Raw genomic sequence first — 57,671 nt, 5'->3', positions numbered from 1 at the left:
CGGGTACGTTCGTCGATTCCCAGGCGTCGTCCTGCGCCGGGAACCTGTCGTTGATGACCATTTCCGGGCGGCATTCCGGGGCGAATACGGAGGCGTCGAATCGGAATCCGGTGGCGAGGATCACCCGGTCGTAACGTATCTCCTTGACGACCTCGTTGACCCGGGCGAAGGAGACCGCCACGGTGTACGAGGAGTCGGCGTGCCGCTCGATGCGCAGAATTCTGCCGTCCAGGACCGCGTTCTCCGATTTGAGCTGGTACGTGTCCAGGAAGTTGTTGTTGACGGCCCGGAGATGGCCGACGAAGTGGGTCTGCCAGGCGAGTTTCAACGAGCCGGGGCCCGCGACGTGGATGACCGCGGCCTTCTCGATGAGGTGGTCCGCGGTCTCGAAGGCGGAGTTGCCGCGGCCGATGATCAGGACGCGGGAGCCGGTGAAGTCCGCGGCGTCCGTGGTGACCGAGTCGTAGCGCTCCGCCGTCTCGACGCCGTCGATGTCCGGCACGTACGCGCGGGTGTAGCCGGTCGCCATGATGAGCCGCTTGGCGCGGTAGACGCTGCCGTCCTCGGCGCGGGCGACGAAGTCGCCGGGGCGGGTGATCTCGGCTATGCGGGTTCCGTAGCGCACGCGCAGCCGGTGTGTGGCGGCGTAGTCGGCGAGGTAGCGGACGTAGTCGTCGGCGGCCGGGAAATAGCGCTCGGTGTAGGTCGTGAAGAGCGGGGCGTGCTCGTCGCCGAGGAGGGAGTTCCAGTCGGTCCGCATCCTGCGCTCGGGATCGTCCCAGCTGGTGTGCACCTTGTTGATGGATATGAGCTTGCGGTGCCGGGGGAAGCGCGTGAAGAACGTACCCGGAGCGGTGCCGGATTCCACAATGAGATAACTTCGCCCCGCTCGCCCCAGGAAATATCCCGCCTGTAATCCGGCAGGTCCGCCACCGACAATGAGGTAGTCAACCGATTCTTCAGCGGCCATTTTTTCTCCTGTTCCGCGGGGAGAGAGGAACGACAGTACTTGATAGTTAAAGAACGACACCAGACCGCGTTTTTGTGACCTACATCACACCCCCTCCGGGTGGCTGGGAAGAGCGTTGGCGATAGCTTGTGAGCGGCCCTTCGGCCCCATTGGGCCGACCCGATCCCACCCCATCGGGACGGCCGGATCACGGCGTATTCCAGCCATTCGCACCCCCGGAGCGGAATCAAAGTGGATCATTCGACCGAATCCCCTTTCCCGCAGCCCCTCATCGACGCCTTCCGCGCCCGGCCGGACGCGCCGGCCTTCGAATACCGTTCGCGCCCCGTACCCCGCGCGGAGGTGCTGGAGCTGATCGGCCGGTGCGCGCACGGGCTGCGGGCCGCGGGCCTGGGCCCCGGCCGCCCCGTAGCGCTGGCGACCGGCGTCACCCCCGAGGCGTTCGCCCTGCGCATCGCGGCGCACCTGCTCGGCTGCCGGGTGACCGGCCTGCCGCCGGACCTGACACCCCGTCAACTGGCGCACGTACTGACCGACGACACCGGCGTCCTGGTCACCGACGAGAGTGCGGACGGCCTCCAACTCCCCCCGTCAGCCGAGAAGATGACCCTACTCCGCCTCGGCCCCGACCTGCTGAAGCCGGGCACCGGGAGCATCGCGCCCGACGAGCTCACCGCGCAGGGCCGCCCTGACGACATCGCGCTGATCAACCTCACCAGCGGCAGCACCGGCCGCCCCAAGGGGTGCGCGCAGACCTATCGCGGCCTCACCCGGAACTGGGCGTGGCAGCCCGCCCGCTGGACCGCGCGCACCACCGAACTGGCCGCGGGCTACTCCCGCTATCTGCTCTTCGGCACCCTCACCAGCGCGGTGATCTTCGAGCACCTGGCGCTGAGCCTGCTCAGCGGCGGCACGGCCGTCATCCCCGCTCCCCCGCTGGAGTTCCCGCAGGTCTTCGAGCGGTACCGGATCACCGCCTGCCTGCTGACCGTGCCCCGGCTGCACCACATCCTCGACACCCTGCGCACCGAGCACGTCGATACGGGCAGCCTGCGCGCCCTGCTGGTGGCGGGCTCCCCGCTGGCCCCGCACCGGCTCGCCGAGGCCGCCGAGCGGCTGGGCCCCGCGGTCCACCACGCGTACGGGCAGACCGAGACCGGCATGCTCACCCTGCTCACCCCCGGCGAACTGGCCCGCCTGCCGCGCGAGGAGGCCCTGACGCGGACGACCGTCGGCCGCCCCCTGGACACCGTCGAGCTCAGCGTCCGCGACCCCGAGGGCCGGCCGCTGGCCGCCGGGGAGACCGGCGAGATCTGGGCCCGCACGGACAGCGCCATGGCCGGCTACTGGCAGGACGAGGAGCAGACCCGCGAGGTGCTGCGGGACGGCTGGGTGCGCACCCGCGACCTGGGGCACCTGGACGAGGACGGCCTGCTGCGGCTGACCGGGCGCAGCCGGGACGTCATCATCGTCAACGCCGTGCTGCACTACGCCGGGGCGATCGAGCAGTGCCTGGCCGGCCACCCCGATGTGGACCAGGCGTACGTGGCCGGCGCGCCCGACGAGCGTACGGGCGAGGCCGCGTACGCCTTCGTCGTCCCCGTCGCGGGGCGCACCCCGGACCCCGCCGCGCTCCGCGCGCGCGTCGCGGCCGAGCTGGGCGAGGCGAGCGTCCCGGCGGCGATCACCGTGGTGCGGGAGGCGCCCCTGACGCCGGGCGGCAAGCCGGACAAGCGGGCGCTGCTCGCCTCCTTCCTCGCCGGTGCCGAGCGCGGCGAGCGCTGAGGGCCGCGCCCGGCGCGCGGTGAGGCTGCGAGACTTTCCGTGGACCACGGACCACAGGCTCGCCCCCGCGCGGGCGGCCCCGACCGAGAGGCACGGACATGGCACCCCAGGGACACCACATCGAGATCGAGCAGGGCACGGAGCGCGTGCGCGTCGTGCGCGACGGCCAGGTGCTCGCCGACAGCAGCCGCCCGCTGCTGCTGCACGAGACCGGGCTGCCGGTGCGCTACTACCTGCCGCCCGAGGACGTGCGCGCCGAGCTGCTGACCCCGTCCGAGACCCACACGTACTGCCCGTTCAAGGGCACCGCCTCCTACTGGTCGCTCGACGGCGGCCCGCAGGACCTGGTGTGGGCCTACCCCGAGCCGAAGGACGCCGTCGCCCGGATCAAGGACCACTACTGCTTCTACGAGGTCGAGTTGGGCGAGTAGAGGGGAGCCGGGGCCGCGGAAGCCAGGGTAGGAAAGTTTCCTAACAATAGTTCGTCCGTAGTTCTTGACGCGTACATGAGCCATCGCCAGGATTCCTCGCAACGGCTCGCCCGCCGAAAGAGGAGACGGACATGACGCCCACCCCCCGCGCCGAGAAGCCGCTCGCCAGAACCCCCCGCATCAATCCCCGGATCGGTGTCCCCGTGGCCGCGGGAGCCGCCCTCGCCCTGGTCGGCGGCGCGCTGCTGTGGTCGCCGGGCGGCCGGGCCGACGCCGCCACCGGCAGCCCGGCCGGGGCGAAGGCCGCCTCCTTCACGGCCGTCGCGGCGGGCGACATCGCCGAGCAGTGCACCGCGAGCAGCAGCAGCTGCGTCCACCCGAAGACCGCCGCGCTGGTCAAGAAGATCAACCCGGCGTTCGTCATGACCATGGGCGACAACCAGTACGACGACGCCCGGCTCAAGGACTTCCAGAAGTACTACGACACGACCTGGGGCGCGTTCAAGGCCAAGACCCACCCCATCGCGGGCAACCACGAGACGTACGACCCGGACGGCGCGCTCAAGGGCTACAAGTCCTACTTCGGCGCCATCGCCTACCCCAAGGGCAAGCCCTACTACAGCTTCGACCACGAGAACTGGCACTTCATCGCGCTGGACTCCAACAGCCTCGACAAGTCCGAGCAGACCGACTGGCTCAAGGCTGACCTCGCAGCCAACACCAAGAAGTGCGTGGCCGCCTACTGGCACCACCCGCTCTACTCCTCCGGCGAACACGGCAACGACCCGGTCAGCAGGCCCGTCTGGAAGATGCTGATCAACGCCAAGGCCGAGCTGGTGCTCAACGGCCACGACCACCACTACGAGCGGTTCGCGCCGCAGAACGCGGACGGCAAGGCCGACCCGAACGGCCTGGTCGAGCTGCTCGGCGGGATGGGCGGCGCCAACCCGTACAAGATCGAGGAGGTCCAGCCCAACAGCGAGAAGCGGCTGACCAAGACCTTCGGCGTGGTCAAGCTGAACTTCACCGACGACGGCTACTCCTGGGAACTGATCGGCACGGACGGCAAGACCAAGGACACGAGCCCGTCCTACAAGTGCCGCTGAGCGGGCCCGGACGCCCCTGATGTACCTCGCGACCACGGGCGCGGCCGAGGCGACACGCAAGGTGTCGCGCGGCCGCGTCGCCGGCCCCGTTCTCGCCCTCGGCTCGGTCAGCCTCGTCACCGACGTCTCCTCCGAGATGGTCACGGCCGTGCTGCCGCTCTACTTCGTCCTCCATCTCGGCCTCTCCCCGCTCCAGTTCGGCTTCCTCGACGGCCTCTACAACGGCGTCACCGCGCTGGTGAGGCTCGCCGGCGGGCACGCGGCCGACCGCGGCAACCGGCACAAGCTCGTCGCCGGCGCCGGTTACGCGCTCTCCGCGCTCTCCCGCGTCGGGCTGCTGCTGGCGGGCGGCGGCGCCCTGGGCATCGGCGCGGCGCTCGCCGCCGACCGGATCGGCAAGGGGGTGCGGACCGCGCCGCGCGACGCGATCATCTCGCTCAGCAGCCCGCCCGAGACGCTGGGCCGGGCCTTCGGCGTGCACCGCGCCATGGACACCACGGGCGCGCTCCTCGGCCCGCTCGCCGCGTTCGCCCTGCTGTGGGCCACCGCCGACGCGTACGACGCCGTCTTCGTCGTCAGTTTCTGCGTCGGGCTGCTGGGGGTGCTGATGCTGGTCGCCTTCGTGCCGGGGCGCGACGCGCTGCCGGCCGTCCAGTCGCCCGTACCGCCGTCCCCCGCCCGCCCCAAGATCCTCGACCCGTTCCGCGACCCCGCCTTCCGCCGCGTCCTCGGCGCCGCGTCGCTGCTCGGGGCGGCCACCATCGGGGACGCGTTCGTCTATCTGCTGCTCCAGAGGCAACTGGACTTCGCCGTGCGCTGGTTCCCGCTGCTGCCGCTGGGGGCCGCGGCCGTCTATCTCTCGCTCGCCGTGCCGGCCGGGCGGCTCGGCGACCGGATCGGCCGCCGGGTGCCCTTCCTCTTCGGGCACGCGGCGCTGCTCGGCGCGTACCTGCTGCTGCTCACCACCGGCGCGGGCGCGCTCCTGCTGGTCGGCGTCCTGCTGCTGGTCGGGGTCTTCTACGCGGCGACCGACGGCGTGCTGATGGCGCTCGCCGGTCCGGTGCTGCCGGCCGCCCGGCGCGCGAGCGGCATGGCCCTGCTGCAAACCGGCCAGGCGCTGGCCCGGCTGCTCGCCGCCGCCGGGTTCGGGGCGGCCTGGACGCTGTGGGGCGTACGGCCCGCGCTCATCACCGCCGTGCTGGCGCTGGCGGCGGCCCTGGCCTGCTCGGCCGTTCTGCTGCGCCGCCTCGAAAGGAGGGCATGACCCCCATGCCGTCGCATATGCCGTCACACACACCGTCAGACACGCCGTCAGTAACGAGCGACGAGACCGGCGTGGCCGAGGCGGCGGCGGACACGACGCCCCTCGTCACGGATCAGCCCGGCCGAGGGGACGCCCGTACCCCCTTCGCGGCGCTGCCGACGCGCGTCAAGGTCATCGCCGTCGCGACGGCGGGCGTCGTGCTCGCCGCCGTCGCCGCCGTCTATACGGTGGGGGCCGCGCACCGGGCCGAACCGGCGGACGCCGTCTCCGCGTTCGGCCTCGACAGCGGCAACCTGTACTTCCGCAGCACCGCCGCGGGGCACGGCCGCGTGGCCCGGCTGCCCGCCGCGCCGGGGGTGGCCGCGGCGGAGCGCACCACCGGCGGGCCCGCGTGCGAGCGCTTCTACGCGGCGGGCGGCACCGGCCTGTGCCTGACGCGCCGCCCCGGCATCCCGCCGACCTCGTACGCCGTCGTGCTGGACGGGAAGCTCCGCGAGAAGCGCCGCATCGCCCTGACCGGCATCCCCAATCGGGCGCGGGTCTCGGCGTCCGGCCGGATGCTGTCGTGGACGATGTTCGCGACCGGCGACTCGTACGCCACGTCCTCGTTCTCCACCCGCACCTCGATCCTGGACACGCGCACCGGCTACCTCATCAAGAACATGGAGGAGATCCAGCTCACCCTCGACGGCCGCCGCTACCACTCCCCCGACGTCAACTACTGGGGCGTCACCTTCGCCCGCGACGACAACCGCTTCTACGCCACCGTCTCCACGAAGGGCCACACCTACCTCGTCGAGGGCGACATGAGGACGTGGAAGGCCCGCACGCTGCGCGAGAACGTCGAGTGCCCCTCGCTCTCCCCCGACAACACCCGGCTCGTCTTCAAGAAGCGGGTCCGGCCGGGGGCCACCGCCCCCTGGCGGCTGTACGTGCTGGATCTGCGCACCATGCGGGAGGCGCCGCTCGCCGAGGCGCGCAGCGTCGACGACCAGGCGGCGTGGCTGGACGACCGCACCGTCGGCTACGCCCTGCCGGGCCGCGCGAAGGGCACGAGCGACGTCTGGACCGTACCGGCGGACGGCTCGGGCGCCCCGGTGCTGCGCGTACCGGGCGGCTCGTCGCCCGCGATGGTCCGCTGACGGCGGCCGGGACGCGGGCGCGCGGACGGGCCGCCCGTCGTGAGCGGCCGGGCGTACGGGAAGGGGCCGGCGTTCGTGAGCGGCCTGGACGTACGAGGACGGGCCGGCCTTCATGGGAGGCCGGGCCGTCCTCGTCAACGGCCCGCGGTCAGGCGGCGTCGCCGTCCATGGCCGCTATGAGGCTCTTGGGCCGCATGTCGGTCCAGTGCTCGTTGATGTAGTCCAGGCACGCCTGGCGCGCCGTCTCCTGGAGCGCCACCGTCCAGCCGGCCGGCACCTCCACGAACGCGGGCCACAGCGAGTGCTGCCCCTCGTCGTTCACCAGCACCAGATAGGTGCCCTCAGCGTCCTCGAACGGATTCGTCATGGGAATTGCTCCTGTATTCGCGACGGCTGCCCGCGGGCAGCTCACAACGTGTCCAGCATTTCGTCCAGCAGACGTCCGACATGGGCGACGGCGCTCGCCTCGACCATGATTCCTTCATGGTCGGAGTCGATCAAGTGGTCCTTGATCTCCCCCGTCACGAAGGGCCGCCACGTCTCGGGGCCGCGCCGGCGCATGATGTCCGGGGCGGTCCGCCCGGCGGTGAGGAACAGCACGTCGCCGGCGAACCGGCCGGGGGTGAACCCCCACATCAGGCGCGTGTTGTTCACCCACAGGTCCTTCATGGCGAGGATCTCCTCCGCGCCCAGGTGCGCCATCGCGTAGTTCCCCTGCCGCAGGAACTCGCGGTAGCGCTCCACGGGGAAAGCCCCGTCCTCGATCTCCGCGTCCTCGAACGGGAACCCGATGCCCCGCAGATTCGCGGCGACGATCTCCCGCTCGGCGGGGACCGCCTCGCCCTCGCGCCACGTCATCGGGAAGGAGTCGAGGATCGCCAGCAGCTCGACCTCCTCGCCCCGCCGCTGCAGCTCGGTGGCGATGGCGTGCGCGATGTGCCCGCCGATCGACCAGCCCAGCAGCCGGTACGGGCCCTCGGGCTGTACGGTGCGCAGCTGCGCCAGGTAGTCCGCGGCCGCCTCCTCGACGGTGGCGGGCAGCGGCTCCGCGCGGCCGAGGCCGCGCGCCTGGAGCCCGTACACCGGGTGTTCGGGCCCGATGTGCGCCAGCAGCGCGGCGTAGCACCAGCTCAGCCCGGCGCCCGGATGGACGCAGAAGAGCGGCGGCCGCGATCCGCCCGTGCGCAGCGGCAGCAGCACGGCGTGCGGGTCCGTCTCCTCCCCCGCGTCCAGCGCGGCGGCGAACTCGGCGACGGTGGGGGCGGCGAAGAGCTGGCGGACCGCCGCGTCGACGCCGAGCGCGGACCGTACCCGGCTCACGAGCCGGGCCGCGAGCAGCGAGTGGCCGCCGAGCTCGAAGAAGCTGTCGTCGACGGTGACCCGGTCCGCTTCGAGGACCTCGGCGAACAGGGCGCACAGCGCCGTCTCCCGCGGCGTCCTCGGCTCCCGGCCGCCGGGGCCGGAGGCGGCGGCGACGTCGGACGCGGGCAGCGCGGTGCGGTCCAGCTTGCCGTTCTGCCGCAGCGGCAGCACATCGAGGGTCGCGAACGCCGACGGCACCATGTAGTCCGGGAGCGCCGTCCCGACGTGCTCGCGCAGCTCGGCCGGGCTCGGCGCCGCGCCCTCGGCGGGCACGACGTAGGCGATGAGCCGCTTGCCGCCGGGCCCTTCCTCGTGGGCGGCGACGGCCGCGCGGGCGACGTGCGGGTGGGTGGCGAGCGCCGCCTCGATCTCGCCGAGTTCGATGCGGAAGCCGCGCACCTTCACCTGCTGGTCGGTGCGGCCCAGATACTCCAGCTGCCCCTGGGCGTTCCACCGCACGAGGTCGCCGGTGCGGTACATGCGGGCGCCGGCCGGGCCGTACGGGTCGGCGACGAACCGCTCCCCCGTCAGCCCCGGCCGCGCCACATAGCCGCGGGCCAGTGCCGCGCCCGCCAGATACAGCTCCCCCGCGACGCCCGGCGCCACGGGGCGCAGCGCGCCGTCGAGCACGTACGCCCGGGAGTTGGCGATCGGCCGCCCGATGGGGGCGACGCCCGGCCAGCCCGCGGTGGACTCGGGCAGCGTGTACGCCGTCACCGCGTGGGTCTCGGACGGCCCGTAGTGGTTGTGCAGCCGCCGGCCCTCTCCGCGGGCGGCGAACGCGCGCACCGCGCCGCCGAGCGTCAGCGCCTCGCCGCCCTGCACGAGCCGCTTGAGCGCGGGGAGCCGTGCGCCCCGCTCCTCGGCGGCCTCGCACAGGGCGTCCACGACGAGGTTCGGTGCGTGCAGCTCCGCCACCCGGTGGCGCTCCAGCCAGGCGACGAGCCGCTCCGGGTCGCGCCGCACCTCCTCGGGGCAGGCCACCAGCGTCTTGCCGTGCAGCAGCGCCGAGAGGATCTCCTGCACCGACACGTCGAAGCTGACGGCCGTGAACTGCGCGACGCGGGTGCCCGGCGGGCTCGGCAGCTCCGCCGCGTGCCAGGTCAGCAGGTTCTTCAGCGCGCCGACGGTCATCACGACGCCCTTCGGCTGCCCCGTCGAGCCCGAGGTGTAGATGACGTACGAGGGGCAGTCGGGCAGCAGGGCGGTGGTCCGTTCGGCGGCGGCGACGTCCGGCACGGGCCCCTCGGCGCGGAGCGGTCCGGCGAGGTCCGGGCCGTCCAGTACGAGCCGGGGCGCGCTCCCCGCGTCGGCGGGCGGCAGGGAACGGGCCGCGTCGAGGCTGGTCAGCACCAGTACGGGGCCGATGTCCGCGAGCATGTGGGCGATGCGCCCGACCGGGTACGCCGGGTCGACCGGTACGTACCCGGCGCTCGCCTTGACGACGGCCAGCAGCGAGACGACCTGGTCGATGGAGCGGGGCAGGGCCACCGCAACGAACCGCTCCGGGCCCGCGCCGTGCTCGATGAGCAGCCGGGCCAGCCGGTTCGCCCGCGCGTTCAGCCGCGCGTACGACAGCTCCTCGTCCTCGAAGACGACGGCCGTCGCGTCCGGGGTACGGGCGGCCTGCGCCTCGAACAGCTCCGGCAGCGAGGCGTCGGGCACCGGGAGGGAGGTGTCGTTCCACTCGTGGAGCACGCGCCGCCGCTCGGCCGGTTCGAGGACGTCGATGGCGCTGACGGGGAGGTCCGGCCGGGCGGCCACGGCGGTGAGCACCCTCACCAGGCGGCCGGCGATGGTCCGGGCCGTCTCGCGGTCGAACAGGTCGGCGCTGAACTCCAGCATGCCGCCGATGCCCGCCGGAGCGCCGTCGGCCGGTTGCCGCTCCCCGAGCGAGAACAGCAGGTCGAAGCGGGCGACGCCGGTGCCGACGCGGTGGCCGGAGACCGCGACATCCGGCGAGGGGCCGGGGCCCGTCGCGGCGGGACCCGATTCGCTGTGGTGGCCTGCCGTGTTGAAGGCCAGCATCGTCTGGAACAGCGGGTGCCGGGACATCGACCGGACCGGTTTGACCACGTCCACCAGCCGCTCGAACGGCACGTCCTGATGCGCGTAGGCGGCGAGCGCCGTCTCCCGCACCCGGCCCACGAGGTCGGTGAAGGCCGGGTCGCCGGACACATCCGTGCGCAGGACGAGGGTGTTCACGAAGAACCCGACGAGGTCCTCCACGGCGGCGTCGGTGCGGCCCGCGATGGGGGTGCCCACGGGCACGTCCGTCGCCCCGCTGAGCTTGGCCAGCAGCGTCGCGAGGGCGGCCTGCACCACCATGAACACGCTGGACTGCGTCGCCCGCGCCACCCGCACGAGCCCCGCGTGCACCTCGGCGGGGACCTCGAAGGCGACCTCGCCGCCCCGGTAGGTGGTCTCCGCCGGGCGCGGCCGGTCGGTGGGGATCTCCAGCTGGTCCGGCAGCCCGGCCAGCGTCTCCCGCCAGTACGCGAGCTGCCGCGAGACGGCGCTCTCCGGGTCGTCCTCGGCGCCGAGGATGTCGCGCTGCCACAGGGTGTAGTCCGCGTACTGCGCCGGGAGCGGCGCCCAGTCGGGGGCCCGTCCCGTGGTCGAGCGCGCCGTGTAAGCGGCCGTCAGGTCGCGGACGAGCAGCGGCATGGACCAGCCGTCGGTGGCGATGTGGTGCACCAGGATCAACAGGACGCGCTCATCGGGGCCGGTCTCGAACAGCCGCCCGCGCAGCGGCGGTTCGCGGGTCAGGTCGAAGGCGTGCCGCGCGGCGCGCGCCAGTTCTCCGGCGAGACCGTCTTCGGACGTGGCGACGACCGTCAGCTCCGGCGCGGCCTCGTGCTCCGGCACGACGCGCTGGTACGGGCCTTCGGCGTCCTCGGCGAAGACCGTGCGCAGGGTTTCGTGCCGCGCCACGACATCGGCGAACGCGGCGCACAGCGCCTCGGTGTCCAGCGCGCCGGACAGCCGGATGCCGGTCGGCACGTTGTACGTCGGGCTGGGGCCCTCCAACTGGTGCAGGAACCACAGGCGTTGCTGCGCGTACGACAGGGGAATCCGGTCGGGCCGGGCGCGGGACGTCAGCGGGGCCCTCCCCTCGGCGGAACCGGACAGGGCGGCGGCGAGAGCCGCGACGGTCGGCCGCTCGAAGAGCTGACGGACCGACAACTCGGTGCCGAGTGCCGTACGGGCACGGGCGGCGAGCCGGGTGGCGAGGAGCGAGTGGCCGCCCAGCTCGAAGAAGTCGTCATCGACGGTGACGCCGTCCACGCCGAGCACCTCGGCGAAGATCCCGCACAGGATCTCCTCCTGCGGGGTGCGGGGCGCGCGGCCGGCTTTCTCGGCGGTGGTGTAGTCGGGGGCGGGCAGGGCGTTGCGGTCGAGCTTCCCGTTGGGGGTGAGCGGGAGGGCGTCGAGGGCGACGACGGCGGACGGCACCATGTAGTCGGGCAGCGCCTCGCCCACGTGACGGCGCAGCGCGCCCGCGTCCGCTGCGGCCCCGTCGGCGGGCACGACGTACGCCACGAGGCGCTTGTCGCCGGGCCGGTCCTCGCGCACCACGACGGCGCTGTGCGCGACCAGGGGCGAACGGCCCAACACCGTCTCGATCTCGCCGAGTTCGATGCGGAAGCCCCGGATCTTCACCTGGAAGTCGGTGCGCCCGATGTACTCCAGCTCCCCATCGGGGCTCCACCGCACCAGGTCGCCCGTACGGTACATACGGGCCCCGGCCCGGCCGTACGGGTCGGCGACGAACCGCTCCGCCGACAGCCCCGGACGCCCGTGATAGCCGCGCGCCAGGCCCTCGCCCGCGATATACAGCTCACCGGAAATCCCCGGCGCGACCGGACGCAGCCCCGCGTCCAGCACGTACAGCCGGGTGTTGCGGATCGGCCGCCCGATCGGCGGCGTCACCTGTGCGCCTGTCCGGGAATACCACGCCGCCGCGTAGACCGTGGCCTCGGTCGGCCCGTAGATGTTCGCCAGCCGCTCGGCCCCCAGAGCCCGCACGATGTCGTTCGCCGCCTGCGCGGACAGCGCCTCGCCCGCCAGCACCACACTGCGCGCGGTGACGGGGAGCCGTCCCTCGCCGACGATCTGGGACATCGCCGAGGGCACGCCGCTCACCAGACCGGCGGCCACGGCCGTCCGGGAGCCGTCCGCGAGTGCGAGCAGGTCCCGTACGACCTCGATCGAACCGCCCGAGAGCAGCGGCCCGAACATCTCGAAGACGGAGACGTCGAAGTTGAGGGACGTGGACGCCACCACATGAGCCAGCTCCTCGGCCCCGAACTCCGCCGCCGCCCACGCCGCCAGATCCGCGACATTCCCATGCGGCACCACCACTCCCTTCGGCACTCCCGTGGACCCCGACGTGTAGATCGCGTACGCCGGGTGGAGGGGGGACAGCGCACCGGAGCGAACCGCGTCCGTCGGGTCGGCGGCGGGACGGTCCGCGACGGCGGCGACGGTCCGCGGGTCGTCGAGCACCAGGCGTTCGGGGCCGCCTTCCGGCAGCCGCGGCAGCACGCTCCCGACCGTGATCAGCAAGGCGGGCGCGGCGTCGGTGAGCAGATGGGCGATGCGGTCGGCCGGATAGCCCGGGTCCACCGGCACGTACGCCGCCCCCGCCTTGAGCACGGCCAGGAGGGACACGATGGTCAGCTCCGAGCGCGGCAGGGAGATCCCCACGAAGCCCTCGGGGCCCGCGCCCAGCGCGATCAGCTGATGCGCGAGCCGATTGGCCCGCTCGTTCAACTCGGCGTAGGTCAAGGCGGCTTCACCGGAGATGACGGCGGTGGCGTCCGGGGTGCGGGCCGTCTGACGCTCGAACAGCTCCGGCAGCGTGGCCCGCGGCACCTCGGCCGCCGTGTCGTTCCACTCCTCCAGCACCCGCCGCCGCTCGTCCGCGCTCAGCACGTCCACCTGGCTGACCGCCAGGTCCGGAGCGGCCGTCACCGCCTCCAGCAGCCGCACGAACCGCTCGCCGATCCGCTCGACCGACTCGCGGTCGAACAGGTCGGTGCTGTACTCGATGATGCCGTTGATCCCGTCGGGCGCGCCGTCGGCGGCCCGCCCGTCGGCAAGGGCGAAGCGCAGGTCGAACTGGGCGATGCCGGTGCCGACGCGGTGGCCGGTGACGCTGAGCCCCGGCAGCTGCCCGCCGCGCTCGCCCAGGGCCGCCCGCTGGTCGACGTTGTTGAACGCCAGCATCGTCTGGAAGAGCGGGTGACGGGCCATCGACCGGGCCGGGTTGACCGCCTCGACGAGCCGCTCGAACGGCACGTCCTGGTGCGCGTACGCCGCCAGGTCCGCCTCCCGCGCGCGGGCGATCAGCTCGGTGAAGGCCGGGTTGCCGGAGGTGTCGGTGCGCAGCACGAGCGTGTTGACGAAGAACCCGACCAGGTCCTCCAGCGCGTCGTCCGTACGGCCCGCGATGGGCGTGCCGAGGGGGATGTCCGTGCCGCCGGTGAGCTTCGTCAGCAGCGCCGCCAGCGCGGCCTGCACCACCATGAACAGGCTGGCCCGGTTCTCCTGGGCCAGCGCCTCCAGGCGCTCATGCAGAGCGGCCGGTATGGCGATCGGCACGTTGTCGCCGCGGTAGGAGGTCTCGGCCGGCCGGGGCCGGTCGGTCGGCAGCCCCAGCTCCTCCGGCAGCCCGGCCAACGCCTGCTCCCAGTAGGAGAGCTGACGGGAGATCGGACTGTCCGGGTCATTCTCGGAGCCGAGGATGTCGCGCTGCCACAGGGTGTAGTCCGCGTACTGCACCGGCAGCGGCGCCCAGTCGGGGGCCTGCCCCATGGAGCGGCTGGTGTAGGCCGTGGTGAGGTCGCGCACCAACAGCGGAGTCGACCAGCCGCCGTCGCTCACGATGTGGTGCACGAGGACCATCAGGACGTGCTCATCGGGTCCGGTCTCGAAGAGCCATGCCCGCAGCGGGAGTTCGGAGGAGAGGTCGAAGCCGTGCCGCGCCGCGCGGCGCAGCTCCTCTTCCAGCCCCGCCTCAGTGGTGCGTACGGGCGTCAGCTCGGGCCGCGCGCTCCACGGGTCCAGGACCCGCTGGTACGGGCCGTCTGCGTCCTCGCCGAAGACGGTGCGCAGGCTCTCGTGGCGCGCCACGACGTCGCCGAGCGCGGCGCGCAGCGCGTCGGCGTCCAGGGCGCCGGACAGCCGGAGCGTGGTGGGGATGTTGTACGTGGCGCTGGGGCCCTCCAACTGGTTGAGGAACCACAGCCGCCGCTGGGCGAAGGAGACGGGCACCCGGTCCGGGCGGGGGCGGGCCACCAGCGCGGTGCGCGCGCCGCCGCCCGTACCGATCCCCTCGGCCAGCCCGGCGACGGTCGGCGTCTCGAAGAGCCGGCGGACGCTCATCTCCGCGTCGAAGGTGGAGCGGATGCGGCCGGCGAGGCGGATAGCGGCCAGGGAGTGGCCGCCGAGGTCGAAGAAGCTGTCGTCGACGGTGACCCGCGATACGCCCAGGACCTCGGCGAACAGCCCGCACAGGATCTCCTCCTGCGGAGTGCGCGGCGCACGCCCGGCCTTGTCGACGCCGTACTCGGGGGCGGGCAGAGCCTTCCGGTCCAGCTTCCCGTTGGGCGTCAGCGGCAGCGCGTCGAGGGCCAGGAAGGCCGCGGGCACCATGTAGTCGGGCAGCGACGCGGCGACGTGCTTGCGCAGCGCGGCGGGGTCGGGCGCCGCGCCGCCGGCCGGGACCGGGTAGGCGACGATCCGCTTGTCCCCCGGCTGGTCCTCGCGCACGATCACGACGGCGCGGGCGATGTCGTCGTGTGCGGTCAACACGGCCTCGATCTCGCCGAGTTCGATGCGGAAGCCGCGTACCTTGACCTGGAAGTCGGTGCGGCCGATGTACTCCAGCTGTCCGTTCGCAGACCACCGCACCAGGTCGCCCGTGCGGTACATACGGGTCCCTGCCGGGCCGTACGGGTCGGCCACGAAGCGCTCGGCCGACAGGTCCGGGCGACGGTGATACCCGCGCGCCAGCCCGTCACCCGCGATGTACAGCTCACCGGCCACACCCGGCGCGACCGGACGCAGCCCGGCGTCCAGCACGTACACCTGGGTGTTCGCGATCGGCTGACCGATCGATACCTGCGTCGCCGGCCCGGAATCGTCCACGTCCGACGCCGTCGACCAGATCGTCGTCTCCGTCGGACCGTAGAGGTTCGTCACCGACTGGGCCGCGTGCGTCAGCGCGCCCGCCAGATCACCCGGCAACGCCTCGCCCCCGACCAGCACCCGCACGCCCGACAGATCCGTGCCGGTCTCCACGACGGCGTGCCACAGGCTGGGGGTCGCCTGCATCGCCGTGGCGCCGGAGAGCTTGATCAGGTCGGTCAGCGCCGCCGGGTCCTTGGCGGTCTCGCGGGAGGCGAGGACCAGCCCCGCACCGTTGAGCAGCGGCAGGTACAGCTCCAGGCCCGCGATGTCGAAGCCGACGGTAGTGACCGCCAACAGCCGGTCTTCCGAGGAGAGTTCGAAGCGCTCCTGCATCGAGGACAGGAAGTTGACCAGCGCCGAACCAGGCACCACCACACCCTTCGGACGGCCCGTCGAACCCGAGGTGTAGATCGCGTACGCGGCCTGCGAAGGCCGCGCGGCGATCTCGGGGGCCGTGTCCGCGTATCCGCCGAGGTCAAGGCCCGACAGTTCCGCCTCGGTCAGCGTCAGGACCGGCCGGGCATCCTCCAGGACGTAGTCGATACGGTCCTGCGGAAACTCCGGGTCCACCGGAACGTACGCCGCACCCGACTTCAGCACCGCCAGCAACGACACCACCAGCTCCACCGAACGCGGCAGCACCACCGCCACGAACCGCTCCGGACCCGCACCCCGCTCCACGAGATACCGAGCGAGACGGTTGGCACGCGCGTTCAGTTCCGCGTAGGTCAGGGTCTCGTCGCGGAAGACCAGCGCCGTCGCGTCCGGGGTACGCGCCGCCTGAGCCTCGAACAGCTCCGCGACCGTCCTGGCGGGGACCTCACGCACGGTGTCGTTCCACTCCACCAGCACCCGCCGCCGCTCGGCGGCGTCCAGCACGTCGAGCCGCGCGACAGGCTCGTCGGGCGCGGCGACGAGGCCCGCGAGCACCCGGACGAACCGGTCCGCGATCTGCTCGGCCGTCGTGCGGTCGAACAGGTCGGTGCTGTAGTTCAGCGCGCCCATCAGCCCCGCCGGCTCCCCGCCGGGGTCGTGCTGCTCGCCCAGCGTGAAGGAGAGGTCGAAGCGGGCGAAGCCGCTGCCCGTCGGATGCTCGGCGACCGTCAGGCCCGCCGTGCGGTCGGCCGCCGCGCGGGCCTGGCTCTCGTCGTTGTTGTTCCAGGTCAGCAGGGTCTGGAAGAGCGGGTGACGGGACATCGAGCGGGTCGGGTTGAGGACCTCGACCAGCCGCTCGAACGGCACGTCCTGGTGCTCGTACGCGGCCAGGTCGGCCTCCCGCACCCGGCCGACCAGATCACGGAAGGTGGGGTTGCCTGAGACGTCGGCGCGCAGCACGAGCGTGTTGACGAAGAACCCGACCAGGTCCTCCAGCGCGTCGTCCATGCGGCCCGCGATCGGCGTGCCGACCGGCACGTCGTCCCCCGCGCCCAGTTTCGACAGCAGGGCCGCCAAGGCTGCCTGCACCACCATGAACACGCTCGCGCGGCTCTCCCGCGCCAGCCCCGCGAGCCCGGCGTGCACCGCGGACGGCACCTCGATGGGGAGGGTGTCGCCGCGGTAGGAGGCGGTGGCCGGGCGCGGCCGGTCCGTCGGCAGCTCCAGTTCCTCCGGCAGGCCGTCGAGCGTGGCCTGCCAGTAGGCGAGTTGCTGCGAGATGACGCTCTCCGGGTCGTCCTCGGAGCCCAGGACTTCCTGCTGCCAGATGGTGAAGTCCGAGTACTGAACCGGGAGTTCATCCCAATCCGGCGCCCCGCCCTCACGCCGGGCCGTGTAGGCGGTGAGCAGGTCGCGTACGAGCACCGGAGTCGACCAGCCGTCACCTGCCATGTGGTGCACGAGGATCAGCAGCACGTGGTCCTCGGGGCCCGCCTCGAAGAGCGTCGCCTTCAGCGGGATGTCAGCGAGCGGGTCGAAGGCGTGACGGGCCGCCGACTCCAGCGCGTGGTTCAGCTCCTGCGCGTCGACGGGCACGGCGGTCAGCTCGGGCCGGGCGTCCCCCGCGTCGAGGATGACCTGATGCGGGCCCTCGGGTCCGTCGGCGAAGAGGGTGCGGAGCGTCTCGTGCCGTTCCACGACATCGGCCAGGGCGGCGCGCAGCGCCTGCCGGTCCAGCTCCCCGGTCAGCCGCAGCGCGGTGGGGATGTTGTAGATCGCGCTGGGGCCCTCCAGCTGGTGGAGGAACCACAGCCGGCGCTGCGCGAAGGACAGCGGAATCACGAGTTCTCCTTGTTCTTGGGCTGGCGGCGGAGGGCCGGGCGGGCCTTGGCCGCCTTCTTCTCCGCCAGGCTGCTCGCGAGGCCGGCGACCGTGGGCGCCTCGAAGAAGCCGCGGATGCTCATCTCCTTGCCGAGGGCCGACCGGACCCGGCTGGCCAGGCGGGTCGCGAGGAGCGAGTGGCCGCCGAGGTCGAAGAAGCTGTCGTCGATGGTCACCTCGGACACCCCGAGCACCTCGGCGAACAGGCCGACGAGGGTCTCCTCCTCCGGCGTCCGGGGCGCCCGGCCCTCGCTCGCGGGCCCGTAGTCGGGGGCGGGCAGAGCGCTCCGGTCCAGCTTCCCGTTGGGGGTGAGCGGGAGCGCGTCGAGGGTGACGACGGCCGCGGGCACCATGTAGTCGGGCAGCGACGCTCCGATGTGCTTGCGCAACGCGCCCGCCTCGGGGGCCGCGCCCTCGGCCGGAACGACGTACGCGACGAGCCGCTTGTCGCCGGGCGCGTCCTCGCGCACCACGACCGCGCCGCGCGAGACGTCGTCATGGCCGGTCAGGACCGCTTCGATCTCGCCGAGCTCGATGCGGAAGCCGCGGACCTTGACCTGGAAGTCCGTGCGGCCGATGTACTCCAGTTGTCCCTGGGAGTTCCACCGCACCAGGTCGCCCGTGCGGTACATACGAGTCCCGGCCGGGCCGTACGGGTCGGCCACGAAGCGCTCCGCCGACAGATCCGGGCGACGGTGATACCCGCGCGCCAGCCCGTCACCCGCGATGTACAGCTCACCCGCCACCCCCGGCGCGACCGGACGCAACCCTGCGTCCAGCACGTACACGCTCGTATTCGCGATCGGCCGACCGATCGATACCTGCGTCGCCGGCCCGGAACCGACCACGTCCGACGCCGTCGACCAGATCGTCGTCTCCGTCGGACCGTAGAGGTTCGTCACCGACCGGGCCGCGCGGGTCAGCGCGCCCGCCAGATCACCCGGCAACGCCTCACCACCGACCAGCACCCGTACGCCGGAGAGGGCCGCCCCGGCTTCGAGCAGGGCGTGCCACAGGCTCGGGGTGGCCTGGACGGCCGTGGCGCCGGACTGCTTGACGAGGGCGGCCAGCGCGGCCGGGTCCTTGACCGTGTCGCGGGAGGCCAGGACCAGACCGGCGCCACTGAGCAGCGGCAGGTACAGCTCCAGGCCCGCGATGTCGAAGCCGACGGTCGTGACCGCCAACAGCCGGTCGTGCGAGGAGAGTTCGAAGCGCTCCTGCATCGAGGACAGGAAGTTGACCAGCGCCGAACCCGGCACCACCACACCCTTCGGGCGGCCCGTCGAACCCGAGGTGTAGATCGCGTACGCCGCCTGCGAAGGCCGCGCGGCGATCTCGGGGGCCGTGTCCGCGTACCCGCCGAGGTCGAGGCCCGACAGTTCCGCCTCGGTCAGCGTCAGGACCGGCCGAGCGTCCTCCAGAACGTAATCGATACGATCCTGCGGAAACTCCGGGTCCACCGGCACGTACGCCGCGCCCGACTTCAGCACCGCCAGCAGCGACACCACCAGCTCCACCGAACGCGGCAGCACCACCGCCACGAACCGCTCCGGACCCGCACCCCGCTCCACCAGATACCGCGCCAGACGGTTGGCACGCGCGTTCAACTCCGCGTACGACAACTCAGCGCCCTCGAAGACCAGCGCCGTCGCGTCCGGGGTACGCGCCGCCTGAGCCTCGAACAGCTCCGCGACCGTCCTCCCCGCGGGGACCTCACGCACGGTGTCGTTCCACTCCACCAGCACCCGCCGCCGCTCGGCGGCGTCCAGCACGTCGATGGTGCTGACGGGAGCCTCGGGCGTCTCGGCGGCCGCTTCCAGCAGGCGTACGAGCCGCCGCGCGAACCCCTCCACCGTCGTCCGGTCGAAGAGGTCTGCGCTGTACTCGATGACCCCGTCCATGCCCTCCGGGGCGCCCGCCGAGTCGTGCCGCTCGGCGAGGTTGAAGGCCAGGTCGAACTTGGCGAACTCCATGCTCACCTGCTCGCCCGTGGCCTCGACGCCCGGCAGCCCCACGGCCTCGCGGCCGGCCGAGCCGCCGGACTCGTTGTTGTTCCACATCAGCATCGTCTGGAACAGCGGGTGGCGGGACATCGAGCGGGCCGGGTTCAGCACCTCGACCAGCCGCTCGAAGGGCACGTCCTGGTGCGCGTACGCCGCCAGGTCCGTCTCCCGTACGCGCTCGACGAGTTCGGCGAACGTCGGGTCGCCGGAGACATCGGTGCGCAGGACCAGCGTGTTGACGAAGAACCCGACCAGCTCGTCGAGCGCGTCGTCCGTACGGCCGGCAATGGGTGTGCCGATCGGGATGTCCTCGCCCGCGCCGAGTTTCGACAGGAGGGTGGAGACGGCGGCCTGGACCACCATGAACAGGCTGGCCCGGCTCTCCCGCGCCAGTTTCGCCAGCCCGGCATGCAGCTCGGCGCCGAGACCGAAGGTCACGGTTTCACCGCGGTAGGTCGCCGCCGCCGGGCGGGGCCGGTCGCGAGGCAGTTCCAGCTCCTCCGGAAGGTCCGCCAACACTCCCTTCCAGTAGGCGAGTTGGCGAGATATGGCGCTGTCGGCGTCGTCCTCGCTGCCCAGCAGTTCACGCTGCCACAGGGCGTAGTCGGCGTACTGCACGGGCAGCGGCTCCCACTGCGGGAGCGCGCCCGCGCACCGCGCCGCGTAGGCGCGCGCCACATCGCGGGCGAGCACGAGGTCCGACCAGCCGTCCGTGACGATGTGGTGCACCAGGAACAGCAGGACGTGCTCTTCAGGGCCCACCTCGAACAGCCAGGTGCGCAGCGGGATCTCGGCCGCGAGGTCGAACGGCCGGCGTGCCGCCTCGGCGACGCGCTGCCGCACGTCAGCGCTTGCGGCCCGTACGACCTCCATCGCGGGGCGCGCCTCGTCGGGGGCGAGGATCACCTGGTAGCTGCCTTCGGCGTCCTCGGCGAAGACGGTGCGCAGGCTCTCGTGCCGCGCCACGACGTCGGCGAGGGCGGAAGCCAGGGCCCGCTGGTTCAGCGAGCCCTTGAGGCGCAGCGCGGTGGGCATGTTGTAGGTCGCGCTCGGGCCCTCCATCTGGTGGAGGAACCACAGCCGCTGCTGTGCGAAGGAGAGGGGCAGCCGGTCGGGGCGCTCCGTCGGGACGACGGCGGCCCGTGTGCTGCCGGTCGCCGCCGCGCCGAGGGCTTCGGAGAGAGTGGCGACGGTCGGCGTCTCGAAGAGCTGACGGATCGCCATTTCAACGCCGAGCGTCGAACGCGCCCTGCTGACAAGCCGGATGGCGAGCAGCGAATGCCCGCCCAGCTCGAAGAAGTCCTCATCGATGCCGACCCGCGCCACGCCCAGGATCTCCGCGAACAACCCGCACAGGATCTCCTCCTGTGGCGAGCGCGGCCCGCGCGCGGCGGGAGCGGAGGCGAACAGTGCCTGAGTGCCGTAGTCGGGAGCGGGCAGAGCCTTGCGGTCCAGCTTGCCGTTCCTCGTCAGCGGCAGTGCCTCCAGCGTCATGAACGCGGACGGCACCATGTAGTCGGGGAGCGCTTCCGACAGGTAGGCGTGGAGTTCCGCGGCGCCCGGAGCGGTCGTCGCCGAAGGGTCGGGTACGACGTAGGCGGCGAGTCGCTTGTCCCCCGGCTCGTCCTCCCGCACGACCACGGCAGCGCGCGCCAGCGCCGAGTGACCCGCCAACGCGGCCTCGATCTCGCCGAGTTCGATACGGAAGCCGCGCAGCTTCACCTGATCGTCCGCGCGTCCGACGTACTCGATGTCACCATCGGCGCGCCGCCGCACCACATCACCCGTGCGATACATCCGCCCACCGGACCCACCGAACGGATCCGCGACAAACCGCTCCGCCGTCAACCCCGCCCGCCCGTGATACCCACGCGCCAGGACCACACCGGCTACGTACAACTCACCCGGCACACCCACCGGCACCGGCTGCAACGACGCATCCAGTACGTACGCACGGGAGTTGGTGAACGGGCGGCCGATCGGCACCGGGCCCGTCGGCGTCGGCTCACCCGGCGCGATCCGGTACTCCAAGCAGTTCACGGTCGCCTCGGTCGGACCGTACGCATTGAAGACCGTCACATCCGGATGCGCGGCCCGCCACCCCTCCAGCACCTCACCGACCAGCGCCTCACCACCGAGAATCAGCGTCCCCGACGGCGACACCTCCTCCGGCAACGCCTCCAGAACCGACAGATGGCTCGGCGTCCCCTTCATGAAGGTCGGACGCGGACCCTCGGCCGCCTCCTCATCCAGCTCCGCCAGCCGCACACACCCGCCACTGACCAACGGCGTGTACAACGCGGTCACCGTCAGGTCGAACGCCAGCGGCGAATGCACCAACGACACACCCGCCACCGCATCCGCATACGCCTCACGCGCCCGCACCAGATACGCACCCAGCGAACGGTGCTCGACCACCACGCCCTTCGGCACACCCGTCGAACCCGAGGTGTAGATCATGTACGCGGCGTGGCGCACCGACAGCGGGGCGAGCCGTTCCACGTCGGTCGGCCCGGAGGCCAGCGCCTCCACGGTTTCGGGAGCGTCCAGCAGCAGCTTTTCGGCGGCGCAGGCGTCGGGCAGCCGGGCGGCGAGTGCGCCGTTCGTGAGCACCAGCGCCGGGGCCGCGTCGGTCAGCGTGAACGCGATGCGCTCGTCCGGGTACTCGGGGTCGACCGGCACGTACGCGCCGCCCGCCTTGAGCACCGCCAGCATCGCCACCACGTTCTCCGCCGACCGCGGCAGCACGATCGCCACGAACCGCTCCGGACCCACCCCGCGGTCCACGAGCATGCGCGCCAAGCGGTTCGCCCGTTCGTCCAACTCGGCGTAGGTGTAAGCGACATGACCTTCGTTCACCGCCGACGCGTCCGGCGTGCTCGCGGCCTGCGCCTCGAAGAGGTCGGGCAGCAGCGCGTCGGGCACGTCGCGGGCCGTGTCGTTCCACTCCACCAGCTCCCGCCGGCGATCGGCGTCGTCCAGCACGTCGATCCGGCCGACCCGGCCGTCGGGGGCGGCGGCCACCGCCTCCAGTACGCGCACGAACCGGTTGGCGAGGGCCTGGGCGGTCCGCTGGTCGAACAGGTCGGCGCTGTACTCCACCTCGCCCCTGATCCCGGCCGCCGCGCCCTCGTCGCCGCGCAGGTCGGCGAGGGCGAAGCGCAGGTCGAAGCGGACCACTCCGGTGCGTACCGAGTGCCCGTCCACGGCCAGGTCCGGCAGCTGGGTGGTGGACTGCACGGCCTGGTGCCCGGCGTTGTGCCAGGTGATCAGGGTCTGGAAGAGGGGGTGCCGGGTGATGGAGCGGGCCGGGTTGAGGACCTCGACCAGGCGCTCGAAGGGCACGTCCTGGTGCGCGTACGCCGCCAGGTCCGTCTGCCGCACCCGGCCCACCAGCTCGGCGAACGTCGGGTCGCCGGACACATCGGTGCGCAGAACCAAGGTGTTGACGAAGTTCCCGACGAGGTCCTCCAGCGCGTCGTCCGTGCGGCCCGCGATGGGCGTGCCCAGGGGGATGTCGTCCGATCCGCTCAGCTTCGCCAGCAGCGCCGCGAGGGCGGCCTGCACCACCATGAAGAGGCTGGCGTGGTTCTCCTGGGCCAGCGCCTCCAGGCGCTGGTGCAGACCCGCCGGCAGGTCGAAGCGGACGATGCCGCCCCGGTGCGAGCCCTCGGCCGGGCGGGGCCGGTCGGTGGGGAGCCTCAGCTCCTGCGGGAGGTCGGCGAGGGTGTCCTGCCAGTAGGCGAGCTGCTGGGAGAGCACGCTCTCCGGGTCGCTCTCGGAGCCCAGCTCCTCGCGCTGCCACAGCGTGTAGTCCGCGTACTGCACCGGCAGCGGCGCCCACTCCGGAGCCCGGTTCTGGGAGCGCGCGGCGTAGGCGACAGTGAGGTCGCGGACGAGCAGCGGCATGGACCAGCCGCCGTCGCCCGCGCTGTGGTGCATGAGGAGCAGCAGTACGTACTCGTCGGGGCCGGTGCCGAACAGCCAGGCGCGCAGCGGGATTTCGGCGGCGATGTCGAAGCTGTAGCGGCCCGCCTCGTCGATCCGGCGATCGAGCTCGTCCTCCGTGGCGACCTCGGCGAACGCGATGTCGGTCCGTATGGCGGGGTCCTCGGCGTCCAGGATGACCTGGTGGCCGCCGTGGGAGTCCTCGGCGAAGACCGTGCGCAGGCTCTCGTGCCGCGCCACGACGTCGGCGAGCGAGGAGCGCAGGGCATCGCGGTCGAGGGAACCGGTGAGGCGGAGGGCCGCGGGGACGTTGTACGTGGAGCTGGGGCCCTCGAACTGGTTGAGGAACCACAGTCGTTGCTGTGCGAAGGACAGCGGTATCCGCTCGGGGCGCTCCCGCGCGGCGAGGGCGGTGCGGGCGCCGTCCGCGCCCCGCAGCACGTCGGCGAGGCCCGCGATGGTCGGGGTCTCGAAGAGCCGGCTGATGGCCAGTTCGACGCCGAAGGTGGAGCGGATGCGGCCGACGAGCCGCATGGCGGCGAGCGAGTGGCCGCCGCGCTTGAAGAAGTCCTCGTCAATGGAGGACGGCTGGACGCCGAGCACCTCGGCGAACAGGCCCGCGAGGATCTCCTCCTGCGGCGTGCGCGGCGCGCGCCCGGCGCTCTCGATGCCGTACTCGGGGGCGGGCAGAGCGTCCCGGTCCAGCTTCCCGTTGGGCGTGAGCGGCATCGCCTCCAGCGTCACGAACGCCGACGGCACCATGTAGTCGGGCAGCGACGCTCCGATGTGCTTGCGCAGCGCGCCCGCCTCGGGGGCCGCGCCCTCGGCCGGGACGATGTACGCGACGAGCCGCTTGTCGCCGGGAAGGTCCTCGCGGACCACCACCGTGCCGCGCGCCACCGAGGGGTGCGCGGCGAGCGCCGCCTCGATCTCGCCGAGTTCGATGCGGAAGCCGCGGACCTTTACCTGGAAGTCCGTGCGGCCGATGTACTCCAGCTCCCCGTTCGCAGACCACCGCACCAGGTCGCCCGTGCGGTACATACGGGTCCCGGCCGGGCCGTACGGGTCGGCCACGAACCGCTCCGCCGACAGGTCCGGGCGACGGTGATACCCGCGCGCCAGCCCGTCACCCGCGATGTACAGCTCACCCGCCACACCCGGCGCGACCGGACGCAACCCCGCGTCCAGCACGTACACCCGCGTATTGGCGATCGGCCGCCCGATCGTCACCGCTCCGGAAGTCTCGACCTCCGCCGCCGTCGACCAGATCGTGGTCTCCGTCGGGCCGTAGAGGTTGGTCACCGACCGCCCGGCACGCGCGAGCGCGCCCGCCAGATCACCCGGCAGCGCCTCACCACCGACCAGCACCCGTACGCCCGACAGCTCGACGCCGGACTCGACCAGGGCGTGCCACAGGCTCGGGGTCGCCTGCATCGCCGTGGCCCCGGAGCGCTGTACGAGCGCGGCGAGGCCCGGCAGGTCCTTGACGGTGTCGCGGGAGGCGAGGACCAGACCCGCACCATTGAGCAGCGGCAGGTACAGCTCCAGGCCCGCGATGTCGAAGCCGACCGTCGTGACCGCCAACATCCGGTCATAAGAGCCGAGTTGGAACCTCGTCTGCATCGAGGTGAGGAAGTTGACGAGCGCCGAACCCGGCACCACCACGCCCTTCGGGCGGCCCGTCGAACCCGAGGTGTAGATGGCGTACGCCGCCTGCGAGGGCAGCACGGTCACGTCGAGGTTCGCGGCGGAGTAGCCGTCGAGGAAGAGCGTCCGCAGCTCGTCCTCGGTCAGGGTGAGGACCGGTCGCGCGTCCTGGAGCATGTACGCGACGCGGTCCTGCGGGAACTCCGGGTCCACCGGTACGTACGCGGCGCCCGTCTTGAGCACCGCGAGCAGCGACACCACCAGGTCCACGGAGCGCGGCAGCACCACGGCCACGAACCGCTCGGGGCCCGCGCCACGGTCGGCCAGGTGCCGGGCGAACCGGTTGGCGCGGGCGTTCAGCTCCGCGTACGACAGCTCCGCGCCCTCGAACACCAACGCCGTGGCGTCGGGTGTACGCGCTGCCTGGGCCTCGAAAAGCTCGGTGACCGTCGCGTCAGGCGCCTCGCGGGCCGTGTCGTTCCACTCCACCAGCACCCGCTGCCGCTCGTCGTCGGCGAGGGCGTCGAGCCGTGCGAGCGGGGTCTCGGGCGCGGCGGCGACCGCCTCCAGTACGCGTACGAAGCGCTCCGCGATCCCCGCGGCCGTCGCCCGGTCGAAGAGGTCGGCGCTGTACTCGATGACGCCGTCCAGGCCGGCGGGCGCGCCGTCGGCGTCGAGCTGCTCCGCGAGGTTGAACGCGAGGTCGAACTTGGCGACCCCGGTGCTCACCCGGCGGCCCTCGACGGCCAGGCCCGGCAGCCGGTCCGCCGCGTCGGCCGAGGCGTGCTGGTCGTTGTTGTTGAAGGCCAGCAGCGTCTGGAAGAGGGGGTGGCGCGAGAGCGAGCGGGCCGGGTTGAGACCCTCGACCAGCCGCTCGAAGGGCACGTCCTGGTGCGCGTAGGCCGCGAGGTCCTCCTCCCGCACCCGGCCGATCAGATCGCGGAAGGCGGGGTTGCCGGAGACGTCGGTGCGCAGGACGAGGGTGTTGACGAAGAACCCGACCAGGTCCTCCAGCGCGTCGTCCGTGCGGCCCGCGATGGGCGTGCCGATCGGGATGTCGTCGCCCGCGCCGAGCTTCGACAGCAGGGTCGCGAGTGCGGCCTGTACGACCATGAACACGCTCGCCTGGTTGGCGCGCGCGAGGGCGGCGAGCCGCCCGTGGAGTTCCGCGGAGATCTCCAGTGGCACTTCGTCGCCGCGGTAGGTGGCCTTCGCCGGGCGCGGCCGGTCCGTCGGCAGCTCCAGCTCCTCCGGCAGGCCGGCGAGCGCGTCCCGCCAGTGCGCGAGCTGCCGCGATATGGCGCTGTCGGCGTCGTCCTCGCCACCGAGCAGTTCGCGCTGCCACAGGGCGTAGTCGGCGTACTGCACCGGCAGCGGCGACCAGCGCGGGGAGCGGCCGGTGCGGCGCGCGTCGTAGGCGCCGGCGAGGTCGCGTACGAGCAGCGGCATCGACCAGCCGTCGCCGGCGATGTGGTGCACGAGGAGGAGCAGCGCGTGGTCCTGCGGGCCGACCTCGAACAGCCAGGCGCGGATGGGTATTTCGGTGGAGAGGTCGAAGCTGTGGCGGGCTGCGGCGTCGAGTCGTTCTTGGAGTTCGCCCTCGCCGACGGACTCGATCTCGAACGTCGGGCGGGCGGCTTCCGCGCCGGGGTCCAGGATGAGTTGGTGTCCGCCGTCGGTGTCCTCGGGGAAGAGGGTACGCAGGCTCTCGTGGCGCGCGACGACGTCGCGCAGTGCGGCCCGCAGCGCCTGCGGGTCCAGGTCGCCGGTCAGCCGCAGGGCGGCGGGGAGGTTGTAGGTCGCGCTGGGGCCTTCGAGTTTACTGAGGAACAGCAGCCGCTGCTGCGCGAAGGAGAGGGGCAGCCGGTCGGGGCGCTCCATCGGGACGACGGCGGCCCGTGTGCTGCCGGTCGCCGCCGCGCCGAGGGCTTCGGAGAGAGTGGCGACGGTCGGCGTCTCGAAGAGCTGACGGATCGCCATCTCCACGCCGAGCGTCGAACGCGCCCTGCTGACAAGCCGGATGGCGAGCAGCGAATGCCCGCCCAGCTCGAAGAAGTCCTCATCGATGGCGACCCGCGCCACGCCCAGGATCTCCGCGAACAGCCCGCACAGGATCTCTTCGCGCGGCGAGCGCGGCCCGCGCGCGGCCGGGGCCGAGGCGAGCGTCTGCGTGCCGTAGTCGGGGGCGGGCAGGGCCTTGCGGTCGAGTTTCCCGTTCGGCGTCAGCGGGAGTGCTTCAAGGACGGTGAACGCGGACGGCACCATGTAGTCGGGGAGCGACGCGGCCAGGTGCGCGTGGAGCGCGGCGGGGCTCGGCGCGGCGTCGGTCGATCCAGTGGGCACGACGTAGGCGGCGAGGCGTTTGTCGCCCGGCTCGTCCTCCCGCACCACCACCGCCGCCCGCGACAGCGACAGATGACCCGCCAATGCGGCCTCGATCTCACCGAGTTCGATACGGAACCCGCGCAGCTTCACCTGATCGTCCGCGCGCCCCACGTACTCGATGTCACCATCGGCGCGCCGCCGCACCACATCACCCGTGCGATACATCCGCCCACCGGACCCGCCGAACGGATCGGCCACGAACCGCTCCGCCGTCAACCCCGCCCGCCCGTGATACCCACGCGCCAACACCACACCGGCTACGTACAACTCACCCGGCACACCCACCGGCACCGGCTGCAACGACGCATCCAGCACATACGCCCGCGTGTTGGCGAACGGGCGGCCGATCGGCACCGGCCCCGCCGGCGTCGGCTCCCCCGGCGCCAGCCGGAACTCCAGGCAGTTCACCGTCGCCTCGGTCGGACCGTACGCATTGAAGACCGTCACATCCGGATGCGACGCCCGCCACCCCTCCAGCACCTCACCGACCAGCGCCTCACCACCAAGAATCAGCGTCCCCGACGGCGACACCCCCTCCGGCAACGCCTCCAGAACCGACAGATGGCTCGGCGTCCCCTTCATGAAAGTCGGACGCGGACCGGCAGCAGCGCTCTCATCCAGCTCCGCCAGCCGCACACACCCGCCACTGACCAACGGCGTGTACAACGCGGTCACCGTCAAGTCGAACGCCAACGGCGAATGCACCAACGACACACCCGCCACCGCATCCGCATACACCTCACGCGCCCGCACCAGATACGCACCCAGCGAACGGTGCTCGACCACCACGCCCTTCGGCACACCCGTCGAACCCGAGGTGTAGATCATGTACGCGGCGTGGGACTGCGCGGGGGTGTGTCCCAAGTTGTCGTCCGAGTCCCCGGCGCGGGTGAGGGTGTCGATCTCCTCCTCGGTCAGGGTGAGGACCGGCCGGGAGTCGGCGAGCGTGTGGGCGATGCGCTCGTCCGGGTACTCGGGGTCGACCGGCACGTACGCGCCGCCCGCCTTGAGCACCGCCAGCATCGCCACCACGTTCTCCGCCGACCGCGGCAGCACGATCGCCACGAACCGCTCCGGACCCACCCCGCGCGCTGCCAGTGCCCGCGCCAGCCGGTTCGCCCGGCCGTTGAGCTCCGCGTAGGTCAGGGACTCGGCCCCGGAGACGAGCGCCGGGGCGTCGGGGGTGCGGGCGGCCTGGGCCTCGAAGAGTTCGGGGAGCGTCGCGTCGGGGACGTCGCGGGCGGTGTCGTTCCAGCCCTCCAGCAGTTGGCGGCACTCGTCCGCGCGCAGGACGCCCGTCCGGCCGACCGGCAGGTCCGGGTCGGCGGTGAAGGCGTCGAGGACTTGGAGCAGGCGGTCGCCGATGGTCGCGACGTCGGCCTCGGTGAGCAGGTCGGGCTGGTAGAAGAAGCGGAAGCCCAGGCTGGAGTGGGGCATGGCCACGAGGCTGAGCGTGTAGTGGTTGGCGGAGGTGCTCTCGGCGGCGGAGACCCGGAGTTCGCCGGGGGCCGCGCCGGTCTGCTCGCGGGCCTGGTCGAGCGGGAAGTTCTCGAAGACCAGGGAGGTGTCGAAGAGTTCGCCGATGCCGGCCTGCCGCTGGATGTCGGCGAGCCCGAGGTGCTGGTGGTCCAGCAGCCGGGACTGCTCTTCCTGGACGCGCGCGAGGTACCGCGCGAGGGGTTCGGCGGGGCGCAGCCGGGCACGGAGCGGGAGGGTGTTGATGAAGAGGCCCACCATGTCCTCGACGCCCGGGAGGTCCGCCGGGCGGCCGGAGACGGTGACGCCGAACACGGCGTCCTCGCTGCCGGTGAGGCGGCCGAGTACGAGCGCCCAGGCGCCCTGGACCACGGTGTTCAGGGTCAGGCCGTGGGCGCGGGCCCGTTCGGTGAGGGCGGTCGTCGCCTCCTGGGTGAGCCCGAATTCGTACCGGCGCGGCGCGGTCGGCGTCCGGCCCGCGTCCATGGGGGCGATGCGGGTCGGTTCGGTCAGCCCTGCCAGCGATTCCTGCCAGGCCCGTTCCGCGGCGGGCCGGTCCTGCTTGGCCAGCCAGTCGAGGTAGTGCCGGTAGGGCCGCGCCTCGGGGAGGCCGCCGGTGTCGCCGCGGCTGATGTAGAGGGCGTAGAACTCGCGGAGCAGGACGGGCAGGGACCAGCCGTCGAGCAGGGTGTGGTGCATGGAGAGCACCAGCCGGTGCTGCCGTTCGGCGAGCTTGACCAGCAGGAACCGTACGAGCGGCGGGCGGCTCACGTCGAAGCGCCGGGCGCGGTCGGCGGCGACGAGCCGGTCGGCCTCGGCCGTGCGCTCCGCCTCGTCGGCGATGGCGCTGAGGTCGGCGTCCTCCCAGGGCAGCGGGACGGTGCGGGCGACGAGCTGGGCCCATTCGCCGGTCTTGCGCTGCCGGAAGGCGACCCGGAGGTTGGAGTGGCGCTGGAGGAGCGCGCCGCCGGCGGCCCGCATCGCCTCGTGGTCCAGCTCGCCGTCCAGCTGGAAGACGAGCTGGACGGTGTACACGTCCGGTGCCGCCTCGTCGTACACGCTGTGGAAGAGCAGCCCTTCCTGCAACGGGGACAGCGGCAGAATGTCCTCGATTACCCGCGACTGTCGGCTCACGTTCAGATCTCCCACTCGGCTACCAGGTCGTCTTCGAATTCATCGATCTCGTGCTGCGTGATCGAGCCGAGGCCCACGTCGGAGGGGGTGAGCCCGCCCGCGTCGGGGTGTTCGGCGTGTTCGGCCAGCGCAGTCAGCGCCCGGAACCAGCCCTCGGCCAGTTCCCGTACGCGCTTCTCGTCCAGCAGTCGCTCGGCGAAGGTCCAGGACGCGACCAGCTCCGGGCCGCGCGCGCCGTCCTCGGTGAGGGCGTTGAGGCCCAGGACGTGCGGGAGCGGCATCTTGTCGTCGGTGCCCGGGGCGTTGCCGTCGGCTTCCGGGGTGAGGGCCCAGTCGGCGGGCCGGTCGTCGGCGTCTGCGGCGGTGGCCTTGGCTGTAGCCGCGGCCGTGGCGAACCGGCCGAGGTAGTTGAAGCCGAGCTGGGGCGCGCCGAGGCCCGCCAGTGCGGCGGCGGTGTCCGGGTTGAGGTAGCGCAGCAGGCCGTAGCCGATGCCGTTGTCCGGGACGGTCCGCAGTCCTTCCTTGACGCGCTTGAGCAGCGCGCCCGCGGCCGGTCCGGCGGCCCACGCCTGTGCGCGGTCCAGCCCCGACACATCCAACCGCACGGGGTACACGCTCGTGAACCACCCCACGGTGGCGGATACGTCGACGCCGCCGACGGCGTCCTCCTCGCGGCCGTGGCCTTCGAGGTCCACCAGGACGTCCGGGGAGCCGTCGTCGCCGCGCCAGTCGGCGACGGCGAGCGCGAACGCGGACAGCAGGACGTCGTTGACGCCGGCCCGGAAGGTGCTCGGCACGGTGGTCAGCAGCGCGTCCGTGACGTCGGCGGGCAGCCGCAGCGTCACCGTTCCCGCCGAGCCGTACGTGTCCAGCTCCGAGTCGAGCGGCCCGGCGCCGATCACGGGGTCGGGGGCCCCGAGCGTCCGTCGCCACAGCTCCAACTCGACTGTTCTGGACGGCTTTTCGGACTCTTCGGCCAGTCGTCGGACCCAGCCGCGGAAGGACGTCGCCACCGGCTCGGGCCGGGCGTCGCGGCCCGCGGCGGCATCCCGCCAGGCGTCGGCGAGGGCGGGCACCAGCACCCGCCAGGACACGCCGTCCACCGCGAAGTGATGCACCATCACCAGCAGTCGTCCCGGCTCGTCCGGGCCCCGGTCGAACCACACCACCCGCAGCATCGCGCCGTCGGCGGGGGACAGCCGGTCGCGCGCCGCCTCGGCCTCGGCCGCGTACTGGGCGGCGCGGGCCGCGTCGTCCAGCCCGTGCTGGTCGACGCGGAGCACGCACTCCTCGGCCCGTACGGAGCCGGGCGCGGCGACCTCCGCCGTCCAGTCGGCCGCGGCGGGCCCGGCGGCGACCCTCAGGCGCAGCGCGTCGTGGTGGTCGAGCACGGTCTGCACGGCGGTCACCAGGTCGCGCCGGGCCATCCCGGCCGGGGCCTGGAGGACCGTGGACTGGTTGAACCGGTCGAGGGGTCCGCCGCGTTCGGCGAGCCAGTGCATGACCGGCGTCAGCGGTACGGGGCCGACTCCGGCGCCCGGCGCTTCGGCGACCGCGCCGCGGGCGGCCGCGACGGCTCCGGCGAGGCCCGCGACCGTCTTGTGGTCGAAGACGTCGCGCGCCGACAGCTCCAGCCCGGCCCGGCGGGCCCGGCTGACCAGCTGGATGGACATGATGCTGTCGCCGCCCAGCTCGAAGAAACTGTCGTCGACGCCGACCCGCCCGATTCCCAGGACCTCGGCGAACAGCCCGCACAGCAGCTCCTCGCGCGGCGTGCGCGGGGCGCGGCCGGTGAGTTCGGCGCGGTATTCGGGTTCGGGGAGGGCCTTGCGGTCGAGCTTGCCGTTGGGGGTGAGCGGCAGGGCGTCGAGGGTCACGAAGGCGGCGGGCACCATGTAGTCGGGCAGCGTGGCGGACAGGAATTCCCGCAGCTCACCGGTGGTGGGGGCCTCGGCTCCGTCGGGTACGAGGTAGGCCACGAGCCGCTTCTCCCCCGGCCGGTCCTCGCGGACCAGGACGGTGGCGCGGTTCACGCGGGCGTGCGCCGACAGGGCCGCTTCGACCTCGCCGAGTTCGATGCGGAAGCCGCGGACCTTGACCTGGTCGTCGGCGCGGCCGGCGTAGTCGAGTACGCCGCCCTCGCGCCATCGGGCGAGGTCGCCGGTGCGGTACATGCGGGCGCCGGCCGGTCCGTACGGGTCGGCGACGAACCGCTCCGCGGTCAGTCCGGGGCGGCCGAGGTAGCCGCGGGCGAGGCCGCCGCCCGCGATGTACAGCTCGCCCGCGACGCCGGGCGCGACGGGCCGCAGCCCGGCGTCGAGCACGTACACCCGGGTGTTGTCGACGGGGCCGCCGATGGGCGGCAGGGCGGGGCCGGTGACGGGGGCGCTGATGGTGGCGGCGACGGTCGCCTCGGTCGGGCCGTAGGCGTTGACCATCCTGCGGCCGGGCGACCAGCGGGCGACGAGCTCCGCCGGGCACGCCTCGGCGCCGACGACGAGGGTGCGGAAGTGCGGCAGTTCGCGTTCGGGCACGCTGCCGAGGACGGTCGGCGGGATCAGCGCGTGGGTGATCCGCCGGTCGGCCAGGATGTCGGCCAGTTCCTCGCCGGCGAGGGGGCCGGCGGGCGGTACGACGAGCGCGGCTCCGGCCGGGAAGGCCATGAGCAGTTCCATGACGGCGGCGTCGAAGCTCGGTGACGACAGTTGCAGGACGCGGCTGTCGGCGTCGATGGCGAGCCGTTCCACCTGGGTCGCGCCGAGGCTCGTGAGTCCGGCATGGGTGACGACGACGCCCTTGGGGCGGCCCGTGGAGCCGGAGGTGTAGATGACGTAGGCGGGGTGACTGGCCGTCAGGGGTGTGGTGCGCTCGCCGTCGTGCACGTCGCCGTCGGCGCGGCCGTCCACGCCGTCCAGGGCCCGGATGGCGGCGGCCTCGTCGAGGTGCAGCCGGGGGGTGGCGGTGGCGGGGAGCCGTGCGGCGGTCTCCGTGGTGCTGATGAGGAGTACGGGGCGGGCGTCGTCGAGCATGTAGGCGATGCGGTCGTCCGGGTAGCCGGGGTCGACCGGCAGGTACGCGCCGCCCGCCTTGGCTACCGCGAGGAGCGAGACGACGAGGTCGGCGGAGCGCGGCAGGGCGAGGGCGACGGTCGTCTCCGGGCCGACGCCGTGCCCGATGAGCAGCCGGGCCAGCCGGTTGGCCTGCGTGTTGAGGTCCGCGTAGGACAGGACCGTCTCCCCGGCGATCACCGCGGGGGCGTCGGGGGTGCGGGCCGCCTGGGTCTCGACGAGCGCGCCGAGGGTGAGCCGCGGCAGGTCGCGGGCGGTGTCGTTCCAGTCGGTGAGGACGTTCCGGCGTTCGGCGGCGTCCAGGATCTCCAGTGCGCCGAGGGGCTGCCGGGGGTCGGCGACGACGGCGGACAGCAGCCTGACGAGCCGGTCGCCCAGGGTGACGGCGGTGTCCTCGTCGTAGAGGTCGGTGCTGTATTCGAGGTGGCCGGTGAGTCCGGCGGGGGCCCCGGCGTCGGTGTGCCGCTCGGTGAAGGAGAACGCGAGGTCGAACTTGGCGGCGCCGGTGTCCACCGCGGCCGGGGTCACGCCGAGGCCGGGGAGGCGACCGATCACGTCGTGCGCGCCCCGATGGTCGGTCTCGAAGGCCAGCGCGGTCTGGAACAGCGGGTGGCGGGCCATGGACCGGGTGGGGCTCAGCACGTCCACGAGCCGTTCGAAGGGCACGTCCTGGTGCGCGTACGCGGCCAGGTCCGCTTCCCGTACGCGCTCGGTCAGCTCGGCGAACGTCGGGTCGCCGGACACGTCGGTGCGCAGCACCAGCGTGTTGACGAAGAACCCGACGAGTTCCTCCACCGCGCTGTCGGTGCGGCCGGCGATGGGCATGCCGATCGGGATGTCCGTCGAGCCGCTGAGCTTCGCCAGCAGCGTCGCCAGCGCCGCCTGGACGACCATGAACAGGCTGCCGCGGCTCTCCTTGGCCAGGCCGGCGAGGCCGGTGTGCACCTCGGCGGGGACGTCGAAGGAGATCCGGGCGCCGCGGTGGGTGGCGGCGGCGGGGCGCCGCCGGTCCCGCGGCAGCTCCAGTTCCTCGGGGAGGTCCGCCAACTGCCGGTTCCAGTAGGCGAGTTGCCGGGATATCTCGCTGTCGGGGTCGTCCTCACCGCCGAGCATGTCCCGCTGCCACAGGGCGTAGTCGGCGTACTGCGCGGGCAGCGGCGCCCAGTCGGGGGCCCCGCCGGCGCAGCGCGCCTCGTACGCGGTCATCAGGTGCTGTACGAGCACGGGCAGCGACCAGCCGTCGGCCGCGATGTGGTGCACCAGGACGAGCAGTACGTGCTCGTCGGCGGCCTCTTCGAAGAGGACGGCGCGCACGGGGACGGCGGCGGCCAGGTCGAAGCCGCGCCGGGACGCGGCGTCGAGCCGTTCGCGGCGGGCGGCGGGGGTGTCGGCGCTCACGTCGACGGTCTCGACGGCCGGGCGGGCGCGCGGGTCGGCCGCGTCGAGCACGACCTGGTATCCGCCGTCGGCGTCCTCGGCGAAGAGGGTGCGCAGGCTCTCGTGGCGCGCGACGACGTCGGCGAGGGCGTGGCGCAGGGCCTCGTGGTCCAGGGCGCCGGACAGGCGCATCGCGATGGGCAGGTTGTAGGTGGCGCTGGGGCCGTCGAGGTGGCTGAGGAACCAGAGGCGCTGCTGGGCGAAGGAGAGCGGTATCCGCTCCGGGCGCGGGCGGGCGGCGACGCCCGTGCGTGCCCCGCCGGCCTGCGCCAGCGCCCCGGCCAGTGTGGCGACGGTGGGCGTCTCGAAGAGCTGGCGGATGGCGAGTTCCGCGCCGAGGGCGGCGCGGACCCGGCTGACGAGGCGGGTGGCGAGGAGCGAGTGGCCGCCGAGGTCGAAGAAGCTGTCGTCGATGGTGACGTGGGCGACGCCGAGGACCTCGGCGAAGACGGCGCACAGGATCTCCTCCTGCGGGGAGCGCGGCGGGCGGCCGGTGGCCTCCATGCCGTATTCGGGGGCGGGCAGCGCCTTGCGGTCGAGCTTGCCGTTGAGGGTGAGGGGCAGGGCGTCGAGGGCGACGATCGCGGACGGCACCATGTACTCGGGCAGCGCCTTGGCGATGTGCGCCCGCAGGGCGTCGCGGTCGAGGGCCGCCCCGGCGACGGCTACGGCGTAGGCGACGAGCCGCTTGTCGCCGGGGCGGTCCTCGCGGAGGATCACGGCGGCCTGCGCCACCTCGGGGCGGCCCGCGAGAACGCCCTCCACCTCGCCGAGCTCGATGCGGAAGCCGCGCAGCTTGACCTGGTCGTCGACGCGCCCGACGAACTCCAGCCGCCCGTCCTCCAGCCACCGCACGACGTCACCGGTGCGGTACATCCGGCCGCCGTCGCCCTTGAAGGGATCGGCGACGAACCGCTGCGCCGTCAGCTCCGCCCGGCCCAGATAGCCGCGCGCCAGACCGGCGCCGGCGATGTACAGCTCGCCGCTGACGCCGACGGGCACCGGGCGCAGCGTGCCGTCCAGGACGTAGACCTGGGTGTTCCACAGGGGCCGGCCGATGGGCACGACGGCCTCCGGCACGTCGTCGGCGGCGCGCAGCGGGTTGACGCTGGAGAAGACGGTGGTCTCCGTCGGCCCGTACTCGTTGGCGACGGTGATCCCCGGGCAGGCGTCAAGGACGCGTCGGACGGCGGTCGGTGACACGACGTCACCGCCGGCCCAGATCTCGCGGACGCCCGCGAAGCATTCGGGGCGTTCCTCGGCCAGCACCCGGAACAGGCCGGCGCTGACGAAGAGGCCCGTCACTTCCTGTTCCGCGATCACGGTGGCGAGGTCGGCGGCGCCGAGGCGGCCCGCCGGGGCGACGACGACCCGACCGCCAGTCAGCAGCGGCGTCCAGATCTCGAACGTCGAGGCGTCGAAGGCGTACGGCGAGTGCATCAGCACCCGCTCATGGTTGCCGCGCGTCCAGTACCGGTCGGCCGCCAGATGCACCACATTGCGGTGCGTATTGGCCACGCCCTTCGGCACGCCCGTGGAACCGGAGGTGTACATGGCGTAGACGAGCTGCTGGGCGTGGGTCGCGACGCCGGGGTTGGTGTCCGGCTCGTCGGCGAGACCCTCGCCGACGCGGACGATCGGGGTGTGGACGGCGAATTCGATCTCCTCGGGGTTCCGGTCGGTGAGCAGGGCCGCCGCTCCGGTGTCGCGGAGGATGAATTCGGAGCGGCTCGCGGGCTGGTTCGGGTCGAGCGGTACGTACACGCCGCCCGCCTTCAGCACGGCGAGGCTGGAGACGACCACGTCGGCGGAGCGCTCCTGGAGCACCGCGACCCGGCTCTCGGCGCGTACGCCCAGGCCGATCAGGCGGTGCGCGAGGCGGTTGGCCCGCGCGTTCAGCTCCCCGTACGTGAGGGTTTCCGCCCCCGAGGCCACGGCCACCGCGTCGGGTGCCGCCACCGCCCGCTCCTCGAAGAGGACATGGACGGCCGTGTCCGCCGGGAACTCCACATCCGTGTCGTTCCACTCGGTCACCACGCGGCGCCGCTCGGCGGGGTCCAGGACGTCGACGGTCATGACGTGCCGGTCGGGGGCCTCGGTCATCGCGGTGAGGACGAGGACGAGCCGGTCGACGAGGCGCTGGACGCTGTCGCGGTCGAACAGTTCGGTGCTGTACTCCACGACGCCGCCGAGGCCCGCGGGCTCGCCCTCGGTCCCGTGCAGTTCGGCGACGTTGAAGTCGAGGTCGAACTTGGCGACGCGGATGTCCACCGGCTGCGGCACGGCGGTGAGCCCCGGCAGGGCGCCGATCGCGTCCAGCGCCTCGCGCCGGTCGGTGTCGAAGGTCAGCGAGGTCTGGAAGAGGGGGTGCCGGGACAGCGAGCGGGCCGGGTTGACCACCTCGACCAGCCGCTCGAACGGCACGTCCTGGTGCGCGTACGCGGCCAGGTCCGTCTCCCGCACCCGGTCGATCAGCTCGGCGAACGTCGGGTCGCCGGAGACGTCGGTGCGCAGCACCAGCGTGTTGACGAAGAACCCGACGAGGTCTGCCAGCGCGTCGTCCGTGCGGCCGGCGACGGGCGTGCCGAGGGGGATGTCGGTCCCGGCGCCCAGCCGTGCGTACAGCGTGGCGAGGGCCGCCTGGACGAGCATGAAGAGGCTGGCGCGGCGCTCCTTGGCGAGGTCGGCGAGGGCGGCGTGCAGTTCGGCGGGGATCTCGAAGGCGAGGTGGCCGCCCTGGTTGGCGGAGGCCGCGGGGCGCGGCCGGTCGGCAGGCAGCTCCAGTTCCTCGGGGAGCCCCGCCAACGTCTCCTTCCAGTAGGCGAGTTGTTCGGCGGCCGGGCTGTGGGGGTCGTTCTCGTCGCCGAGGGCCTCGCGCTGCCACAGGGTGTAGTCGGCGTACTGCACGGGCAGCGGCGCCCAGTCGGGGGCCGTTCCGGTGCGGCGTGCGCCGTAGGCGGTGGAGAAGTCGGCGGCCAGGCGCCCCATCGACCAGCCGTCGCCCGCGATGTGGTGGACGAGCAGCAGCAGTACGTGCTCGTCGGCGCCCAGCTCGAACAGCGTGGCCCGCACGGGGATTTCGGCGGTGAGGTCGAAGCCGTGCCGGGCGGCGCGGCGCAGCTCGTCGGTCAGGTCCTCCTCGGTGACGGTCGCGACCGTCAGCTCGGGGCGGCTCGCGGCGGCGTCGAGGACTCGCTGGTACGGGCCTTCGGCGTCCTCGGCGAACACGGTGCGCAGGCTCTCGTGCCGCTCCACGACGTCGTCGAGCGCGCGCCGCAGCGCGGCGCGGTCCAGACGGCCCGTCAGGCGGAGGGCGGCGGGCAGGTTGTAGGTGGCGTTGGGACCTTCGAACTGGCCGAGGAACCAGAGGCGTTGCTGCGCGAAGGAGGCGGGCACCCGTTCGCCGCGGTCCCTCGGCGCGAGCGCTGCGCGCGCGGCGCCCGCCGCCCCGATGGCCGTCGCGAGTCCGGCGACGGTGGGCTCCTCGAAGAGCTGACGGATGGACAGCTCGACGTCGAGCGCGGCGCGCACCCGGCTGACGAGCTGGGTGGCGAGAAGCGAGTGGCCGCCGAGGTCGAAGAAACTGTCGTCGATGGTGGCCTTGGGGACGCCGAGGACGTCGGCGAAGATCCCGCACAGGATCTCCTCCTGCGGGGAGCGCGGCGCGCGGCCCGCCGACGTGCCGCCGTACTCGGGGGCGGGCAGCGCCTTGCGGTCCAGTTTGCCGTTCGGGGTGAGCGGCAGGGCGTCGAGGACGACGATCGCGGACGGCACCATGTAGTCGGGCAGCGCCTCGGCGACGCGCGCCCGCAGCGAGCCGGGTTCGGGGGCGGCGCCAGCGACCGGTACGGCGTAGGCCACCAGGCGCTTGTCGCCGGGGCGGTCCTCGCGGACGGTCACAGCGGCGCGTGCCACGGCCGGGTAAGCGGCGAGCGCCGCCTCGACCTCGCCGGTCTCGACGCGGAAGCCGCGGACCTTCACCTGGTCGTCGGCGCGGCCGGCGAATTCGAGGCGGCCGTCGGGGCGGCGTACGGCCAGGTCGCCGGTGCGGTACATGCGGGCGCCGGCCGGTCCGTACGGGTCGGCGACGAACCGCTCCGCCGTCAGACCGGGGCGGCGGTGGTAGCCGCGGGCCAGTCCGTCGCCCGCGATGTACAGCTCGCCGGGGGCGCCGGGGGCCGCGGGGCGGAGGGCCGAATCGAGCACGTACAGGCGGGTGTTGACGATGGGGCGGCCCATCGGCGGCACGACGGCTCCGGCCAGCGGGTCGCTCATGCTCGCGCAGACGGTGGATTCGGTGGGGCCGTACGCGTTGATCATGCGGCGGCCGTGCGAGAAGCGTTCCACGAGGTGCGGCGGGCACGCCTCGCCCGCCACGGTCAGCGTCATCCCGGCGGGCAGGGCGTCGTCGGCGAGTTGGGCGAGGGCGGACGGCGGGAGCGTGGCGTGGGTGATCCGCTGTTCGGTGAGGAGCGCGGTCAGCGACGGTCCCGGCAGTAGCCGGTCCGCGTCCGCGAGGACGACGCAGGAGCCGGAGAGCAGGGCGACGCAGAGTTCGGATACGGCGGCGTCGAAGCTGGGCGAGGCGAACAGCAGGACGCGGCTTCCGGGCCGCACGGCGAACCCCTCGGTCTGCCCGGCGGCCAGGCTCGCCAGGCCGGTGTGCGTCACCACGACGCCCTTGGGGCGGCCCGTGGAGCCCGAGGTGTAGATGGTGTAGGCGGAGTGGGTCCGCTTCAGCGGGGCGGCGCGGTCGACGTCGGCGGGGTCGGCGGCGTCGTAGCCGCTGGTGTCGGTGTGGTCGACGAGCAGCAGCGGCACGTCGGCGCCCGCGAACCGTCCGGCGCGCGCGGTGTCCGTGAGGATCAGCGCGGGCGCGGCGTCGTCCAGCATGTAGGCGATGCGGTCGGCCGGGTAGTCGGGGTCGACGGGCAGGTACGCGCCGCCGGCCTTGACGACGGCGAGGAGGGAGACGACGAGGTCGGCGGAGCGGGGCAGCGAGACGGCCACGGAGCGCTCCGGGCCGACGCCCCGGTCGATGAGCAGCCGGGCCAGCCGGTTGGCGCGCGCGTTGAGCTCGGCGTAGGTCAGCTCGCCGGCCTCGGACGCCGTGGCGGGCGCGTCGGGGGTGCGGGCGGCCTGCGCCTCGAAGAGGGCGGGCAGCGTCGCGGCGGGCACGTCGCGGCGGGTGTCGTTCCCGTCGGTCAGCAGCGCCCGGTGCTCGGCGTCGGTGAGCAGGGCGATGCGGCCCACGGGGCGGGCCGGGTCGGTCCGCATGGCGTCCAGGACGCGGGTGAAGCGGTCGGCGACGGCCCGTACGGCCGCCGCGTCGAGCACGTCGCCCTGGTAGTCGAGCCGGAAGCCGAGGGCGTCGCCGGGCATGGCGACGAGGGCCAGGGTGTAGTGCGTGGAGTCGCTGATCGCGGCGTCCGCGACGCGCAGCCCGCCGCGGCCCGCGAGGTCGTCCAGCGCGTTCCGGTCGAGGGGGTAGTTCTCGAACACCACAGAGGTGTCGAAGAGTTCGCCCGTCGCGGCCTGCCGCTGAATGGCCGTCAGGCCGAGGTGCTGGTGTTCCAGCAGCCGCGCCTGCTCGTCCTGGACGCGGGCGAGGAGGTCCGCGAGGGGTTCGGCGGGGCGCAGCCGGGCGCGCAGGGGGAGGGTGTTGATGAACAGGCCCACCATGTCCTCGACGCCCGTCAGCTCCGGCGGCCGGCCGGAGACGACGAAGCCGAACGCCACTTCGTCCTGGCCGGTCAGGCTCGCCAGGACCAGCGCCCAGGCGCCCTGGACGACGGTGTTCAGCGTCAGCCCGTGCGTGCGGGCGCGCTCCGCGAGTTCGGCCGTGGCCTGCTCGGACAGGGCGAACCGCAGGTGCTCGGGGGCGGCCGGGGGCCGTCCGGTGCGGTCGGCCGGGGCCAGCCGGGTTGGCTCCTCGAAGCCCGCCAGCGCCGCGCGCCAGGCCGCTTCGGCGGCGGTCCGGTCCTGGTCGGCGACCCAGCCGAGGTAGTCGCGGTAGGGGCGTACGGGCGGCAGCGCGCCGGCGCCCGTGTAGAGCTGGAACAGCTCGCGGACGAGCACGGGGAGCGACCAGCCGTCGAGCAGCAGGTGGTGGTTGCTGAGCACGAGCCGGTGGTGCCGGGGCCCGAGCTTCAGCAGGGTGAAGCGGAGCAGCGGGGGCCGGGCCAGGTCGAAGCGGAGCGCGCGGTCCGCCGCGAGCAGCCGTGCGGCCTCGGCGGTCCGCTGCGCCTCGCCCATCCCGGTCAAGTCCATTTCGTGCCAGGGCAGTTCGACACCAGCGGGGATCACCTGTACCGGGTGGGCGAGCCCCTCGTGCCGGAACCCGGCGCGCAGGTTCGCGTGCCGGTCGAGCAGCGCCTGACCGGCGGCGCGCATCGCGGACGCGTCCAGCGCGCCGTCGAAGTCGATGGCCGTCTGGACGGTGTAGACGTCCCTCCCCTGCTCGTCGAAGAGGCCGTGGAAGAGCAGGCCGGACTGGAGCGGGGAGAGCGGCAGCACGTCGGCGGCGTCCGGGTACGCGGCGAGCACGCCGTCGAGTTCCGGCTGGGTGAGGGCGGCGAGCGGCACGTCGGAGGGGGTGAGGCCGCCCGCGTCGGGGCGCTCGGCGTGCGCGGCGAGGGCGCGCAGCGCCCGGAACCAGCCCTCGGCCAGCTCCCGCACGCTCCGCTCGTCGAGCAGCCGCTCGGCGAAGGTCCAGGTCGCGACCAGCTCGGGGCCGCGCGCGCCGTCCTCGGTGAGCGCGTTCAGCTCGACGGTGTGGGTGAGCAGCAGCGCGTCGTCCGTGCCGCCGCTGCCCGCCGACCCGGCCAGCACGGACCAGTCGGCGGAGTCCGCGGCGGGGTCGGCGGCGCTGTCCGCCGCGATGCGCCCGAGGTAGTTGAAGCCGATCTGCGGCGCGCCGAGGTCCGCCAGCTCACCGGCGGTGTCCGGGTTCAGGTACCGCAGCAGCCCGAAGCCGAGGCCGTTGTCGGGCACGGACCGCAGCTCCTCCTTGACGCGCTTGAGCAGGGCCCCGGCGGCGGGCCCGCCGTCCCGGGCCTGCGCCCGGTCGAGTCCGGAGATGTCCAGCCGCACCGGGTAGAGGCTGGTGAACCAGCCGACGGTCTCCGACACGTCCACGCCGCCGACCGCTTCCTCCTCGCGGCCGTGGCTCTCCAGGTCCACCAGGACGTGCGGGGTCCGGCCGTCGCCGCGCCAGTCGGCGACGGCGAGCGCGAACGCGGAGAGCAGGACGTCGTTGACGCCGGCCCGGAAGGTTCCCGGCACGGTCGTCAGGAGCGCGTCCGTGACCTCGGCGGGCAGCCGCAGCGTCACGGAACCGGCCGACCCGTACGTGTCCAGCGCGGGGTCCAGGGGGCCGGAGCCGATGACGGGGTCGGGGGCGTCGAGCGTGCGCCGCCACCGCTCCAACTCGGCCGTCCGCGTGGCCTGTCGGGCTTCCTCGGCCAGGCGCCGGGCCCAGCCGCGGAAGGACGTCGCCACGGGCTCCGGCTGCGCGTCGCGGCCGGCGGCGGCATCCCGCCAGGCGTCGGCGAGGGCGGGCACCAGCAGCCGCCAGGACACGCCGTCCACCGCGAAGTGATGCACCATCACCAGCAGCCGTCCCGGCTCGTCCGGGCCCCGGTCGAACCACACCGCCTGCACCATGACGCCGTCGGCGGGCGACAGCCGGTCGCGCGCCGCGTCGGCCTCGGCCGCGTACTGGACGTCGCGGGCCGCCTCGTCGAGGTGTGCCGCATCCACGCGCCGTACGCACGCCCCGGCCCGTACGGAACCGGGCGCGGCGACCTCCGCCGACCAGCCGGACCCGTCCCCGGCCGCGGCTCCGGGGGCCACCCGCATGCGCAGCGCGTCGTGCTGGTCCAGCAGGGTCTGGACGGCGGTCACGAGGTCGCGCTCCGCCATTGCGGCGGGCACGCGCAGCGCCAGCGACTGGTTGAACCGCTCGACGGGCCCGCCGCTCTCCGCGAAGCGGCGCATGATCGGCGTCAGCGGTACGGGGCCGACCCCGGCGCCCGCCTCCTCCGCCACCGTCTCCTGGGCGTCGCTCACCGCCGTGGCGAGCGCCGCGACCGTCTTGTGGTCGAAGACGTCGCGCGCCGACAGCTCCAGCCCGGCCCGGCGGGCCCGGCTGACCAGCTGGATGGACATGATGCTGTCGCCGCCCAGCTCGAAGAAACTGTCGTCGACGCCGACCCGCCCGATTCCCAGGACCTCGGCGAACAGCCCGCACAGCAGCTCCTCGCGCGGGGTGCGCGGGGCGCGGCCGGAGGTCTCCGCACCGTATTCGGGGGCGGGCAGCGCCCTGCGGTCCAGCTTGCCGTTGAGGGTGAGGGGCAGGGCGTCGAGCGGGACGACCGCCGACGGCACCATGTACTCGGGCAGCGCGTCGGCGGCGTGGGCCCGCAGCGCTTCGGCGTCGATGCCGGCTCCGGAGGCCGCGACGACGTAGGCGACGAGCCGCTTCGCGCCGGGCCGGTCCTCGCGGAGGATCACGGCGGCCTGCGCCACCTCGGGGCGGCCGGCGAGGACGCCCTCCACCTCGCCGGGTTCGATGCGGAAGCCGCGCAGCTTGACCTGGTCGTCGACGCGGCCGACGAACTCCAGCCGCCCGTCCTCCAGCCACCGCACGACGTCGCCGGTGCGGTACATCCGGCCGCCGTCGCCCTTGAAGGGATCGGCGACGAACCGCTGCGCCGTCAGCTCGGCCCGGCCCAGATAGCCGCGCGCCAGGCCGTCGCCCGCGATGTACAGCTCGCCCGCGACGCCGGGCGCGACGGGGCGCAGGCCCGTGTCGAGGACGTACACCTGTGTGTTCCACAGCGGGCGGCCGATCGGCACGACGGCCTCGGGGACCTCGTCGGCGGCGCGCATCGGGTTGACGCTGGAGAAGACGGTGGTCTCCGTCGGCCCGTACTCGTTGGCGACGGTGATCCCCGGGCAGGCGTCCAGCACTCGCCGCATCGCCGTCGGCGAGGCGATGTCGCCGCCCGCCCAGATCTCGCGGACCCCGGCGAAGCACTCCGGGCGCTCCTCCGCCAGCACCCGGAACAGCCCGGCGCTCACGAACATGCCGGTGACGGACTGCTCGGTGATCACGGCGGCCAGCTCCGTGCCGCTGAGGCGGCCCGCCGGGGCGACGACCACGCGGCCGCCGGTCAGCAGCGGCGTCCAGATCTCGAACGTCGAGGCGTCGAAGGCGTACGGCGAGTGCATCAGCACCCGCTCATGGTTGCCGCGCGTCCAATACCGGTCGGCCGCCAGATGCACCACATTGCGGTGCGTATTGGCCACGCCCTTCGGCACGCCCGTGGAACCGGACGTGAACATCACGTAGACGAGCTGCTCGGCGTCCGTGCGGACCTCGGGGTTCGTGTCCGGCTCGCCCGCGAAGTCCTCGCCGTCGTCGAAGCGGACGACGGGGGCGTCGACCGCGAACCCGACCTCGTCAGGGTCCCGGTCGGTGAGGAGCGCCACCGCGTCCGTGCTGCCGAGGATGAATTCGGAGCGGCTCGCGGGCTGGTTCGGGTCGAGCGGTACGTACACGCCGCCCGCCTTCAGCACGGCGAGGCTGGAGACGACCACCGCCGTCGACCGCTCCTGAAGCACCGCCACCCGGCTCTCCTGGCGCACGCCCAGGCCGATGAGCCGGTGCGCGAGCCGGTTGGCCCACGCGTTCAGCTCCGCGTAGGTGAGGGACCGCTCCCCCGAGACCACGGCCACCGCGTCGGGCGTCGTGGCCGCCCGCTCCTCGAAGAGGACATGCACGGCTTTGTCGGCCGGGTACTCCACGTCCGTGTCGTTCCACTCGGTGACCACGCGGCGCCGCTCGGCGTCGTCGAGGACGTCTACGCGGCCCACCGGGCGCTCCGGGTCGGCGACGACCGCCTCCAGCACCCGCGTGAAGCGCTCGGCGATCGATTCGACCCTCGCCCGGTCGAGCAGGTCGGGCTGGAAGTCCCAGACGAAGCGCAGCTGTTCGCCGGGGGTCGCCTTGAGGCCGAGGGGGTAGTGCACGGCGTCGCGCGCCGCGGCTCCGTGGAGCCGCAGTCCGGACGCCTCGATCAGGTCGGTGAACTCGCCGTCGTCGAGCGGGTAGTTCTCGAAGACCAGCGAGGTGTCGAAGAGTTCGCCGATGCCGGTCGCCCGCTGGATGTCGGCGAGGCCGAGGTGCTGGTGGTCCAGCATCGCCGTCTGATCGTCCTGGATGCGGGCGAACAGGCTCGCCAGGGGTTCGGCGGGGCGCAGTCGGGCGCGCAGCGGAAGGGTGTTGATGAACAGTCCCACCATGTCCTCGACGCCCGCCAGCTCCGGCGGCCGGCCGGAGACCGTGACGCCGAACACCACGTCCTCACGCCCCGTCAGACCGCCCAGCACCAGCGCCCACGCGCCCTGCACGACGGTGTTCAGCGTCAGCCCGTACGTACGGGCCCGCGCCGCGAGCGCGGCCGTCCGTTCCCGCGAGAGCGTGCACTCCACCTTCTGCGGGTCGGACACGGCGTGCTCCGCGTCGGCGGGTGCGATGCGGGTGGGCTCCTCGAAGCCTTCCAGCGCTTCGCGCCACGCCGCCTCGGCGCCCGAACGGTCCTGTGCGGCAAGCCACTTGAGGTGGTCGGTGTACGGGCGTACGGCGGGCAGCTCGTGGCCGCCGGCGTAGAGCGCGAACAGTTCGCGCAGGACGATCGGCGACGACCAGCCGTCCAGCAGGAGGTGATGGCAGGTCAGCACCAGCCGGTGGCGGCCGTCGCCGAGGGCGAGCAGGGTGAAGCGCAGCAGCGGCGGGCGGGCGAGGTCGAAGCGGCGCTGCCGCTCCTCGGCCAGGAACCGCTCGGTCGCGGCCTCCCGCTCCGTCTCCTCCAGTCCGGACAGGTCCAGCTCGCGCCACGGCACCGCGGTCTTAGCCTTGGCGGGGATCACCTGCACCGGGCGGCTCAGCCCCTCGTGCCGGAACCCGGCGCGCAGGTTCGCGTGCCGCGCCAGCAGCGCCTGCCCCGCGGCCCGGAAGGCCGGGACGTCGAGTGCGCCGTCGAAGTCCAGGACGGTCTGGACGGTGTAGACGTCGTCGCCGCGCTCGTCGAAGAGGCCGTGGAAGAGCAGGCCCGACTGGAGCGGCGACAGCGGCAGCACGTCCACCGCGCCCGGCTCCGCGGCCATCAGCTCGGCGAGCTCGTCGGCGGGCAGCGCCGTCAGCTCCACATCGGCCGCCCCGTCCCAGGCGGTGGACGGCGCGGTACGGGAGTGGGCGTCGAGAGCCGCCACGGTCCGGTGCTCGAAGACGTCGCGGACGGAGAACTCCAGCCCGGCCCGGCGGGCCCGGCTCACGAGCTGGAGGGACAGGATGCTGTCGCCGCCGAGGTCGAAGAAGCTGTCGTCGATGCCGACCGCCGGCACGCCCAGCACCTCGGCGTAGAGCGCGGCCAGCAGTTCCTCGCGCGGGGTGCGGGGCTCGCGGCCGGCGGTCTCCGCGCCGTATTCGGGAGCGGGCAGCGCCTTGCGGTCGAGCTTGCCGTTCGGGGTGAGGGGCAGCGCGTCGAGGGTGACGACGGCGGACGGCACCATGTAGTCGGGCAGCGCCTCGCCCACGTGGCGGCGGAGCGCGCCCGCGTCCGCTGCGGCCCCGTCGGCGGGCACGACGTACGCCACGAGCCGCTTGTCGCCGGGCCGGTCCTCACGGACGACCACCGCGGTCCGGGCCACCGACGCGTGGGCGCCGAGGACGGACTCGATCTCGCCGAGTTCGATGCGGAAGCCGCGGATCTTCACCTGGAAGTCGGTGCGCCCGATGTACTCCAGCTCGCCGTCCGGACTCCATCGCACCAGGTCACCGGTCCGGTACATGCGGGCCCCGGCCCGGCCGTACGGGTCGGCCACGAACCGCTCCGCCGACAGCCCCGGACGCCCGTGGTAACCGCGCGCCAGCCCCTCGCCCGCGATGTACAGCTCGCCGGAGATGCCCGGCGCGACCGGGCGCAGCCCCGCGTCCAGCACGTACAGCCGGGTGTTGCGGATCGGCCGCCCGATCGGCGGGGTCGTCTGCGCGCCCGTCCGGGAATACCAGGCCGCCGCGTACACCGTGGCCTCGGTCGGCCCGTAGATATTCGCCAGCCGCTCGGCCCCCACCGCCCGCACGATGTCGTTCGCGGCCTGCGCGGACAGCGCCTCCCCCGCCAGCACCACACTGCGCGCGCCCGCGCGCAGCTCGCCGCCCGCCACGATGTGGGCGAGGGCGGAGGGCACGCCGCTCACGATCCCGGCCCGTTCGCCGGAGCAGGAGCCGTCGGCGAGGGCGAGCAGGTCCCGTACGACCTCGATCGAACCGCCGGACAGCAGCGGCCCGAACATCTCGAAGACGGAGACGTCGAAGTTGAGGGACGTGGATGCCACGACGCGGGCCAGCTCCTCGGCCCCGAACTCCGCGCCCGCCCAGGCCGCGAGATCCGCGACGTTCTCGTGCGGCACCACGACGCCCTTGGGGAGGCCGGTGGAGCCGGAGGTGTAGATCGCGTACGCGGGGTGGAGCGGGGACAGCGTGCCGCCGCGGTCCGCGTCCGTCGGGTCGGCGGCCGGGCGGTCCGCGACGGCCGCGGCGGTCTCCGGGGCGTCGAGCACCAGGCGCTCAGGGCCGCCGTCGCCCTCCGGCAGTCGCGGCAGCACGCTGTCGACCGTGATCAGGAGGGCGGGCGCGGCGTCGGTGAGCAGGTGGGCGATGCGGTCGGCCGGGTAGCCCGGGTCCACGGGTACGTAGGCGGCGCCGGACTTCAGCACCGCGAGCACGGCGACGAGGGTGAGTTCCGAGCGCGGCAGGGAGATCCCCACGAAGCCCTCGGGGCCCGCACCCTGGGCGATCAGCTGGTGCGCGAGCCGGTTGGCCCGCTCATTCAATTCGGCGTAGGACAGGGTGACTTCACCGGAAACGACGGCCGTGGCGTCGGGTGTACGGGCCGCCTGACGCTCGAACAGCTCCGGAAGCGTGGCCCGTGGCACCTCGGCCGCCGTGTCGTTCCACTCCTCCAGCACTCGCCGCCCCTCGTCCGCACCGAGCACATCCACCTGGCTGACCGCCGTCTCCGGGGCGTCCGTCACCGCCTCCAGCAGCCGCACGAACCGCTCGCCGATCCGCTCGACCGATCCGCGCTCGAACAGGGCGGGCTGGTAGTGCAGCCGGAAGGAGAGGGACTCGCCGGGCAGGGCGACGAGGCCGAGAGGGTAGTGCACGGCGTCGCGCGCGGTGGCGCCGCGCAGCCGCAGACCGGCGTCGGCGGCCGACGCGCCGAGTCCGTCCGCGTCGAGCGGGAAGTTCTCGAACACGAGGAGGGTGTCGAAGAGTTCGCCGAAGCCAGTGCGGCGCGCGATGTCCGTCAGGCTCAGGTGCTGGTGGTCCAGGAGGCGGGCCTGCTCGTCCTGGAGGCGGGCGAGGAACACGGCCAGGGGTTCGGCGGGGTGCGGACGGGCGCGCAGCGGAAGGGTGTTGATGAACAGGCCCACCATGTCCTCGACGCCCGCCAGCTCCGGCGGCCGGCCGGAGACCGTGACGCCGAACACCACGTCCTCACGCCCCGTCAGACCGCCCAGCACCAGCGCCCACGCGCCCTGCACGACGGTGTTCAGCGTCAGCCCGTACGCACGGGCCCGCGCAGCGAGCGCGGCCGTGCGTTCCGGGGCCAGCGCGAACTCCACCCGCTCCGGCTCCGCCTGTGCGTACTCGCCGACGGGCGCGACGCGGGTCGGCTCCTCGAAGCCGGCGAACGCTTCCTCCCAAGCCGCCTCCGCCGCCGAACGGTCCTGTGCGGCGAGCCACTTGAGGTGATCGCTATACGGGCGTACGGCGGGCAGCTCGTGGCCGCCGCCGTAGAGCGCGAACAGTTCGCGGGCGAGCACGGGCAGCGACCAGCCGTCGAGCAGCAGGTGGTGGTGGGTGAAGACCAGTTGGCGGCGGTCGTCGCCGAGGGTGAGCAGGGTGAAGCGCAGCAGCGGCGGCCGGGCCAGGTCGAAGCGCTCCTCCCGGTCGCGGGCGAGGAAGAGTTCGGTCTCCGCCTCGCGCTCCGTCTCCCCCAGGCCGGACAGGTCCAGTTCCCGCCAGGGCAGCGCTACCTCGGCGGGGATCACCTGCACCGGGCGGCTCAGCCCCGCGTGCCGGAATCCGGCGCGCAGATTCGGGTGGCGTTCCAGCAGCGCCTGGCCCGCGGCCCGCAGGGCGGGGGCGTCGACGGGGCCTTCGAGGTCGAAGCGGACCTGGAGGGTGTAGATGTCGGGGCCCTGCTCGTCGTAGAGGCCGTGGAAGAGCAGGCCCGACTGGAGCGGCGTCAGCGGCAGCACGTCCACCGCGCCCGGCTCGGCGGCCGTCAGCTCGGCGAGCTCGTCGGCGGGCAGCGGCGTCAGTTCCACGTCGGCCGTCCCGTTCGCGGAGGCGGCCGGAGCGGCTGTGCGGCAGTGCTCGCCGAGGGCGGCCGCGGTGCGGTGCTCGAAGACCTCGCGGACGGAGAACTCCAGGCCCGCCCGGCGGGCCCGGCCGACGAGGCGCAGCGCGAGGATGCTGTCGCCGCCGAGGTCGAAGAAGCTGTCGTCGATGGTGGTGCGGGCGACGCCGAGGACGTCCGCGTACAGGTCGGTCAGGAGCGTCTCGCGGGCGTCGCGCGGGGCCCGGCCGGAGGAGCCGGCGCTGTAGTCGGGAGCGGGCAGGGCGTCGCGGTCGAGCTTCCCGTTGGGCGTCAGGGGCAGCTCGTCCAGCGTGACGATCGCGGTCGGCACCATGTAGTCGGGCAGGGCGGCGAAGGCGTGCTCGCGCAGCGCTCCGGGGTCGGGGCGGTGGCCGGGCGCGGGTACGGCGTAGGCCACGAGGCGCTTGTCGCCGGGCCGGTCCTCGCGGACGACCGCCGCCGTCCGGGCGACCGAGGGGTGGGCGCCGAGGACGGCCTCGACCTCGCCGGGTTCGATGCGGAAGCCGCGGATCTTGACCTGGAAGTCGGTGCGGCCGGCGTATTCCAGCTCGCCGTCCGCGTTCCACCGCGCCAGGTCGCCCGTGCGGTACATGCGGGCGCCGGCCGGTCCGTACGGGTCGGCGACGAACCGCTCCGCCGTGAGGCCGGGGCGGTCGAGGTAGCCGCGGGCCAGGCCCGTGCCGGCGATGTAGAGCTCGCCGGCCGCGCCCGGCGGCACCGGGTGGAGGGCGGTGTCCAGGACGCGGACGCGGGTGTCGCTGATGGGCCGTCCGATCGGGGCGGCCTCGCCGTCGGACACCGCGAACAGGCTGTCGCCGGTGATCTCCGAGGCTCCGTAGAGGTTCAGCAGCCGGGCGTGCGGCAGGGCCTCGGCGAACTGCCGGGCATAGGCGGCGGGCAGCGCCTCGCCGCTGCTGATCCACAGGGAGCACTCGGTGAGCTGCCGCGCGCCGCCGCTCTCCAGGAGCCCGGCGAGCAGGCTCGGTACGACGGTGATGCGTCCGATGCCGTGCCGCGCGCCGAGTTCCGCCATCTCGGCGGCGTTACGGGCTTCCTGAGGGCCCGTCATGATGACGGGCGCGCCGTGGACGAGTGCGCCGAGCAGCTCGGTGGTGCCGTCGATGAAGCTGATGGAGGTCTTGGCGAGTACGGGCTCGTCGGCGCGGTAGGGGAAGGTCTCGCCGAACCACGCGAGGCGGTTGGCGACGCCTTCGTGGAGTCCGACGACGCCCTTGGGGAGCCCGGTGGAGCCCGAGGTGTAGATGACGTACGCGGGGTGGTGCGGGGTGAGAGGCCCGGTGCGTTCGGCCGGGGTGAGGTCCCCGGCGTCGTACGCGGCCAGCGCCCGTCGCACGTCGTCCGCGTCGAGGACGGTGCGGGCCGTGCCGGCCGTGGCGGGCACGGCGTCCGCGGCGGCGCGCGAGGTGAGCACCCGCGCGGGGCGGGCGTCGGTCAGCATGTGGGCGATCCGGTCGGCGGGGTGCGTCACGTCGACGGGCAGGTAGGCCGCGCCGGACTTGAGGACGCCGAGGAGGGCCGTGGCGAGGTCGGCCGAGCGGGGCAGGGCGACGGCGACCAGGGACTCCGGTCCGATGCCCTGGGCGGCGAGGCCGCGGGCGAGGCGGTTGGCGCGCGCGTTGAGCTCGCGGTAGGTGAGCGTCTCGTCGCCGAAGACCAGGGCGGTGGCGTCGGGGGCGCGGCGGACCTGGTCCTCGAAGAGCTGGGGGACCGTGGCGGGCCGGGTTCGGCGGGGCGTTCCCGTCCCGGCCGCGAGCACCTGGCGGCGCTCGTCCTCGGTGATCGTCGTGAGCTGCCCGATGGGCTGGCGGGGCGCGTCGGCGAGGCGGTCGAGGAGGGCGAGGAAGCGGTCCTGGTGCGCGGTCATCTGCTCGGCGGTGTAGAGCGCCGGGTTGGCCTGAAACTCGATTTGCAGGCCGTCGCTGCCCGTCGCGTCCCCGGAGACGACGATGGAGAGGTCCTTGACGGCGCCCGTCGAGAGCCAGTGGGCGGCCGTCGGGAGGTCGCCGAAGCGGGTCTTCCTGGAGAAGGTGATGGCGTTGACCGAGGGCCCGGTGAAGCCGCCGGCGCGGCCGAGTTCGCGCTGGAGGTCCTCGCTGCGGTAGCGCTGGTGCTTGCCGACCACCGCCACCTCGCGGGCGGCCTGGGCGATCAGTTCGGTGAAGGGCGTCGAGGGCCGTACGGACAGCCGCAGCGGCAGTTCGTTGGCCAGCATGGCGGGGGTGGCCAGGGACGCCCTGGTCATCCGGGCCGTCGTCGGCAGGCCCAGGACGACGTCGTCCGCGCCGGTCATGCGGTGGGTGTAGGCGGCCGTGGCGGCGATGACGAGCAGCGGCCAGCGGCCGGAGAGCGCGGGGACCGCGGCGAGCACGGCGGCGAGGCGGTCCGCGGGCAGGGTCACGGTGCGCCGCAGGGCGGTGGGCGAGGCGGGCGCGGTGCGGCCGGCGAGGTTCGCGGAGTCGGGGCGGTCGGCGAAGGCGGCGAGCCAGTGGTCCCGGTCGCGGGCGTGGCGCGCGGAGCCGCGGTAGGCGGCTTCCTCGTCGAGCAGGTCGGCGAGCGGGTGGAAGGGGGTCGGTGCGGGTTCGCGGCCGGCGGCCAGCTCGGTGTACAGCTCGCGGATCCGGTCGAGGTAGAGGGTCTGGCCGTAGCCGTCGAGGGCGATGTGGTGGAAGCGGACGTAGAAGTGGTGGTGGTCCGGGGCGAGTTCGAGGAGGACGTGGGCGTGGAGCGGGTCGCCGGAGCGCAGGTCGACGCCGGTGGCCATGTCGGCGTCGATCCACGCCGCCGCGGCGGCGGCCGGGTCGGCGGCGCCGCTCACGGTCACGGTGCGCAGCGGCTCGTCGGGGGTGGGGGCGATGGTCTGCCAGAGGTCGTCGCCGTCCGCGGTGAAGCGGGCGCGCAGCGCCTCCGTCTCGGTGAGCGCCCGGTGCACGGCGAGCCGCAGCGCCGCGCGGTCGAGGGGGCCGCTGATGTCGAAGGAGACGCCGCAGTTGTAGAGCGGGCTGCCGGGGGCGAGCTCCTGGGCCACCCAGACGCCCAGCTGCGCGGCCGAGACGGCACGTCGGTCGATCCGCACATCAGTCACTTCTACCTACCCACGCTCTCTTGGGACTGCGGTTGGCTTCGAATGCGCCGGGCGTCGGCGGCCGGCCGCGCGGGCCGGTCCGTCGGGCCTCGGTCAGGCGGTTTCCTCGGTGAGGAAGCCGACGAGTTCGTCGATGGTCGGGTGGTTCCACATGACGGTGGGGTCGAGGTTGATGCCGAGGTGGTCCTCGATCTCGCTGGCGACGGTGAGGGCGTAGATGGAGTCCAGGCCGTAGTCGGTGAGCGGGACGTCGGGCTTGATCTGCTCGGGCGTCAGCTGTACGTGCAGGGCGACGCATTCGGTCAGCCACACGCGCAGGTCTTGGGTGGACCTGCCGCCGGCCTGGTTCTCTACAGCGGAAGTGGACATGACGGCTCCTTCGCCTGGTGCGGTTCGTGATGTGCGGTTCGGGGCGCGGCGGCCGCGGGCGGCCGTGCGGCAGGGCTGGGCGCGCGGGTGTGCGGTCAGCCGGCGGACAGGCCGTTCTTGTTGATCCCGAAGCTCTGTCCGGCTTCGTGACGGGCAGTCAGTTCGGTGAACAGGTGGTGCTCCAGGTGGTCCGGGAGCGGGGCCCGGACGGCGCCCGCGGGGGCGGACAGCCGATGGAGGGCGGCGATGAGCCAGGCGGGATCGCGCCAGAAGGGGTCCGGGTGGTGCTGGTTGTGGCGCCAGGTCTCGTGGCAGGCGGCGGCCACCAGGACGTTGGTGTAGCGGGCGGTCAGGTCGTAGGAGTGGGAGCTCGCGTCCACGGTCCGTTCCGTTACGGGCAGTCGGCCGCATTCCTCGGCGAGTGCGGCGAGTTCGGCGACGAACCCTTCGGCGAGGCGGCGGATCTCGCGGTGCTCCGGGTCGTCGGCGGAGAGCGCTTCGAGTCCGGCGGCGAGCGAGGAGCTGAGCCGTTCGCGTCCGCCGGCGCTGACGGCGAGCTGGTCGAAGGGCATGGGCGGCAGGTCGGCGTCGAGCCGGAAGAGGTCGTCGGGCGCGGGGTCGCCGGGCAGCCAGGAGCGGCGGGCGAGCAGCGGGAGCTGCTGGAGGAGGGACATCTGGCAGACGGAGCGGGCGATGTGGCCGAAGCCGGCGGGCTGGATGTCGCGCAGCATCTTCTGGAAGATCGCGTTGGTGCTGTGCGGGTCGCGGATGTAGAAGTGCGCGCCGAGCACGCCGGAGAGCCGGTTCATCGCGTCGATGAGGGTCTTGGAGACGTGGTACTTGACGGCCTGCGCGTAGATCCCGGTCTCGGCGGGGACGAGGTGCAGCGCCCGGGTGGAGACGGTGGCGAAGACCTCGGAGATCAGCAGGTCGAGGAAGACGCCGGCCAAGGTGGAGCGCACTTGGGGCAGTTCGACGGCGGTGCGCCCGTACAGCCTGCGGTCGTGCACGTGCCGCAGGGTGGTGCGCAGTCCGGTGTCGAGGGCGCCGGTGAACATGCCGACGAGGGTGGTCCGGGTGATCTGGAAGGACTTGAGCATCGTCTCGAGCCCTTGGCCGAGGTTGCCGAGGACGCGGTTCTCGGGGACGGGGCAGTCGCGGAACTCGACGCCGCCGAGCTGGACGCCGCGCATCCCGGCGCTGGCGAACCGCGGCAGGTAGCTCATGCGTCCGTCGGCGACGCGGTCCTTCTCGACGAGGATCTGGGAGTGGCTGCGGCTGCCCTGGCGGGCGTCGGTGCGCGCGAACATGACCATGGCGTCGGAGCGCTGGATGTTGGTGACGACCTCTTTGCGGCCGTTGAGCAGCAGGCGGCCGGCGCCGGAGGGCAGGGCCTGGAAGTCGGTGCGCGCCATGTCGTTGCCGTGGGCGAGTTCGTGGTAGGCGGCGGCGATCTTGCCGCCGCGCAGCAGGATGTCGGCGACCTGGCGCTGCTGGGCGTCGTCGGCGGCGGTCCAGACGTTGACGGAGGAGATGAAGGAGCTGAAGCCGTAGCCGAGGCCGAGGCAGGGGTCCCGGCGGTAGACGGTCCGCATGATCTCGACGAGGTGGTCGACGCGGGTGAGCCGGCCGCCGTGCTCGACGGGCACGAACTCGGCGTTGAGGCCGTAGTCGTCGAGGGCGCGCTCGCCGTCGGCGAACATCTCGGCGCGTTCGTCGGCTTCGAGCACGGCGGTGAAGCCGAGCGGGTTGCCGCCGTCCCAGGGGTCGCCGAGCCGCTTGTCGAACTCGTCGAGCCGGGCCTGCGCGGGGGCGGTTTCGGCGGCGGCGGTGCCGGTGGCGTCCGACGGGCTCTGCGTACCGGTCATGACGTGCTCCAGGCCAGGTCGTCGGTGCTGAGGAGGGAGAGCGTGCCGGTGGGCGCTTCGAGGAGCCGGTCGGCCACCCGGTCGTAGGCGGCGGCGTGCGCCTCGTCCACGGGGACGCCGAGCCGGGTGAGGACGGCGGCGAGGGCGGCGGCGAGCCACAGGCCGTTGCGCCAGAGCTGGGGGGCCGCGGCGGCGTCGGCGATGGGGGCGTTGTGCAGCCACAGCCGCAGGGCGGCGGCGCCGGCGTAGAGCAGTTCGTAGCGTTCGGCGAGGTGGAAGGCGGTGGGCGGCACGTCGCGGGGGGTGCGCCGGAGCGCGGCCATGTCGTCGTGCAGCCGGTCGGCGACGGCGGTCAGCTCGTCCGCCATGCGGGAGACCTGGAGCGGCAGGAGGCCGCGGTCGGCGAGGCCGGCGATCTGCCGCGCGGCGTCGGGCAGGCTCTGTACGAGGCTGCATCCGTCGCCGGAGAGCAGCCGCTGGCGGGCGGGGTCGAAGGCCGTGAGCTCCCGGTCGGTGTCGACGGCTTCGGTGAGCCCGGCCTCGTTCCAGCGGCCCGCGCGGTAGGCGCGGGCCAGCCGGGCGAACTGGTCGATGAGGGCGTTGCGGTTGACGGCGGTGCTGCCGTCGAAGATGGCGACGATGCGGTGGTCGCGCTCCAGCTTGGCGTACTGGCCCTCGGCGTAGGTGCGGCTGAGGAAGCCGCGGGTGCCCATGAGTTCGGTGAGCCGGTCGATGGCGTCCTGGGCGAGGGTGGGCACGGACGCCTTGGCGACGGCGGAGACGACGCTCATCTCCGCGGTGAGGGCGTGCGGGCTGCGGGCGGAGACCAGGGCGGTGGCCTCGGCGAGGAAGATCGTCGCGGAGATCTCGCCGAGGATGCGGCGGACGCGCGGCAAGTCGGTCAGGCGCCGCCCGTAGAGGTTGCGGCCCTCGGCGAACCCGGTGGCCAGGCTCAGCGCGTGGTCGGCCGCGCCGAGGGAGAGTCCGACGGCGACGGTCCGGGTGAGCTGGAGCGCCTTGAGCACCGTCTCGACGCCGCCGCCGACCTCGCCGATGAGGGCGTCCTCGGGGACGGGCGCGGCGTGGAAGGCGATGCCGCTGATGTCGGCGCCGCGGATGCCGTGGGTGAGGATCTTGGGCCGGTGGCTGTAGGCGCCGTCGGGGAGCGTGCGCTTGTCGACGAGGAAGAGGCTGAAGCCGCGGGGGCCGCCGGCGGGGTCGGTGCGGGCGAGTACGGAGATCAGGTCGCCGCGGGTGGCGTTGTTGATCAGCCATTTCTCGCCGTCGAGGACCCAGCCGGCCGCGGTGCGGGTAGCGGAGAGCTCGCCGGCGAGGAGGTCGCTGCCGTGGTGGCGTTCGGTGAGGCCCCAGGCGGCGACCGTGCCGCGCTGGATGTCCGCGCCGAGGGCGGTGGCCTGCGCGGTGTCGCCGTCGACCCAGGCGCAGGCGCCGCCGAGGAAGGTCTTGGCGTGGGCGACGGCGACGGTCAGGTCGCGGCGGGCGACGGCGCGCAGCAGCTGGAGGAGTTCGCTGTGGTCGCCGAGCAGGCCGCCGTAGCGGGTGGGCACGTAGTGGCGGGCGAGCCCGAAGTCGTCGAGCGCCCGGATCGCGGCGGCGGGGAACGCCTCCCGCTCGTCGAGCTCGGCGAGGCTGCCGGGCCCGAAGGGGCCGTCGTGCCGGCCGTCGTCGCCCATCGCTTTTTCGAGAGCCGCGACGGACGGGTGATGCATGCTCATGTCCAACTCCCCCATAACGTGCCTTGTGTCCGTGGCGGTGGCGGCTCGGCCGGGCGGCCGGAGCGCTGTGCGTCGCCGGCGGGACGCCGCCCCGCCGTCATGCGTCGAGCAGGGTGCGCAGCTTCGGGTCGGCGTCCAGGTGGACGATGGTGAGTCCGCCGGCGAGCAGCAGGTCGCGCATCGCGGTCCGCTGGATCTTGCCGCTGGTGGTCCGGCGGATGCCGCCGCGGCGGACCAGGACCACGCCGGAGGCGCTCGCGCCGAACTCCCGTGACACGGTCCGCTTGATGGCGCTGGCCAGCGCCGCCATGTCCTCCTCCGAGTGGCGTCCGCGGAGTTCGTGGGTGATGACCAGCAGGTTCTCCGTGGCGCCGGACGTCTGGTCTTGGTAGGGCACGGAGAAGGCGGCGCCGAAGAGGCCGACGAGTTCGCTGTGCTGGGCGCGCAGTTCGTACTCGATGTCCTGCGGGTAGAGGTTGCGGCCGCGGATGATGAGGACTTCCTTGAGGCGTCCGGTGGTCAGGATCTCGCCGTCGTGGAGGGTGCCGAGGTCGCCGGTGCGCAGGAATCCTTCCTGGCCGTCGGCGGTGCGGGCCCGGAACACCTCGCGGGTGGCCTCTTCGTTGCCCCAGTAGCCGTGGGCGACGCTGGGGCCGCGCAGCCAGATCTCGCCGATGCCGCCCTCGGGCAGCGGCTCCAGGGTGCGGGGGTTCACGATGCGCACGTCGTACTCGTCGGCGCGGCCGTTGCTGACGACGTCGCGTCCGGCGCGGGAGCCGTCGACGGCTCGGAACTCGTCGTTCGCCAGCGCCTCGGCGTCGGCGCGCCGTACGACGGGTTCGCGCGGTCCGGTGCCGGAGACGAAGACGGTGGACTCGGCGAGCCCGTAGCAGGGGGCGAAGGCGTCGCTGCGGAATCCGGCGGGCGCGAAGCGCTTGGCGAACGCCGTGAGCGTGGCGGCCTGTACGGGCTCGGAGCCGTTGGGCGCGTACGTCCAGCGGGAGAGGTCGAGGCCGGCGAGCTGCTCGTCGGTGACCATCCGGGCGCACAGTTCGTAGGCGAAGTTGGGCGCGGGCGACCAGTCGAGGTCGTAGACGTCGATCATCTTCAGCCACCAGTGCGGCCGCTTGAGGAAGGTGGTGGGGCTCATCAGCACGCAGGAGCCGCCGAGCAGCAGCGGCGGGATCAGCAGCGCCATCAGGCCCATGTCGTGGTAGTGCGGGATCCAGGAGCCGAACCGGCTGCGGTCGGTCATGCCGAACGGCTTGGTGAGGCACATGGCGTTGTGCAGCAGGTTGCCGTGGCTGACCATGACGCCCTTGGGGTCGCCGGTGGAGCCGGAGGTGTACTGGAGCAGGGCGAGGGTGTCGCGGTCCTGCGCGGGCTCGGTCCAGGCGTCGGGGTCGGCGAGGTCCGCGGTGTCGGTGGCGGCGAGCGCGATGGCGGTGCGGCCCTCGGCCTCGGCCCATTCCCGTACGGACGGCAGGGTGGCGGTGTCGGTGAGGATGGCGGACGCGCCGGCGTCGTC

The 57,671-nt window shown here is 73.2% G+C and carries 14 protein-coding genes (2 of these 14 running past the window's edge); 5 read left to right on the top strand and 9 right to left on the bottom strand.

Annotated elements, in window-relative coordinates:
* A protein-coding gene (locus AB0I49_RS19425; RefSeq protein WP_363228216.1) for an NAD(P)-binding domain-containing protein crosses the window boundary here: on the bottom strand, window positions 1-970 show its 5' portion. The gene continues 626 nt to the left of window position 1, outside the view; only the first 970 of its 1,596 coding nucleotides appear in the window; the start codon lies at window positions 968-970; its stop codon lies beyond the left edge, outside the window.
* A gap of 231 nt (window positions 971-1,201) precedes the next feature.
* On the opposite strand from AB0I49_RS19425, the gene AB0I49_RS19420 reads away from it, so the two are divergent.
* The 5 genes from AB0I49_RS19420 (at window position 1,202) to AB0I49_RS19400 (ending at window position 6,698) form a co-directional block, all read left to right on the top strand.
* The gene (locus AB0I49_RS19420; protein WP_363228215.1) at window positions 1,202-2,755 is read left to right on the top strand and encodes a fatty acid--CoA ligase family protein; all 1,554 of its coding nucleotides are present in this window, start codon (window positions 1,202-1,204) and stop codon (window positions 2,753-2,755) included.
* Window positions 2,756-2,853: 98 nt separating this feature from the next.
* Entirely contained in the window at window positions 2,854-3,186 is a 333-nt protein-coding gene (locus tag AB0I49_RS19415; protein WP_363228214.1) for a DUF427 domain-containing protein, read from the top strand.
* A gap of 131 nt (window positions 3,187-3,317) precedes the next feature.
* Window positions 3,318-4,292, top strand: coding sequence for a metallophosphoesterase (locus AB0I49_RS19410; protein ID WP_363228213.1), 975 nt, complete (start codon window positions 3,318-3,320; stop codon window positions 4,290-4,292).
* 19 nt (window positions 4,293-4,311) lie between these two features.
* Entirely contained in the window at window positions 4,312-5,556 is a 1,245-nt protein-coding gene (locus AB0I49_RS19405) for an MFS transporter (protein ID WP_363228212.1), read from the top strand.
* Window positions 5,553-6,698 (top strand): hypothetical protein, encoded by a 1,146-nt coding sequence (locus tag AB0I49_RS19400; protein ID WP_363228211.1) that lies wholly within the window; start codon window positions 5,553-5,555, stop codon window positions 6,696-6,698. Before AB0I49_RS19405 ends, AB0I49_RS19400 begins: the two co-directional genes overlap by 4 nt.
* Window positions 6,699-6,846: 148 nt before the next feature.
* On the opposite strand, the gene AB0I49_RS19395 is transcribed toward AB0I49_RS19400, so the two are convergent.
* The 8 genes from AB0I49_RS19395 to AB0I49_RS19360 all read right to left on the bottom strand — a co-directional run.
* Window positions 6,847-7,065: an MbtH family protein gene (locus tag AB0I49_RS19395; RefSeq protein WP_363228210.1), complete on the bottom strand. Its 219-nt coding sequence runs from the start codon at window positions 7,063-7,065 to the stop codon at window positions 6,847-6,849.
* 41 nt (window positions 7,066-7,106) lie between these two features.
* The gene (locus AB0I49_RS19390) at window positions 7,107-17,474 is read right to left on the bottom strand and encodes an amino acid adenylation domain-containing protein (RefSeq protein ID WP_363228209.1); all 10,368 of its coding nucleotides are present in this window, start codon (window positions 17,472-17,474) and stop codon (window positions 7,107-7,109) included.
* Entirely contained in the window at window positions 17,471-30,106 is a 12,636-nt protein-coding gene (locus AB0I49_RS19385; RefSeq protein ID WP_363228208.1) for an amino acid adenylation domain-containing protein, read from the bottom strand. Before AB0I49_RS19385 ends, AB0I49_RS19390 begins: the two co-directional genes overlap by 4 nt.
* Window positions 30,107-30,108: 2 nt before the next feature.
* Window positions 30,109-52,161, bottom strand: a complete 22,053-nt coding sequence (locus AB0I49_RS19380) for a non-ribosomal peptide synthase/polyketide synthase (RefSeq protein ID WP_363228207.1) — start codon at window positions 52,159-52,161, stop codon at window positions 30,109-30,111.
* A 102-nt stretch (window positions 52,162-52,263) separates the two neighbouring features.
* Window positions 52,264-52,539, bottom strand: coding sequence for an acyl carrier protein (locus AB0I49_RS19375; RefSeq protein WP_363228206.1), 276 nt, complete (start codon window positions 52,537-52,539; stop codon window positions 52,264-52,266).
* 95 nt (window positions 52,540-52,634) lie between these two features.
* Window positions 52,635-54,407, bottom strand: coding sequence for an acyl-CoA dehydrogenase (locus AB0I49_RS19370; RefSeq protein WP_363228205.1), 1,773 nt, complete (start codon window positions 54,405-54,407; stop codon window positions 52,635-52,637).
* Window positions 54,404-56,143 (bottom strand): acyl-CoA dehydrogenase family protein, encoded by a 1,740-nt coding sequence (locus tag AB0I49_RS19365; protein WP_363228204.1) that lies wholly within the window; start codon window positions 56,141-56,143, stop codon window positions 54,404-54,406. Before AB0I49_RS19365 ends, AB0I49_RS19370 begins: the two co-directional genes overlap by 4 nt.
* Window positions 56,144-56,240: 97 nt before the next feature.
* A protein-coding gene (locus tag AB0I49_RS19360; protein ID WP_363228203.1) for a fatty acyl-AMP ligase crosses the window boundary here: on the bottom strand, window positions 56,241-57,671 show its 3' portion. It continues 342 nt past the right edge of the window; only the last 1,431 of its 1,773 coding nucleotides appear in the window; its start codon lies off the right edge, out of view — the gene reads right to left on this strand; the stop codon is at window positions 56,241-56,243.

The organism is Streptomyces sp. NPDC050617 (genome assembly GCF_040654795.1).
GTDB lineage: Bacteria > Actinomycetota > Actinomycetes > Streptomycetales > Streptomycetaceae > Streptomyces.
This window is presented reverse-complemented; position numbering and strand designations above follow the sequence as displayed.

Bases quoted from the DNA above. Each gene is read 5' to 3' on its own strand.
- AB0I49_RS19415 (WP_363228214.1), top strand. From the start codon at position 2,854: ATGGCACCCCAGGGACACCACATCGAGATCGAGCAGGGCACGGAGCGC.
- AB0I49_RS19410 (WP_363228213.1), top strand. From the start codon at position 3,318: ATGACGCCCACCCCCCGCGCCGAGAAGCCGCTCGCCAGAACCCCCCGC.
- AB0I49_RS19405 (WP_363228212.1), top strand. From the start codon at position 4,312: ATGTACCTCGCGACCACGGGCGCGGCCGAGGCGACACGCAAGGTGTCG.
- AB0I49_RS19400 (WP_363228211.1), top strand. From the start codon at position 5,553: ATGACCCCCATGCCGTCGCATATGCCGTCACACACACCGTCAGACACG.
- AB0I49_RS19395 (WP_363228210.1), bottom strand. From the start codon at position 7,065: ATGACGAATCCGTTCGAGGACGCTGAGGGCACCTATCTGGTGCTGGTG.
- AB0I49_RS19375 (WP_363228206.1), bottom strand. From the start codon at position 52,539: ATGTCCACTTCCGCTGTAGAGAACCAGGCCGGCGGCAGGTCCACCCAA.
- AB0I49_RS19370 (WP_363228205.1), bottom strand. From the start codon at position 54,407: ATGACCGGTACGCAGAGCCCGTCGGACGCCACCGGCACCGCCGCCGCC.
- AB0I49_RS19365 (WP_363228204.1), bottom strand. From the start codon at position 56,143: ATGAGCATGCATCACCCGTCCGTCGCGGCTCTCGAAAAAGCGATGGGC.